37 protein-coding genes are annotated in these 47,296 nt (G+C 37.1%); 3 read left to right on the top strand and 34 right to left on the bottom strand.

What is annotated here, in order from left to right:
* The 6 genes from AC1VS3_RS06005 to AC1VS3_RS05980 all read right to left on the bottom strand — a co-directional run.
* On the bottom strand, window positions 1-2,692 hold a 2,692-nt coding region (locus tag AC1VS3_RS06005), incomplete at its 3' end, for a leucine-rich repeat protein (RefSeq protein ID WP_227160605.1).
* A 177-nt stretch (window positions 2,693-2,869) separates the two neighbouring features.
* Window positions 2,870-3,544, bottom strand: a complete 675-nt coding sequence (locus AC1VS3_RS06000; protein ID WP_008687883.1) for a DUF2238 domain-containing protein — start codon at window positions 3,542-3,544, stop codon at window positions 2,870-2,872.
* Complete coding sequence (locus tag AC1VS3_RS05995; RefSeq protein ID WP_008687882.1) at window positions 3,525-5,015, bottom strand: nicotinate phosphoribosyltransferase; 1,491 nt, start codon at window positions 5,013-5,015, stop codon at window positions 3,525-3,527. Before AC1VS3_RS05995 ends, AC1VS3_RS06000 begins: the two co-directional genes overlap by 20 nt.
* 5 nt (window positions 5,016-5,020) lie before the next feature.
* Window positions 5,021-5,644, bottom strand: coding sequence for a cysteine hydrolase family protein (locus tag AC1VS3_RS05990; protein ID WP_008687881.1), 624 nt, complete (start codon window positions 5,642-5,644; stop codon window positions 5,021-5,023).
* Window positions 5,645-5,860: 216 nt separating this feature from the next.
* Window positions 5,861-7,972, bottom strand: a complete 2,112-nt coding sequence (gene feoB, locus AC1VS3_RS05985) for a ferrous iron transport protein B (protein ID WP_008687879.1) — start codon at window positions 7,970-7,972, stop codon at window positions 5,861-5,863.
* Entirely contained in the window at window positions 7,972-8,196 is a 225-nt protein-coding gene (locus AC1VS3_RS05980) for a FeoA family protein (RefSeq protein WP_008687876.1), read from the bottom strand. Before AC1VS3_RS05980 ends, feoB begins: the two co-directional genes overlap by 1 nt.
* Before the next feature lie 182 nt (window positions 8,197-8,378).
* Between AC1VS3_RS05980 and gdhA the strand changes: the two genes are divergently transcribed.
* Entirely contained in the window at window positions 8,379-9,710 is a 1,332-nt protein-coding gene (gene gdhA / locus AC1VS3_RS05975; protein WP_008687874.1) for an NADP-specific glutamate dehydrogenase, read from the top strand.
* A 114-nt stretch (window positions 9,711-9,824) separates the two neighbouring features.
* On the opposite strand, the gene AC1VS3_RS05970 is transcribed toward gdhA, so the two are convergent.
* The 3 genes from AC1VS3_RS05970 to gmk all read right to left on the bottom strand — a co-directional run bounded on the left by AC1VS3_RS05970 (window position 9,825) and on the right by gmk (window position 14,887).
* Entirely contained in the window at window positions 9,825-10,856 is a 1,032-nt protein-coding gene (locus tag AC1VS3_RS05970) for an acyltransferase family protein (RefSeq protein ID WP_008687872.1), read from the bottom strand.
* A 57-nt stretch (window positions 10,857-10,913) separates the two neighbouring features.
* The gene (locus AC1VS3_RS05965; protein WP_008687870.1) at window positions 10,914-14,237 is read right to left on the bottom strand and encodes a DEAD/DEAH box helicase; all 3,324 of its coding nucleotides are present in this window, start codon (window positions 14,235-14,237) and stop codon (window positions 10,914-10,916) included.
* Window positions 14,238-14,311: 74 nt separating this feature from the next.
* On the bottom strand, window positions 14,312-14,887 hold the full coding sequence (gene gmk, locus AC1VS3_RS05960) for a guanylate kinase (protein ID WP_008687868.1): 576 nt from the start codon (window positions 14,885-14,887) through the stop codon (window positions 14,312-14,314).
* Between the two features lie 112 nt (window positions 14,888-14,999).
* Between gmk and AC1VS3_RS05955 the strand changes: the two genes are divergently transcribed.
* On the top strand, window positions 15,000-16,661 hold the full coding sequence (locus tag AC1VS3_RS05955; protein ID WP_008687867.1) for an Rqc2 family fibronectin-binding protein: 1,662 nt from the start codon (window positions 15,000-15,002) through the stop codon (window positions 16,659-16,661).
* A gap of 378 nt (window positions 16,662-17,039) precedes the next feature.
* Here the strand turns inward: AC1VS3_RS05955 and asnA are convergent, their stop codons facing one another.
* The 6 genes from asnA to ilvA form a co-directional block, all read right to left on the bottom strand.
* Window positions 17,040-18,056, bottom strand: a complete 1,017-nt coding sequence (gene asnA / locus AC1VS3_RS05950; protein WP_119983584.1) for an aspartate--ammonia ligase — start codon at window positions 18,054-18,056, stop codon at window positions 17,040-17,042.
* Window positions 18,057-18,243: 187 nt separating this feature from the next.
* A complete protein-coding gene (ilvD, locus tag AC1VS3_RS05945) occupies window positions 18,244-19,908 on the bottom strand; it encodes a dihydroxy-acid dehydratase (protein WP_119983585.1) in 1,665 nt (554 codons plus the stop codon).
* A gap of 19 nt (window positions 19,909-19,927) precedes the next feature.
* The gene (gene ilvC, locus AC1VS3_RS05940; RefSeq protein ID WP_008687856.1) at window positions 19,928-20,923 is read right to left on the bottom strand and encodes a ketol-acid reductoisomerase; all 996 of its coding nucleotides are present in this window, start codon (window positions 20,921-20,923) and stop codon (window positions 19,928-19,930) included.
* A gap of 59 nt (window positions 20,924-20,982) precedes the next feature.
* Window positions 20,983-21,468 (bottom strand): acetolactate synthase small subunit, encoded by a 486-nt coding sequence (gene ilvN, locus AC1VS3_RS05935; RefSeq protein ID WP_008687854.1) that lies wholly within the window; start codon window positions 21,466-21,468, stop codon window positions 20,983-20,985.
* A gap of 12 nt (window positions 21,469-21,480) precedes the next feature.
* Window positions 21,481-23,151: a biosynthetic-type acetolactate synthase large subunit gene (gene ilvB, locus AC1VS3_RS05930; protein ID WP_119983586.1), complete on the bottom strand. Its 1,671-nt coding sequence runs from the start codon at window positions 23,149-23,151 to the stop codon at window positions 21,481-21,483.
* An 83-nt stretch (window positions 23,152-23,234) separates the two neighbouring features.
* The gene (ilvA, locus tag AC1VS3_RS05925; RefSeq protein WP_119983587.1) at window positions 23,235-24,437 is read right to left on the bottom strand and encodes a threonine ammonia-lyase; all 1,203 of its coding nucleotides are present in this window, start codon (window positions 24,435-24,437) and stop codon (window positions 23,235-23,237) included.
* Between the two features lie 408 nt (window positions 24,438-24,845).
* On the opposite strand from ilvA, the gene AC1VS3_RS05920 reads away from it, so the two are divergent.
* The gene (locus AC1VS3_RS05920) at window positions 24,846-26,165 is read left to right on the top strand and encodes an ATP-binding protein (RefSeq protein WP_119983588.1); all 1,320 of its coding nucleotides are present in this window, start codon (window positions 24,846-24,848) and stop codon (window positions 26,163-26,165) included.
* A gap of 145 nt (window positions 26,166-26,310) precedes the next feature.
* Here the strand turns inward: AC1VS3_RS05920 and AC1VS3_RS05915 are convergent, their stop codons facing one another.
* From AC1VS3_RS05915 to AC1VS3_RS05825, 19 genes are all read right to left on the bottom strand, one after another.
* A complete protein-coding gene (locus AC1VS3_RS05915; RefSeq protein ID WP_008687849.1) occupies window positions 26,311-26,769 on the bottom strand; it encodes a hypothetical protein in 459 nt (152 codons plus the stop codon).
* An 87-nt stretch (window positions 26,770-26,856) separates the two neighbouring features.
* The gene (locus tag AC1VS3_RS05910; RefSeq protein WP_008687848.1) at window positions 26,857-27,531 is read right to left on the bottom strand and encodes a CpsD/CapB family tyrosine-protein kinase; all 675 of its coding nucleotides are present in this window, start codon (window positions 27,529-27,531) and stop codon (window positions 26,857-26,859) included.
* The gene (locus tag AC1VS3_RS05905) at window positions 27,518-28,255 is read right to left on the bottom strand and encodes a YveK family protein (protein WP_119983589.1); all 738 of its coding nucleotides are present in this window, start codon (window positions 28,253-28,255) and stop codon (window positions 27,518-27,520) included. Before AC1VS3_RS05905 ends, AC1VS3_RS05910 begins: the two co-directional genes overlap by 14 nt.
* Before the next feature lie 3 nt (window positions 28,256-28,258).
* Window positions 28,259-29,905, bottom strand: a complete 1,647-nt coding sequence (locus tag AC1VS3_RS05900; RefSeq protein WP_230326933.1) for an O-antigen ligase family protein — start codon at window positions 29,903-29,905, stop codon at window positions 28,259-28,261.
* A 214-nt stretch (window positions 29,906-30,119) separates the two neighbouring features.
* Window positions 30,120-31,097: a glycosyltransferase gene (locus AC1VS3_RS05895; protein WP_119983591.1), complete on the bottom strand. Its 978-nt coding sequence runs from the start codon at window positions 31,095-31,097 to the stop codon at window positions 30,120-30,122.
* Window positions 31,094-32,176, bottom strand: coding sequence for a glycosyltransferase (locus AC1VS3_RS05890; protein WP_119983592.1), 1,083 nt, complete (start codon window positions 32,174-32,176; stop codon window positions 31,094-31,096). The genes AC1VS3_RS05895 and AC1VS3_RS05890 overlap by 4 nt, the downstream gene beginning before the upstream one ends.
* Window positions 32,173-32,982, bottom strand: a complete 810-nt coding sequence (locus tag AC1VS3_RS05885; protein WP_119983593.1) for a 4Fe-4S cluster-binding domain-containing protein — start codon at window positions 32,980-32,982, stop codon at window positions 32,173-32,175. The genes AC1VS3_RS05890 and AC1VS3_RS05885 overlap by 4 nt, the downstream gene beginning before the upstream one ends.
* On the bottom strand, window positions 32,963-34,957 hold the full coding sequence (locus AC1VS3_RS05880) for a pyruvate formate lyase family protein (RefSeq protein WP_270355322.1): 1,995 nt from the start codon (window positions 34,955-34,957) through the stop codon (window positions 32,963-32,965). Before AC1VS3_RS05880 ends, AC1VS3_RS05885 begins: the two co-directional genes overlap by 20 nt.
* Before the next feature lie 5 nt (window positions 34,958-34,962).
* Window positions 34,963-36,411 carry a flippase gene (locus tag AC1VS3_RS05875; protein ID WP_017144671.1) on the bottom strand — a complete coding sequence of 483 codons (1,449 nt, stop codon included), beginning with the start codon at window positions 36,409-36,411 and terminating at the stop codon, window positions 34,963-34,965.
* Complete coding sequence (gene glf, locus AC1VS3_RS05870) at window positions 36,404-37,504, bottom strand: UDP-galactopyranose mutase (RefSeq protein WP_008687840.1); 1,101 nt, start codon at window positions 37,502-37,504, stop codon at window positions 36,404-36,406. Before glf ends, AC1VS3_RS05875 begins: the two co-directional genes overlap by 8 nt.
* Window positions 37,501-38,571 carry a glycosyltransferase family 2 protein gene (locus AC1VS3_RS05865; RefSeq protein WP_008687839.1) on the bottom strand — a complete coding sequence of 357 codons (1,071 nt, stop codon included), beginning with the start codon at window positions 38,569-38,571 and terminating at the stop codon, window positions 37,501-37,503. Before AC1VS3_RS05865 ends, glf begins: the two co-directional genes overlap by 4 nt.
* 20 nt (window positions 38,572-38,591) lie before the next feature.
* The gene (locus AC1VS3_RS05860) at window positions 38,592-39,620 is read right to left on the bottom strand and encodes an acyltransferase family protein (protein WP_008687838.1); all 1,029 of its coding nucleotides are present in this window, start codon (window positions 39,618-39,620) and stop codon (window positions 38,592-38,594) included.
* Window positions 39,604-40,521: a beta-1,6-N-acetylglucosaminyltransferase gene (locus tag AC1VS3_RS05855; RefSeq protein ID WP_119983595.1), complete on the bottom strand. Its 918-nt coding sequence runs from the start codon at window positions 40,519-40,521 to the stop codon at window positions 39,604-39,606. Before AC1VS3_RS05855 ends, AC1VS3_RS05860 begins: the two co-directional genes overlap by 17 nt.
* Window positions 40,518-41,705: a glycosyltransferase gene (locus AC1VS3_RS05850; RefSeq protein WP_119983596.1), complete on the bottom strand. Its 1,188-nt coding sequence runs from the start codon at window positions 41,703-41,705 to the stop codon at window positions 40,518-40,520. Before AC1VS3_RS05850 ends, AC1VS3_RS05855 begins: the two co-directional genes overlap by 4 nt.
* Window positions 41,693-42,829 carry a non-hydrolyzing UDP-N-acetylglucosamine 2-epimerase gene (wecB, locus tag AC1VS3_RS05845; protein WP_020990823.1) on the bottom strand — a complete coding sequence of 379 codons (1,137 nt, stop codon included), beginning with the start codon at window positions 42,827-42,829 and terminating at the stop codon, window positions 41,693-41,695. Before wecB ends, AC1VS3_RS05850 begins: the two co-directional genes overlap by 13 nt.
* A gap of 8 nt (window positions 42,830-42,837) precedes the next feature.
* Window positions 42,838-43,971, bottom strand: coding sequence for a polysaccharide biosynthesis C-terminal domain-containing protein (locus AC1VS3_RS05840; RefSeq protein ID WP_119983597.1), 1,134 nt, complete (start codon window positions 43,969-43,971; stop codon window positions 42,838-42,840).
* On the bottom strand, window positions 43,968-45,017 hold the full coding sequence (locus tag AC1VS3_RS05835) for a polysaccharide biosynthesis protein (protein WP_008687830.1): 1,050 nt from the start codon (window positions 45,015-45,017) through the stop codon (window positions 43,968-43,970). The genes AC1VS3_RS05840 and AC1VS3_RS05835 overlap by 4 nt, the downstream gene beginning before the upstream one ends.
* The gene (locus AC1VS3_RS05830; RefSeq protein WP_120173388.1) at window positions 45,004-46,212 is read right to left on the bottom strand and encodes a glycosyltransferase family 4 protein; all 1,209 of its coding nucleotides are present in this window, start codon (window positions 46,210-46,212) and stop codon (window positions 45,004-45,006) included. The genes AC1VS3_RS05835 and AC1VS3_RS05830 overlap by 14 nt, the downstream gene beginning before the upstream one ends.
* Window positions 46,209-47,153, bottom strand: a complete 945-nt coding sequence (locus AC1VS3_RS05825) for an NAD-dependent epimerase/dehydratase family protein (RefSeq protein ID WP_120173387.1) — start codon at window positions 47,151-47,153, stop codon at window positions 46,209-46,211. The genes AC1VS3_RS05830 and AC1VS3_RS05825 overlap by 4 nt, the downstream gene beginning before the upstream one ends.
* Window positions 47,154-47,296: the final 143 nt, after the last annotated feature.

The following is a 47,296-nucleotide window of genomic DNA, read 5'->3' as shown; positions in this document are numbered from 1 at the left end:
TCTTATTTCCGGTACTGCCTTTCTTAATGGATGTTACCTTGTATTTATATTTACTATCACTGTACCATCCCTTAAACGTATAGCCTTTTCGTGTTGGACTTTTTAAGGTAATCGTATTGCTAGTTGCCGTATAAGAGGAAGGATTCTTACCATTTTTCCCACCATTCAGCTGATAGCTAAGCTTATAGGTGTTTTTGCTCCATTTCGCATACAGTGTCTTATTTCCGGTACTGCCTTTCTTAATGGATGTTACCTTGTATTTATATTTACTGTCACTGTACCATCCTTTAAACGTATAGCCTTTTCGTGTAGGACTTTTTAAGGTAATCGTATTGCTGGTTACCGTATAAGAGGATGGATTCTTACCATTTTTCCCACCATTCAGTTGATAGCTAAGTTTATAGGTGTTTTTGCTCCATTTTGCATACAGTGTTTTATTTCCGGTACTGCCTTTCTTGATAGACGTTACTCTGTATTTATACTTACTATCACTGTACCATCCCTTAAACGTATAGCCTTTTCGTGTGGGATTTTTTAAGGTTATGGTATTGCTAGTATTATTATAAGTAGAAGGATTTCCCTGTTGTGTACCGCCATTTAGATAGTATGTGATTTTATAAGTATTGGGCTGTACGGTGATATTCACAGTAAGTTTCTTCCCATTTGGGCAAAGTGCATATACTTTTGTACTGCCTCCTTTAACACCAGTAACTACGCCATTACGGATGTTTGCAATTGAGCTATCACCACTGGACCATTGAATTACACTTTGTTCTACTTCATATCTTACTAAACTCCATCCATTGTTTTGACCGTATACACTTAAGGTAGTTGAAGCATTTGGTTTTATTGTTTTACTCGTGCTGCTGATAGAATAGTTCTGAGAATTGTATTTTGCCTGTATCTGATAAGTTTTTAAAGCGTCAGATGCGTATGTCGTTTTGTTGGTACCTTTACTTCTTGAGAAAACTTGCACCCAATAATGTACTCCATCATGATAAAAGCATCCAATACCGATGGACTGAAAACTTCCATTTATGATATTAGAATGATGCCCAAGTGAATGATTCCAATCATTCATTACACTGTTTGCATTAGATTGAGCCGCTGCTATATTTTCACCATCGATCAATGATGAAACACTATAACAGCTTAAACCGGAAGGACGCGTATGACTATAATATACGGCAAGCTCAGCTGCTCTTTGCTGGGCTGCTTCAAACAATGTTTCATCCATAATCAAATCAGCTCTGCCATTTGCCCGACGTTCCTTATTAACTAGATCAAGCACTTTTTTCGCTTCCGTGTACATGGAAGTTCCTTTAATTTTTAAATTTTCTATTTGAATATAACTACCATCGCTCATCTTAGATAAAGTAGATGGTACCACTTTCGCTAAATCCACACCGGCTGCTTCAAAGGCTCCTGCTTCAATATATTCCAATGAACTTGGGAATTTTAAAGAAGTTAATTTTTTACAACCATAGAAGGCATACACATTAATTTGTTTAAGACTATTAGGGAATACAATATTGCTTAAACTATCACAACGATAGAAAGCTCTTGCAAAAATGGTCGTTATTTTCCCATCAAACACTACACTGTTTAATTTTTTGCATTCTGAAAATGAAAGATAAGGTAAAGTATCCAAAGAAGCATGAATCGTTGCTGTAGTCAGATTTTGGCAATCTTCCGCAACACCATAACCTAACTCTTTCAAAGAGGATGGTAACGTCAAAGAAGTAATGCCTGAGCGTACAAATACCCAATCCTTCATTGTTTTAACTGATGAAGGGATGTATATAGCTTGTAATTCTTCAACATCACTAAAGGCATAAGATGCTATTGTTGTCACACTGGATGGTATCGTAAAAGAAGCTGATGTTTTATTTGCTGGATAAGCAACTAATTCTGTCTTATCTTTGTTATACAACACTCCATCTTTACTACTATACACTGGATTTCCTGCAGCTACATTAAATGTTGATACACTTCGCATAAATGCTAGTTCTTTACAGGTTTTCAATGATGCAGGCAATGTAACAGTGCTTAATGCTGTATCCTGAAAAGCGAAAGACTCGATTGTTGTCAGTCCTTCTGGAAAGGTAAAAGAAGTAAGATCGCTACATAACACAAAAGCTCCTTCACCAATGCTTTTTAAAGATTCTCCACCGCTTACTTTTTGTAATCGGCGACATCTGTAAAAGGCGGAATCTTTAATGCTCGTAAGCCCTGCTGGCAGACTTACGCTTTCTAATGCATATAGATAGCGAAATGCTTGCTGTCCAATACTGGTAATCCCTTTATTTATAATGACCTTCTTAATATCATAATCATAATCGCCCCATGGTGCCGTACTCTTATCATAATCAGGAATTTCACCAGTTCCACTGATTGTCAGAGTATCCCCCTGTAATACTGCATGAATATTTGCTGTCAGTGTATAAGTCTTACTGTCTGTAGAAGCACTGACACTTTTTAACGCTTTGACCTTGCTGGCTGGTCTTGCTAGTTGATAACCTTTCGATGCCTCTTTGTTTATTGGATTCGTCTGCGAAGTCTTTTGCAATTCTTGTTCAGCAAACGAGATATTTCCATTTTCCTTCGCTTTCATTTGGAAAAACGGTTGTTCTCCCATTGCCATTCCTAACATACATGCTAGCAATACTACAATTATCTTTTTTAATTTCATAACTATTCTCTCATTTCCCTACATTCATAGTAACGCGAAACATATACAGACGCAAGTGTTTCATAGCAATAATCCTATGAATTTCATGAATATAACCAAAAAAACAAGAAAATAACCAAAAATATTTGCAACATCCAAGCCGTAGATGCATATCGCTTAATGAAGAAAAAAAAGGCTTTACGCCTTCATTCTTGGTTTGATATTACGTTCATAGAATTTCTCATACACATTCGTAAAGAAATTACTTTTCCCACTCTTATAATACCTAACAATCAATAAGGTTAATAAGATACCGCCAACGGTAGCGCACATAACATCGGTAATCGTATCATGTACACCTTGTGTATAATGATTGATGCAATCGTTGTCAAAGAAGATCAACATCGCATATTCATAAAACTCCCATATTTCTCCAATCGCGATATTCACAGCATTAATAAACACTAAAAATAAAGTGAAATCTTTTTTTTCAGGAAAGGTATTACTTTTCCGAATGAAGAAAAACAGAATAACGGCTACTGTTGTAAACATCCAACCACTGGAAAAATGCAGAACCTTATCAAATCCTGTCAAAGAATACCAATGGAAACTGCTGCCGATCAATGACGCAAAATAGGTGAAAACAGTCGATATGATATAGATCTCATATACCGGTTGAAAATGCAACACCTTAAATAGGACAGGAACGATCAACGGTGTCAGCATTGCTACAAACCCCATGCCTAGCGCATTATAATCTTTGACCATAAAATTATGATAAAGGGCAAGAAACAACGTGATGATATAAACAGCAGCACAACCATAAAGCAGACGTTTCAAAAAACGTTCGCGTTTATTTATTGGCATTGACATGCTTAACATCCTCCAACATTTTAAGTTTTAGATCTAAGAGCTTTTTCGACAGATCCACATAGTATGTCTGTGGATATTCAAAGCGCAGAATTTCATCCCACATATGTGAGAATTCTGCTTCGCTGTAATCACGTATTGCGGATAATTCCGGCACATCATATACAAGCTCACCATTTATGAAAATTGGCTCTAATAAATCTTTTATGATATAGGTTCCAGCTGGAATCGTTTTATTTTTCCAACTGTTCATCTGATGATAAATAGTCAAATCCTGATTAGGATCAAGCACTTCTCCATGAACCGTCATGATATCACCAATAGCTTTCATCGTCTCTTTATCATATATCCGGTATAAATCCTTAAATGCCGGATTCGTTACTTTTTCGACATTTTCACTGACTTTGATTTTAGGAATCATTTTCTCATCTTCATAAACCGCACTCATTTTATAAACACCGCCGAACACTGGCGTGGATTTACTGCACACAAGATTTTCGCCAACACCCATACTATTGATTTGGGCCCCTTGCGAAATCAAGGATTGTATCAAATACTCATCCAATGAATTGGACACAACGATGTTGCAGTCTTCCATTCCCGCCGCATCCAAAGCTTTACGAATCTTCTTAGACAAATATGCCATATCTCCAGAATCAATGCGCACACCCTGCATACGATAGCCATTAGGTTCCAAATATTCCTTAGCGACGCGAATCGCATTCGGCAGACCGCTTTTTAAAGTATCATAGGTATCTAGCAAAACGGTACAGCTATCCGGATATGTTTTTGCATAAGCTAAGAATGCATCATATTCATTATCAAAAGATTGAACAAAAGAATGTGCCATTGTACCTAAGACAGGCATACCAAATTTTTGACCGGCATATGTTGTTGCCGTACCTGCTACACCACCGATATAAGCAGCTCTTGCTCCATAATTGGCTGCATCAAAATTATGGGCACGGCGTGCACCAAATTCCATGATTGCTCTTCCCTTTGCAGCTTTGACAATTCTTCGTGCTTTTGTCGCAATTAAGGTTTGATGATTCACACATAAAAGCATTGCTGTTTCCAACAGCTGTGCTTCAATAATTTTTGCTCTTACACGAATTAATGGTTCATAGGGGAAGACTGGTGTTCCTTCTTTGATGGCATAAATATCACCCGTAAAGATAAAATGACGCAAATAATCTAAAAAGGCATCTGAAAATTTATGTAAGGAACGCAAATAGGCAATATCTTCATCTTCAAAATGAAGATTTTGAATATAGCCGATGATTTCTTCTAAGCCGGCAAATACAGCATATCCACCGTTATCCGGATTCTTACGATAAAACAAATCAAAGGTTACGATACGCTCACGCGCTTCTGAATTAAAATAGCATTGGCTCATTGTCAATTCATAAAAATCCATGACCAAACTCAAGTTACGTTCATCTCGAAAATCAAACTTATAATCTAGACTTTTCATACAGCTTACCCTCTTTCTATCCTTGAAACCATTAAGATTCCATTACTCTCCATATTGCGGATACTATATTCATTATGCGTAACACACTCATGAACATTTTCGATATGAAAAGTATCAATACAATCAATAGGAATAATAATACGCATATCATCATAATTATGTTCATTTAACCAGGCATTCAAACACAGCGCAAATTGTAGGATACAAATATCGGTACAACAACCGGTGATGACAATATCCTGATAATTCTGAATACGTTTTTCCAAAAATGCTTGAAAGTCTGGACATGTAAAGGTATTTGTGCTGTTTTTATGCATTACTTCATCTACATGAGGTTGTAATTCCTCAATGATTTCACTTTCACTTGTACCAATGACACAATGGCTTGGATAAGCATTAAATTCTCTTGTCTTTGGCGGATGGGCATCTGCGATAAAGATACACCGACACGCTTTATCTTGAAGCAAATGTTGGATATTCGCAGTGATATCATGAATTGCTTCATCATGTAATGCGCCTTCTTTTACAAATCCATTAATCATATCCACAACAAAAATGATTGGTTTTTGAAGCTTGTCCATCTGCATTGCTTGATACGAATTCAAAAAAGTTTCACTAACTCTTGCCATAAGAAAGATTCTCCTTTAAAAAATTTATTCTTTATCATTATAGTCTTTTTTTTCAAAATAGGAAACAAAAATCAAGGAATTGCTATTTGTTTTACGGTTTTATACATCATAAGGAAGGACAATTACTGTGAATAACAATCATCCTTCATCAAATAAGAAAAAATCAGGAAATTCCTGATTTCTTATACTCCTGCACAGCTTTCCTTTGTATTAGTATTAAAATAAAGAAAAGATCTGAAAGATAAGTAAGGAAACTAGATATGGTATTAATAACATACTGCCAATCGATATGCTCATCAGTTTCCATCCATATTCATGAAACATCGCTTGCAAGGTCATAATACAAGGAATGCTTAATAAGACGTAAACCATAAAACAAAAAGCTCTAAGATTCGCATGTTCATCTGACCATAAGGATTGTATCATAGATACCTGGGCATCGTTATCCGGCTTCAGACGAATTTGTGGTCGGATGAAGGCAAAAATACTATCCGTTAATGCCGTTTGGGCATGTTTACCAATTGCCGCCATATCTTCCAGCGGCTGTAAGGATTGTTGTGTTTGTTCCTCTTTCAATGGATGGGAAAGCGTTTCAAAGTAGCCGACAATTGTTTCTTTCGCAATGATACCTCCAGGCAATGCTGCCACACATTCCCAACGATTGCCAAAGCCTAATGGCTCAAAAAGAGGCGCTACCTTCTGCGATATAGTTGCTAAATAACTAGTTGATACCTGTCCATTAGGGAAATAAGATAGACCCCATAAAATAACCATGGCCCATAAAACTATCCCAGTGGCTTTTTTGATATAACCTTTTACTTCCAAGACTACTTTGGCAAAGACCATGCGTAGTTTAGGAAGACGGTAAGGAGGCAGCTCTAAAATAAAGATAGCATCTTCTTTAAACGCCATAAATCGTGAATAGACAAAGGCTAAGATAAGGGCCAAAAAGACACCTAATGCATACATGGTAACAATCATCAATCCGGCTTTGTGGGGAAAGAATGCCGCAGCGAATAAAACATAAATAGGTAAACGCGCTCCACATGACATAAAAGGGATTAATAAAGCACACATTTTTTTCTGTTTTTCATTATCTAAGGTGCGGGTAGAATAGATTGCCGGTACATTACAACCAAAGCCTAACAATAAGGACACAAAGCTTTTCCCACTTAAATGAAAACTTCGCATAGCTCGATCTAATAGAAAAGCAATGCGTGACATATAACCGCTTTCCTCTAGGATCGATAAGACCATGTAGAGAAAAGCCATTAAAGGAAGAAAAACCAGTACTCCGCCAACACCGGCAAGAATACCATCCAGAAGCAGTTTTTGCACTGCTATTGGTAAAAAACTTATTCCAACTGCCAGATATTTGTATAAAATGTCATGAATCAGATAATCAATAAAAGTCGTCCATGGGGCACTGGCTTGAAAAACAAATAACAATACTATTGTAAAAATAGCCAAAAAGATTGGCATACCAAGATATGGATGCAAAATCATACGATCAATGCGCCGTGATATTGCATAGCGTTGATGTTCATCTTGTTTTACATACTTCATAAAGGAATGAATGATCTCATAGCGGTGTTGCTGCATCGTTTTATCATCCAACCTTTGTGCAAACGCTTGTAATTCTATCTCTTGTATCCCCCAGTTTTTTAATTGCCGCCATGTTGCAGCATCCTTATGGATAAAACGCATACAAAGTCGATGCAATTCATCTTCTTCATAAACGCTATCTTTAGGAACTGCCTTTTCGATACGCTCAAACAACTGTATGTATGCCTGTAATTCTTGTTTTTCTAACAATGGATAATAACAGACCTTTTGTTTCGTCATTTGGATGATTGCCTTTTTTACTTCTCCATAATGTTTTTTATCTAAAGCACTGTAAGGCAATATTGGTATTTGAAGGCGTCGCTGTAATGCATTCATATCGATGTGAATATGTTGTTTTTCTACTTCATCCATAAAATTAAACAATAAAAGCATGGGCAGCTGCAATTCACGCAATGACAAAGTGAGTAATAAATTTCTAGACAGGTTGGTTGCATCAAGCACATTTACGATGATATCTACGTGTGCTTCTTTTAGGAACTGTGTGGTTATACGTTCTTCATTCCCTATTGTTTCTAAACTGTAACAGCCGGGAAGATCAATAAAATGATATTGAGCATCTCCCCATGTGACGATGGCTTCTTTCTTTTCAACGGTAACACCTGGCCAATTCCCCACTTGGAAATGCGCATTACTTAACGCATTGATCCAGGCACTTTTCCCAACGTTTGGATTGCCTACAAAGGCCACTTGATACTGTTTCATCAAATCACCTCCACCTGAATGTTTTGAGCATCTTTTTTTCTTAGAATCAATTGATTGCCTTGTGCAAAATATAATATAGGATCCTTCATGGGCGCTTTTTGCAGCATCGTAAGGACGCCTCCTTCATAGATGCCTAAATAGAATAAACGTTTTTTATCTGTCTTTGACATTTCAATATGCTGAATTATAGCACGCTGCCCTTCCCGCATTTCACTTGCTTTCATCTTATCACCGCTATCATCGTAAGCGATGCAGGTTTCAAAATGCGTCGGAATAACACGAAATTATATGGTTCTATTTTTCATAAGAAATGAATATATTTTCAAAAATATGAAAAAATTAAATTTTTTATTTTCATTTTTTCTTTTTGCGTATATAATATAGGCAGGCTAAAAGGAGGAATACTATGGCTAAATTAGATTACATTAAAGAAGCTGTCATCAAACGCAACCCAAATGATGTGGAATTCATTCAGGCTGTTGACGAAGTATTACTTTCTCTGGAAAAGGTTGCAGAGAAACATCCGGAATATATAGAAAAAGGTGTATTTGAGCGCATCGTTGAGCCAGAACGTCAAATCATCTTCCGTGTGCCTTGGGTAGACGATCAGGGAAAACTACAAGTGAATCGCGGTTATCGCATTGAGTTTAACTCCGCTATCGGACCATACAAAGGTGGTCTTCGTTTTCATCCAAGCGTAAATATATCAATCATCAAATTCTTAGGATTTGAACAAATTTTCAAAAATTCTTTGACTGGACTGCCTATCGGCGGAGGCAAAGGCGGAAGTGATTTTGATCCAAAAGGAAAAAGTGATGCTGAAGTTATGCGCTTTTGTCAAAGTTTCATGACTGAATTATGCAAATATATCGGTCCTAACACAGATGTTCCAGCTGGCGATATTGGTGTTGGAGCACGTGAAATTGGATATATGTTTGGACAATATAAACGCATCCGCAATGAGTTTTGCGGAGTCTTGACCGGTAAAGGTTTGAAATGGGGCGGTTCTTTAGTAAGAACAGAGGCTACCGGTTATGGCCTTTGCTATTTTACAGAAGCTATGCTGCAAGATAAAGGTAACTCCTTTAAAGGAAAAAAAGTTGTTATCAGCGGTAGTGGAAATGTAGCTATTTATGCAGCGGAAAAAGCAACGATGCTAGGTGCCAAGGTCATCGCTATGAGTGACTCCAGTGGCTACATCATTGATGAAAACGGCATCAATTTAGATGTTATGAAAGAAATCAAAGAAGTTCGCCGCGGACGCATTTCTGAATATGCAAAAAGCGTGAAAGGTTCTGTTTTCCATAAGGATGGTCGTATTTGGAATACCCCTTGCGACATCGCACTCCCATGTGCTACGCAAAATGAATTAAACAAAGAAGATGCTGAAACATTAATCAAAAATGGTGTTATCGCCGTATGCGAAGGTGCTAATATGCCAACAACGCCAGATGCGATTGATGTACTGATGCAAAATCACATCCTGTTTGCTCCAGGTAAAGCAAGCAATGCCGGTGGTGTTGCCACTTCTGCATTAGAAATGTCACAGAATTCTTTGCGCCTTTCTTGGACAGCAGAAGAAGTGGATGCTAGATTAAAAGATATTATGGAAAACATTTATAAGACAGTGAGTGAAACAGCAAAAGAATATGACGCTCCTGATAATTTTATGGTTGGCGCAAATATTGCTGGTTTCATTAAAGTTGCGGATTCTATGATTGAACAAGGTATCGTTTAATCACCTATTCTAAAAAATCCCCTACACTTGCCCTTCGCTAGTTGGCAGTGCGGGGATTTTTTTTGAGCTTATGTATAAGACTTTTTTCAAATGGATGCTTAAATTTATGATTACCTATTTTGCTTTGGTTAATAGGGCATTTATCCATCGCCCGATTGTTTTATTATATATATAACTAATGAAAGAACATAGCGCAAACGTAGCTAGGATTGCCCCTATCGCATATAAAATTAAACGACTATCGTTCGCATGTTCCGCACTATGAAATACCGTTTTCCATAAGAATGGTCGAATATATTCATTTTCATGAAGTAAATAAACACCGAAGGTTGTTGCGGCAATCGTATTTATCATCTTAGAATGCTTAATATTTAAATTTTTGAATCCTATAAATAAGAAGATTGAACAAAACAACATCGTAATGGAATCTATTCTTGCAAAATAAGTAGCATAATCACTAAAAATAGCAATTTTTGTACCAATGATATCAAATAGTACACAAGATCCTAAACAGAAAACATATCCTATTGCCCCAATCATTAAACTGTGATCAAAAACTTTATTTGTCAATGCATATAAACGTATTCGGGCAGCGATGATATATAACAGAAAAAACCACATAAGGGTAGATGTCATACGTGCTGCCATAAACGTAGGCAGAATCGAACATATGACGATTAACAATAAGATGAGATGATCCAATTCCCTTTTAGATAAAGCATAAATTAGTTTATTGATATATCCGGATAGCAAATACATCATGAAATAAGATGTCGCAAACCACCACATGTTATAAGGTATCGGAAAGATATTCTTTACGACTTCAAAGAAGTTGAAATCGGTACCGGCAATAGCAAATATAAGCATGATGATAATCGCATATATAGAAATATCCATCCACAGCTTCACCGCTTTTTTTACTTTGAATTCATTCTTTACCAAAAAATAACCACTGATCAATACGAATAAGTTAACGCCAAGCTGACCCCCATATGATAAAAATTGAATGAAGACGCTATTCATTGTTATCGTGGATGAAGGATACCGAAAACCACTATACAACGCAAAATGATGACATATGATCAACAACATGCTGATGATTCTTAAAATTTCAAAATTCGATAATCTTTCCATGGTTTTTTTCATAAACAAAATGTCCTTTCTGCTCTACAGGATACGAGCATGTTTCTTATTTGGAATGGCTTATTCCATATCAAAAAGGGAAACAATTTCATCATAAGACATATGATAAATACTGCCTTCATTTTCTTCTACAAAATGATCTGATAAATCTTTCTTCATCTTCTGCAATGTTTGTATTTTTTCTTCAATACTATCTTTCATAATCAGCTTGTAAACCTGTACATTCTGATTCTGACCGATGCGATACGCACGATCAGTTGCTTGATTTTGCGCAGACACATTCCACCATGGATCAAAATGTATAACAGCACTTGCTGCTGTCAAATTCAATCCGGTTCCCCCGGCCTTTAAAGATATTAGGAAAACATCTGTCAAACCATTTTGAAACTGCTGTACCATATCGCGGCGCTGTTGTTTTGTATTGTTGCCTGTCAGCTTCAAATAAGAAAAACGACGCTTGATAAGTTCCTCTTCCAAGATATCTAATACAGATGTAAATGATGAAAACAACAAGACTCTTTGATGATTTTCCCGTAAAGTTTCTAACAAATCCAAACAATATAGTAATTTACTACTTGCAGTAGTGATGTTCTCATATAGGATACGCGGTTCACAACAAATCTGACGAAGTCGCGTTAACATGGCAAGAATCGCAAATTTATCCGGACGTTCCATCTGCAGATGTTTGCTTAATGCTTGATTGACCTGAGATAAATTTGCCAAATATAGTTTCTTTTCAGTATCTTCAAATGGAATCATGAGCGTATGTTCAATTTTATCTGGTAACTCTTTTAAGACCTTGCTTTTGGTACGTCTTAAAATAAACGGTTCCACCATCTTTTTCAGTTTCATTTGTGTTTGCTCATCATGATTTTGTACAATATTCTTTTCGAAATGTGTTTGAAAATAATGATAATTAAACAAATATCCCGGCATTAAAAAATCAAAAATGCTCCATAATTCAGCTAATGTATTTTCAATCGGAGTACCACTCAATGCCAAGCGATGCACAGCTTTAAGCTGTTTCACACATTCCGCATTTTTCGTCTTTTGATTCTTAATGAACTGTGCTTCATCTAATACAAGATAGTAAAAATGAATGGTTTCATACTGTGTAATATCACGTTTTAAATAATCATAAGATGTTATCAATACATCATATTGTGAGAAAGATGCTATTTGCATGCATCTCTCTTTGGCATTTCCCATAATGCATTGTACACGCAAATCCGCCTGAAATTTCTGCAATTCATCTTCCCAATTTAACACCAAAGAGCTTGGAGTAACAATCAAGGAAACCTGTCCTTCTTGCTTCATTGTTTCTAATAAAGCAATGACCTGCAAAGTTTTTCCTAAGCCCATATCATCTGCTAAAATACCACCGAAATGATAATGGTGCAATGTCTGCATCCATTTCACACCTTCTTTTTGATAATCACGCAGCACATGTTCATAACGAGAAGCAATGTCCGCTAGCTTGATATCCTTTTTGTGATATTGTGAAAGATAATCTACATAGCTTTGCTTCGCTGTAATATCGACATCATGATCTTGCTGTAAAACATCTTCCATATGAAAGCTGCGATATGCTGGCATTTGTACACTGCCTTTTTTAATATCTTTTAAATCAATTGCTAAATCATCTAATAAAGCATTGGTTTCTTCTAGCTCTTTTCCTTCTAAAGATAATAAGCGTCCATCCATCAGACGATAATATTTCCGTCTCTTTCGATATGCCCTTAAAATATCATATAACTCATCCGCTGTAACATCAACACTGGCAATATCAATCTGTAAAAGATCATTTGACATGCCAATGCCAACACTTACATGCATGGCCATAGGTTCATTGATGCTCTTTAACGCATCGGATACAAAGATATCACAATAACGGCTTAAGTATGGTAAGCCTTCCTGTAGAAAGACTAATGTTGTATCCTGCTGTTGGCTTAGATAAGCAACATGTCCATCATAATCAATCGTTTGTGCATATGCCTGTACGCATTCACATACCAACTGTACATGCAAGAGTTGCTCCTTCACCGTATCATCAAAGCCATTCACTATGGTACCATCAGGCATGTGTGCTTTGATGCGGATACTAATTAATCCTTGCTCATCCATATCCGCAAATAGCTGTATATAGTCTTCTTCCATATAAACAGGCAGACATTCTTTATTCTTCACCGTAAGATAGCCTTTACACTGTTTTATGATATGGCCTTGAAAACGACGAATATCGTTTTTACCAATCCAAAAATCTTCTTCTAGTAGTTGTTTTAATAAAGAAACGCTGTAATGATTCATCGTTTTACGAATCAGCGTCTTTTCCTTAATTTTATACACATGCTCTTTCCCCAAGATCATATTGCGTTTGGGGCTTAACAGAACAATCTGATAATCCTCATCCTTAGGAAGTATTTCAATGCACATCTTTCCTTTTTCTTCCACAAGATTAAAATCACGATACTCCCTTGGTATATCCAGCATCTTGTCATAAAAAGCATCCAGTTTTTCTTCTTGTATCCGCATTTCACGTCCTGAATAATAATAAAGATGATCGGACATATTCTCCTTTAATAGTTGAATAAGCTCTTGTGATATTACATCAAATTGCTCCATCGTATGAGTAAAAGCTAGCTCTTTTCCATAACTGATATATTCTTCATGAGCGATAGCTTCCAGAAATTCCTGTATTCTCTTAACGATGTACATGCGTTTACGGCCTTTGCCAATTTTTAATGAAATATAGCAATCCCTTAAATGGCTTCCATATTCACTATCTATATTCTCTAACTGCACATATAAATGGATATCCTGATGTCCTTGCAGAATAGGAAACTGTTGATCCTTATGCCACTGCTCATCCAGCCATTCATGCGCTTTCTCCATAAGACGCTTACGCTGTTCAAGTTCTAATTGACGCCGATATTCCTCGTATTCACGCAACCGTCTTGCCTTACGTTCTTCATATCGCTGTAATAGGCTATTTTGCTGTTTTTGCTCTTCTTCATTATTTCTGGTTTGCTGATATTCCTGATAACGAAGTAAGAATTTCTGTCTTTGAAAATGATAAGGGAACATACATGGCTCCATAATAGAGATGATCATCAACACTTCACCAACGTGAGCACAGCCACTTTCTTGCGTACAAAAAGGGCAACTACATTCATATGCCGTCACATGATAATTTTCATCTATGGTAATGGTAATATGATTACTATAAACATCCTGATTTATATGGGCGTCCACATGATATTGTCCGGATGCATCACATAAAACGACCATGCTTTCTATATCAGCAGCCTTCAGATATTTCTTTGCCAAAGTATAATTTTGTACATTACTAACGACACGTTTTATTTCCTCTTTCGTTATCTGCATATATACCCTCCATGCGCTTCTTGTAGGATACTCAAATGTTTAATAAAACGCACATGAACCATGTGCGTATAAAGTTATTTATTATCCGTTTCCATGTGACGTCTAATGATCGAACTGATTAATTCTGCAGCCAATTTAGGGTCATCATTACAAACAATATATTTATAATTATTCACCATCTTCATTTCTTTTCCAGCTTTCGCCAAACGCTGCTGTACAACCTCTTCTGGCTCACTTCGACGACCGCGAATTCGATTTTCCAATTCTTCCATACTCGGTGGAATAATAAATATTGTTAAAGCATCTGGACATTTTTCTTTTACTTGCGTAGCCCCCTGCACTTCGATTTCCAAAAGGACATTTTTTCCTTCATTGCGCAGTTTTTCTACCTGTGACATGGGAGTGCCATAATAATTGCCAACAAATTCAGCCCATTCTAAAAGTTCACCATGTTGGATTGCCTCTTCAAATTTTTCCTTCGTAGTGAATATGTAATCAACGCCATCCTGTTCACCAGCTCTTGGTGATCTTGTCGTCATGGAAATGGAATATGCCAATTTCAATGACGCATCATTCATAAAGTAATTACGCACGGTTCCCTTTCCTACTCCACTAGGACCACTGATAATAATTAACAGACCTTTTTTCATTTGCACACCCTCTATTCTTTATACTTATTTTACTAGTAGTGATTTCGCTTGTCAAACATGTTTTCGCTATTTTCTGCTTTTATGCTATAATGTTACTCACGAGGTGATAAGCATGGCAATTGATGGATTATTATTAAGACAGTTACGAATAGAAATAGCGCAAGCTTTACCAGCTAAATTATTAAAATTGCAACAAATAAGTGATACTGAATTATTATTTACATTACGTACCCAAACAGGCAATCAAAAACTGTTAATCTCTTTGCACAGCGTTTATAATCGTATAAATTTCACAAAAGAATCCTATACGACAATGGAGGTTCCCAGCAACTTTTTAATGTTGTTGCGAAAACAGATTGATGGCGGCATCCTCCATACCATAGAACAACTTGGTCTTGACCGTATCCTCCATATGGAGTTGGAAGCACGCAACGAATTAGGTGATATTCATAAAAAGCACTTATATATTGAATTAATGGGCAAATATGCCAATATCATTTTGGTAGATGAAGATGGACGCATCGTTGATGCCTTAAAACGTATCCCGCCGTTTGAAAACAGTAAACGTACCATTTTACCCGGTGCAGTATTTACCTTGCCAGAGCCACACAGTAACAAACAAGACCCATATCATCACGGACCATTTGATGCCGAAGAATCTTTCAGCAAACAGTTTCATGGCTTTTCCCCACTCTTGTCTAAAGAGGTACAATACCGCATGCACAAAGGTGAGGCATTCGACGATATTTTAAAGAAGATTCACGATTCCAACACTTTATATATTAGCGATGTTAAAGATCAGGTTTATTTTCATTGTATTCCACTTACACATCTAACAGATACGTATCGTCAATATCCTTTAATGCATGGCATGGATATTCTGTTTTATGAAAAAGAAGAAAAAGTGCGCATCAAACAACAAAGTCAAGATTTATATCGCAGTGTCAAACGCGAGTTGCATAAAAACACCTCAAAGCTCCCAAAACTTAAGCAATCTTTAGCTGAATCTATGGATTGTGATAAATATCGAGAATATGGGGATTTATTATTTGCTTATATGCATGAAATTGAGAAACAACCGATAATTACGCTGCCCTCTTTTGAAACAGGAGAAGAGATTGCGATTCCTATCGATATGCGTTTTGATATAAAAGGTAATGCCAATCGTTGGTATCAGAAATATCATAAAAGCAAACGAGCACAGAGTATTTTAAAGGAACAAATCGCTTTGTGTGAGAAAGAGATTGCATATTTTGAGGCTATGGAAACGCAATTATCGCAAGCTGGTGTTCAAGATGCCATTGAGATACGGGAAGAATTGGTAAAACAAGGGTATTTACGTGCACAGAAAAGTCGTATCCGGAAAAAGAAAAAGCAAGAGCTTCCTCATTATGAAACGTTTCTATTTGATGATTATCGCATATATGTAGGTAAAAACAATTTGCAGAATGACTATGTCACATGGAAACTCGCACGAAAAAAAGATACATGGTTGCACGCAAAAGATTTGCATGGTGCTCATGTCATCCTTACTTTAGAACAGCCAAATGAAGCTGCTTTACGGACTGCGGCCATGTTAGCTGCCTGGTATTCTAACGGGCGCTATTCCTCCAGTGTTCCAATCAATTACTGCCAACAACGACAATTAAAAAAGATTCCTGGCAATAAAGGAAGCTTTGTATCCTTAACGACCTATAAGACCATTTATATCGATCCAGATGCAGCCGTCATTCAACGATTGCTAGATGAACACAGAGAAAACAAAAGAAAATAGCTTTTTCACGGCATTGTCAGCTAAAATACATGCTGTTGATTAGAGCATGCTATGCATAAGTGATAATATCTTACTTTATGCAACTCATGAACTCTTTTACCATTTAGGCATAAAAAATCATACAGTGTAAAACAACAAAATGAATATGCTAGTAAGAATGCTATCCTACTTAAGAACACATCAAAAAAGTGAACAGGATACGATCATGTGTCCTCTTCACTTTTTTTCACTAGCTTTATCTTTACCAAAACACATAGTGCTATTGTTCCAACCTTTATTTACGTAAGCACTTTTTAAACCATCATACTATGAATTAAAATAGCAATGATAGTTACTATCATATGCAATAATATGCCTCTCAAATATTGATACTTATCACTATAATAAATATATATGATGTCGTTCACATTCGGCAATCATATCATCGCTCCACTGTGATACCTGCACCTCACCGATATGTGCTTTATTTAAAAGAATCAAACATATTCTTGATTGCCCAATCCCTCCACCTATTGTAAGCGGCAATTCATCATGTAACAACATTTGATGATAAGGCAAAGTTAAACGTTCTTCACAATCAGCTTTTTTCAGCTGTTCTTGTAGTGCCTTAGCATCTACACGAATGCCCATACTGCTAATTTCGACAGCACAATCCAAAATAGGATAGTAAATAAGAATATCTCCATTTAATGACCAGTCATCATAATCCGGTGCACGTCCGTCATGTTTCTGCCCACTGGATAAAATATCGCCAATTTGCATGATACATACTGTTTTATGTTCCTTTGTAATCGTATATTCTCTTTCTTTAGGTGTCATATCCGGATAGCGATCTTCGAGTTCTTGTGCGGTAATAAAATACACATCCTCGCGTATAAACGGTTCTAAATTTTCAAAGATGATATCCAATTCTTTCTCTGTTTCTTTAAGCGCCTTCATAATATTATGCACTGTCATTTTTAGGAAATCAAGATTACGATCATGACGATCAATAATTTTTTCCCAATCCCACTGATCAACATACGTGGAGTGCAGATTATCCAAATCTTCATCACGACGGATGGCATTCATATCCGTATAAATACCTTTTCCATAGCCGATATGATAACGTTTTAATGCCATTCGCTTCCATTTAGCAAGTGAATGGACAATCTCCATTTCATCTTCATCAATCTCTTTAATATCAAAGCCTACTGGACGCTCAACACCATTTAAATTATCGTTTAATCCACTACTTTTTCTTACATACAGCGGCGCCGAAATGCGCATAAGATTCAAATGATGAGCCAATCTACGTTCAAATAAATCTTTTACATATTTAATGGCAACCTCTGTTGAGATGACATCTAATTTATTTTCATAATGTGATGGAAGGATCAAATCCTTAACTGCCATACTATCAACTCACTTTCATGTCTTTTATTATACCGCATTTATGTTACAAAATATATCTTTTTTTGAAATTTTTTACAATCAATTTTTACATATGTTTCATCCACTTTCTTACTATATGCAACAACCTCTTTCATCATGCCAGAGAAAAAGCAAACAGTCTCAATTATACTGTCTGCTTCTTATTTTCTTATTTTAAAACAGCACCTTCATCCGCCGAAGTTACAAGACGTGCATAGCGATACAGCCAGCCTTCTTTGATTTTCGCTTCTGGTTTCACCCAAGCATCCATCCGTTTTTGCATTTCTGCTTCATCAATCATCAGATTGATCTTACCGGCATTGATATCGATGCTGATGGTATCTCCCTCTTGAATGATGGCAATCGGGCCATGCGCTGCGGCTTCCGGTGATACATGTCCGATAGCTGCCCCACGAGTTGCCCCAGAGAATCTTCCATCCGTAATCAAAGCGACTTCTTTATCCAGTTTCATACCAGCCAATGCACTTGTTGGATTCAGCATCTCTCGCATGCCCGGTCCACCTTTTGGTCCTTCATAGCGGATAACGACAACATCGCCTTTGACAATTTTTCCCTGATAAATAGCATCAATAGCATCTTCTTCACTATCAAAGACACGGGCACGGCCTGTATGCACCAACATACTAGGATCCACAGCGCTGCGCTTTACCACACAGCCTTTTGGTGCTATGTTACCAAATAATACGGCAATGCCACCGGTAGGTGAATTAGGTGTATCAATATCCTTGATGATCTTATGATCTAAATTGACAGCCTTAGCTAAATTTTCTTTGATTGTCTTGCCGGTTACGGTCATTAAAGAATCATCAATCAATTGTTTCTTCTGCAATTCTTTCATAACTGCCTGTACGCCACCGGCACGATACAAATCTACGATATGATCCGGTCCGGCAGGTGCTAATTTACACAGATTTGGAGTTTTTTGTGATACCTCATTGATTACATCCAGATCAATATCCACATGTGCTTCTTTTGCAATTGCCAAAAGATGCAGCACCGTATTTGAGGAGCAACCTAATGCCATATCACAAGCCAATCCATTGCGTAAGGCCTGCTCATTTATGATATCTCTAGGCTTGATATCTTTTTCTACCATATCCATGATAGCCATACCGGCTTTTTTAGCTAACTGCATGCGAGCCGAATAAACAGCTGGTATGGTGCCATTGCCAGGCAAGGCAATTCCCAACACTTCACATAGACAGTTCATCGAATTCGCTGTAAACATACCGGAACAAGATCCACATCCTGGACAAGCATTTTGTTCAATATACGTCAATTCTTCTTGATCAATCAGTCCTGCTTTTTTCGCTCCTACCGCTTCAAACATGGTCGATAAACTCATATCTTTGCCTTTATCATTACCAGGCAGCATCGCTCCTCCACTCATGACTACAGCTGGCAGATTCACACGCAAAGCGCCCATCAACATACCAGGAACGATCTTATCGCAATTCGGTATAAGTACCAAACCATCAAACCCATGCGCATTGGCCATGGTTTCTACACTATCCGCAATCAATTCACGAGATGCTAAGGAATACTTCATTCCAATATGCCCCATGGCAATACCATCACATACACCAATACTAGGCACCATGATCGGCGTACCACCTGCCATGCGAATACCGGCTTTCACGGCCTCGCTAATCTTATCCAAATGCAAATGCCCCGGAACAATTTCACTATACGCACTGACAACACCGATCAAGGGACGATTTAATTCTTCTTCGGTTAATCCCAAAGCATAGAAGAGGGAGCGCTGCGGCGCGCAGGCATCTCCCTTTAAAACTCGATCACTTGCTCTACTCATCCTTCTTCACCTGCTCTTCTTATTTTTTTAACCAGCTCATCATCTTACGCAGCTGTGCACCAACCTTTTCTGATGGATGCTGTGCATGGACACGGCGCATTGCCAAGAAATGGGCACGGCCTGCGGATTTATTTTCGGTAATCCAATTACCAGCAAAGGTTCCATCCTGAATCTCAGCTAATACTTTCTTCATTTCTTTTCTTGTATCTTCGGTAATCAAACGTTTACCAGTTACATAATCACCATATTCCGCAGTATCAGAAATTGAATAACGCATCATTGCAAAACCACCGCTATTAATCAAATCAACAATCAGTTTCATTTCATGGATACATTCAAAATATGCCATTTCCGGTTCATAACCGGCTTCAACCAACGTATCAAAACCAGCCTGCATCAATTCACAGACACCACCACATAAGACAGCTTGTTCACCGAATAAATCAGTTTCTGTTTCTTCTTTAAAGGTAGTTTCTATGATGCCGGCACGACCAGCACCGATTCCACTTGCATAAGCCAATGCATATTCACGTGCTTTACCGGTTGCATCCTGATGGATGGCAATCAAAGAAGGTACCCCTCTTCCTTCTAAATACTGACTGCGAACGGTATGTCCCGGACCTTTTGGGGCACACATGGTAACATCGACTCCTTCCGGTGCGACGATCTGATTAAAATGAATTGCAAAACCATGGGCAAACATCAACATATTGCCTTCTTCCAAGTTTGGTTTAATATCCTTTTCATAAATATCCGGCTGATTCTGATCCGGAGCCAAGATCATTACAACATCGCCTGCTTTTGCGGCATCTGCGGTATCCATAACTGTTAAGCCAGCTTCTTCTGCTTTGGCACGACTCTTAGAGCCTGGTCGCAAACCTACAACGACCTTGACACCACTATCCTTCAAGTTTTGCGCATGCGCATGTCCCTGACTGCCATATCCAATAATAGCAACCGTTTTTCCTTTCAATAAATCCAAATTACAATCTGCATCATAATACACCTTTACCATATCTTTTTCCTCCTGTTCTGGTAATTCTATCTTATAGCATCAAAAGATGCTTGAAAAGACTAATCGTTTCTGGATAATTCCATCGCCACACCACCGGTGCGGCTGATTTCCACAATCTTATAATCTTGTAATTCTTCAATGAAATAATCAATGCTTGCCGGTGTATCTGTCAATTCCACGACACAACATCCCTTTTCGATCAACTGACAGCGTCCTCCAAAATCTTTTACTGCTTTTAAGAAGTTATCCTTTTGATCTTTATTTACCTCAACCTTGATCAATACAACTTCACGGATAAACAGTAGATCCTCTGGTATCTCTTCAACTTTTTTAACATCCTCTAATTTGGCCAGTTGCAATTTGATTTGATTGATGATTCCCTCATCTCCGCGTGTTGTAATCGTAATACGCGAAAACTTAGGATTTTCCGTTTCACCAACCGATAAAGTATCAATATTAAAGCCTCGTTGTCCAAATAGATTGGTCACTCTGGTCAGCACACCGAAGTGATTTTCCACAAGTAATGAGATTACTCTTCTCTCCATTCTGTCCACCTCCTAGTTTCCATATAAGATGATATCCTTACCACTTTTTCCCGGTGGAATGATCGGATATACACAATCATCTTTATCGATCCAACAATCGACGATGCATGGCACTTTACTGCTCAATGCTTCTTTCATAACCGGTTCAATATCCTGATGTGTTTTAATACGTAACCCTTTCCCGCCAAATGCTTCTGCAAGCTTGACATAATCTGTCTTACGTTCAATGCTTGTATTTGAATAGCGATGGTCATAAAATAAGGTTTGCCATTGTCGTACCATACCAAGTACGGTGTTATTAAAAATCAGAATAACAATTGGCAACTGTTCACTGACAGCTGTTGCCATCTCATTCATATTCATATGGAAACTGCCATCTCCACTTACCAATATAACCGGACGATGTGGATTTGCGACCTTTGCGCCAATAGCTGCGCCCATACCATAGCCCATGGTTCCTAAACCACAAGAGCTAATAAAACTACGCGGACGTGAAAATTGATAATATTGCGCCATGATCATTTGATGTTGACCAACATCTGTCGCTATGATGGCATCTTCTCCGACAATATTGTGTAAGGTCAAAGCTAAATCGCGTGGATCTACTTTATCATCACCTCTAGGTTTTGGTAAGTCTTTCTTATCTTTAAAAGCTTTTAAAGTATCTGTCCACTCTTTATGCTTTGTTTCCGGCATACGGGCAATCATTTTTTTCAATATATAGCGAGCATCGCCAACGATCGAAATATCGGTTGCGACATTCTTAGAAATTTCCGAAGCATCGATATCAAAATGAATAATTTTGGCATCCTTACCGAATTCTTTACGATTGCCTGCTACACGATCAGAAAAACGCGCACCGATGGCAATGATCAAATCGGTATTCAAAGTTGCATAATTAGAAACAGGGGTTCCATGCATACCAATCATGCCTAAGTATAAATCATAATCATAAGGTACGGAGGATAATCCCATCATGGAACAGCATACTGGTATATCCATGTGTTTAGAAAATTTCAATAGCTCTCTTGTTGCATTTGAGCTGATCACACCACCGCCGGCATAGATCATTGGCCGCTTAGCCTGCCGAATCGCTTCCAATGCTTCTTCAAATTTTGCATCATCAACCTTTGGCAGCTTACGAATCCGAAATCTTGGCAGTTTTACATATTCAGTAAGCGCCGCTGTGACATCTTTTGGAATATCAATCAAGACCGGTCCTTTTCTTCCTGAATTGGCAATTACAAATGCTTTTCTTACGACATATGCCAGATCTTCAACATTTTGTACGATAAAATTATGCTTTGTGATTGGCATCGTGATTCCAGCAATATTCACTTCTTGAAAGGAATCTCTCCCTAATAAATCATTCGGCACATTACCTGTAATGGCAACAACAGGAATACTATCCATATAAGCTGTCGCAATTCCCGTAACTAAATTCGTAGCACCCGGGCCACTGGTTGCCAAGCACACACCGGTTTTCCCGGTACTTCTGGCATAACCATCGGCGGCATGCGCAGCACCTTGTTCATGTGATGTAACAATATGATGTATATCATCACTTCGCTCATATAAGGCATCATAAATATTTAAAACGGAACCTCCTGGATATCCAAATATGGTATCCACTCCTTGATCAATTAAGGCTTGTATCAGTATTTGCGAACCATTCATCTTCATGTGTGTAAACCTCCTCACAACTTTCCCTTACCATCTTTATCCTTAATAACACCTTAAAAACGGGTTATCATCAATTATTATTATTATTCCATTGTAATTTCATAACCTTTCTGTTTTAATGCTTTGATTAACGCATCCCCATGTTCTTTACTGGAAACCTCAACGGCCACATGGATAATTGTTTCATTCAAATTCAAATCCGCTTGAATGCGATCATATTGAACCTCAATGATATTGGCATTTGCCTCTTTGACGATGTGAGCAAAATGTTCCAGACTTCCCGGTACATCTAACATTAATGTTTTAAACTTTATATTACGACCTCGTGTTACAAGGCCTTTTTCTACGACCTTATGAATAAAGGAAACATCAATATTACCTCCGGACAACACACAAACGACACGTTTTGCGGTAACATCCATCTTATGATTCAGCACCGCTGCTAAAGAACTCGCTCCGGCCGGTTCTACTACCAACTTTTCGCGTTCTAACAAAAGCAGTATCGTTGCGGCAATCTCATCATCACTGACACTCACCATTTCATCGACATTTTCCTGTATGAGCTTTACTGTTTTTTCACCGGGGTTCATAACAGCAATTCCATCCGCAATCGTATTGACACGTTTTGTTGAGCAATGCTTCTTTTGCTGAAACGATTGAACGATTGCATCAGCGCCTTCCGCCTGTACCCCGACAATTTTGATGCGCGGATTGATTTGTTTTGCATAATAGCTAATACCGGCAAGTAATCCGCCTCCTCCCGCAGGAACAACGATCATATCGACATTAGGTAAATCATGACAGATTTCATAAGCAATTGTCCCTTGTCCAGCGATCACATCCTCATCATCGAAAGGATGAATAAAGGTTGCCTTTTTTTCTTTTTGTAAACGCAAGGCCTCTTCATAACATTCATCATAATTATCACCAGCGAGCACGACATCAGCACCATACCCTTTGGTTGCCAACACCTTCGCAATCGGTGTGCTTTTGGGCATAACGATCGTTGCATGCATACCTAGCTTACTGGACGCATAACTGACCCCCTGTGCATGGTTTCCAGCTGAGCTCGCTATGACCTCGTTGGTTTTTCCCACTTCTTTCAATTTCGCCAATTTATTAAATGCTCCGCGAACCTTAAAGGAGCCTGTCTTCTGACGATTTTCACATTTTAGAAATAAATCACAGCCGCTCATCGCCGAAAAAGTTTTCGAGCTTGTGACCTTAACGTTATGGATATTCCCCTGCAACCTCGCGGCTGCCATCTCGACTTCCTTGCTATTCATAAGACTTCCTCCTATTTAATCAAAAAAGCAGCACATTTTCTCATGGCTGCTTTTCTTTCGTTCTCTTACGCCCTTGTACATACGACAAAAGTGATCTGTTGGTGAGTGACTCATCATATGAGTCTTGAAAGAAAAACAGACTTACTTAGGACTATGAGAATAATAATAATGACGCTAATCGTTATAGTCACCATGAGTCCACTTCCTTTCTATTGCCTCACTCAAGTTACTGATTGCATATAGTTTAAATCTTTTTTGAAACGTTGTCAATGATTTTTGATAATATTTTCAATAAAACTGTAAATTATTTACAGTAATTCATGAAAATTATATTTTATTTATTCATTTTCTTTTCAAAACACTTTCTCTTCGGTATAATAAAGACAATTCAGGAAGTGAGGCGTGCCTATGTATAAAGAAAGTGCTAAGCTAGTTTTATATCGCAATTTTGGAAATGACAGTATCTTTCAACAGTTATGTGAAATTTGTCGTGATTTTGATGAAGGACAGAATAAGGAAAGTGTCTTAATTGAACGTATCTATGTACAAATCAAAGCTCTTTTGGATCTTTCAACGAGTTATGGCTTTGATGATAATTTATGGCATAATTATCTGACATACCTATTACTGATGAATGAAAATTCTTTTTCTTTAGTCAGTGAAAAACGAGGTGCTCAACAAGGGAGTGTGAATCATTTCGCGAAAAATGATTTTAAAATCTTTAAAAACTTGTTTGATTATGATTTTTCAAAAATGGAAGAAACCCTGCAAATCGATTGTTTCACCATCATCACCCAGTATCATGCCATTGAAAAAAAAGAACGCATGTATAATAAAAATGTCTCTGAAATGGTCCGCAAGATCAGTAAACAAATTGAACAAGCCAAAGATGAAGAAGATATCTTTCACATCATTACCGACTTTTACGCCCAATACGGCGTCGGTATGTTTGGTCTGAATAAAGCCTTTCGTATACAACCCAATATTGATGGCAGTGTAAAGTTCTTACCAATCAATAATATGGAAAATGTATATCTAGATGATCTCATCGGCTATGAGCTTCAGAAACAGTTGCTTGTGGATAATACAAAAGCTTTTGTGGAAGGACGTAATGCGAATAATGTATTATTATATGGTGACAGCGGTACCGGTAAATCCACATCCATTAAGGCAATCGTCAATGAATTTTACAAAGATGGATTACGCATGATTGAGATTTATAAGCATCAGTTCCAAAATCTATCGGCCATTATCTCACAGATTAAGAATCGTAATTACCGTTTTATCATTTATATGGATGATTTGTCTTTTGAAGAGTTCGAAATTGAATATAAGTTTTTAAAAGCCGTGATTGAAGGCGGTGTCGAAACTAAGCCAGATAATGTACTCATTTATGCCACTAGCAACCGACGTCATCTCATTCGGGAAACATGGGGCGATCGCAGTGATATGAGTCAAGATGAGCTGCATCACAGTGATACCATGCAGGAAAAACTATCCTTGGTTGCTCGCTTTGGTTTAAGTATCTGTTATGAGCGCCCAAATCAGAAAAATTATTTCCACATTGTAAAAGAATTGGCAAAACATTATCCTGAAATTACTTTGACAGAAGAAGAATTGCTTGCCGAAGCACGTAAATGGGAATTGAGTCATGGCGGTATGAGTGGTCGAGCGGCACAACAATTGATGAATGATCTGTGTGCAAGAAGCACGGTTGAAAAAACCTAAGCATTCTTTAAAATAAAATTGACTTTTGTTCAGCATATCGTTTCCAGTATAGCAAAATGTAAAAGGAAGTTACAAACGCATCCATGCACGTTTAAAACTTCCTTTTTTAACATCGTAGTTTCTATGTTGGCGATGAGCTTACAACTTAAAATCGTTGAATCAGCATAAAAAGGGATCCATCCATGGCAATGGCTTGACCTATTGCTGTTTTCATACGCTTTAATGTTTCTTTAATATCACTTTCATACCCTGTTGTATAGCGATATCCGGGTTTTTTAACCAATTTCTGATAAAATGCACTTTTCCTCAACTTAGACAGACGTTCATACACGGATAAAAGCAACTCCTTATCCTCCACCACCATCCAATATCGTTCATTCTCATCCTGACGCAGGATAAAACGCACACTTTTCTCAATACTCTTTGTAGTTAACATTTCCCATATACGAAAGAAATCTTCAAAACGACATATGAGTATTTGTTTACTGATTGCTTTTCGATCAATTTCAAAGTGCCATATATCATAATACGAATCGTTTTGTTCAGCCTCAATACGCTCTAGGGCATGTACGACATCTTGTTCTACCACATATAGTTCTTTCATAAGGTTCTCCATTTTCTTAGCTTGTATAGACAGGATGATATCTTGCAATAAGCACTCTTTAGATTCATTTGCCATACAGCTATTTGATTATTCATAGGTGTAATAGTAATCATAGGATGATAAATTTTGTGTTTTTGTTAAAACAATTCCTAATATCTTTGATCGGCTGCGTTCTAATTGCCGTATCGAAGATAGTGCTATGTCTTTTTTTGTATCTTTCATGGATATGACAAAAATAGTTCCATCACTGACATTACTTACATAAAAAGTATCACTGATCATACTGATAGGAGGACAGTCCAAAATGATGAAATCATATTGTTTGGATAAAGCCTGCAGCAGCTTCTTGAATTTGGATGATCCTAACAATTCTTGAGGATTTGGCACTTTACTTCCAGATGTCAAAACGGAAATAGCATTCTCACAATCCGTTACTGTAACTTCTTGAATATAAGTGCTTAAATCCGGCTGTTTATCGATAAACACCAGCAAATCAGATAAGCCTACTTGATTACTGATTTGAAAATAACGATGCATTTTCGGTCTGCGTAAATCGCAATCGATGACCAATACCTTCTTATACTTTGCCGCATACACTTGCGCAAGATGAAAAGCCACTGTTGATTTTCCTTCATTCGCACAGGAAGACGTAATATTAACAACTTTGATCGGTTTTTCTACTGCGGAAAACTCGATGTTCGTTTTCAATTTACGAAATGCTTCCATGTTATCAAATTTATAGGTATTTTTATTTTTTGACATATGCTTTGACCCTCCTTTTGATGCTTTTTCTTGGATGATTCTCTTGGTTTAATTCATCGACAAAAGGAATACTTCCCAACACCGGATAACCAAAATATTCTTCCGCCTGATCACTGGATTTAATGCGATTATCAAGCAAAAATACCAAGATGAAATAAATATAGGATAAAGCAAAGCCAAAAATACCGCCTGCAATACTATTCAATTTAATGTTTGGCGAAATATAATGCGTTTGTAAGGTAGCTTTATCAATTACTGTGATGTTATCTATTTCACTGATTTTCATCATTTCTTGTGTAAAAACAGCAATGGTCTCTTTCACAATGTTTTGGGATAAATACGGGTCCTCACTATTTGCCCTTATGGTGATGATATTGGAATTATCTTCGACATTTGTTTGGATAGCTTTGCTACATGTACCATCCGCCAAATGCAGCTTTTTATCTACCTGTGACAAGACGGTTGTCCCCTGCAAGATTTTTTCATAATCTTTTACCAAATTACGATTCGTAATGACGGTTTGATTATCAATAATTCCTTCCGAGGTTGTCTTTGGTTTTAAATATATATTGGAATCACTCGCATACTTCTTTGGCAATATACACAAAGAAACGACCATTAAAAACACCATACACAGCAAAGTACAAAAGAGAATGACTTTGTAATGCTTTTTAAATATCCCGATTAAATCATTTAAGCGAAGCTTTATTTCTTTTTCATCCATTTATTACACCTCTATATCTTTCTGATACGCGATTTGCGTTAAAACAACAAAACCAGTCAAATCTTCAACTTCATCCTTTGATTGAAATGTATTGTGCTGGCGCTTTCGTATGTAGAAAACAAGCAAGATGAGGAAAGAGGAACTTAGGGCACATAAGAGATAACGAACTATGCTCTCTTGGGTGGTCTCTTGATGCTTTGCTACTTCTTCATTAATTTTATACAATGTTTTATTATGCTTTTTAAAATCCTGCAAGATGCGTTTTTCAATACGCTTGTCTATTTTTAAGACATCCTGTTGCTTTTCAGCTTGAATCGATATATGTAAAACACTTCCGCTACTTTTTGCATGATATTTGACCGTTTTCACATGCATCTTTTCCGCTATCTCCATATGAGCGTCATCACTATTGATCATATAGCTATAATCTGTTAATAACCCCTGATTGACAAGAATCGTATTTGCATTCACTGAAGCATTAGGACTGATTTCATTTTGCAAATAATATGCCACATCACCATAATAATCATCACTTATTTTATATTGACTTGCAAAGATCATCACCGCTATAAGCATAATGGTTTGCAAATAGTATTGACGTTGCTGCAGGATATCTTTTATATCCGCTAAAAATTTTTTAGGCAGCTTAATACGATGGTGCCCTGTTTCTATTTCTAAAGGCAATAATACGAAGATAATCAACCCATTTGCCACGCTTAATATTGGGTTCATTAATGAGAAAAAGCCAATGGCAAGCATGCATATGATACAGGCTCCCTTCTGCATGCTACGATATCGTATCTGCTTTAAAAAGCAACGGATGCTCAATATATAAAAGGTCACACCGATACCGCCATAGTATGCAAAATCGTCTAATATTTGACTATGTAAGCTAATGAGCCCTTGAACATTGCTGTGATGTCTTCCTATGCCAAAGAAGGGATGGGTAATGAAAGTATGCAAGCTGTCTTGATACAGTGTAAGACGACCAGACATCGTGATTTCTGATTGAAATTGATTATCCAACATATGTAGGATTTCTAAACCACGTTTCTTGATCATCTCATCCGGTATTGAAGAAACTAAAGCATTGCAGCCATTCATGATCGCATCGGAATTTATCACAAAATAGAGAAGCAGTATGCCAAAGATAGCCAATATACATAGAAAAAGTTGTTCATTTCGCTGTCTCAAATAATATAACAGCATGCCTATCAAACTACATGTACATATGATGATTGATATCATAGAGGAAGACAGAATAATGGTAAAATAGGTACATAGAGCAAGAAGCAAATGTAAATAACGAATGCGTGTTTTGATCGTTAAGTAACGATGTAAGAATAACAGACATAAGACGATTTCCCCTAATAGCTCCGTGGTGGTAAAAATATTTAATTGTGTGACGTTACCTGCAAATTGACCACCTGTTACATATTTTGATAGATATGGATCTTGGATGAGTTGAATGAAATTACTGAACATATTGATAATCAGAATTCCATAGAGCACTCTTTTGCATGTATTTTTTTCTGCCATTTGCATATGATTGCGATAATAATCATAAAAAATTATACATAGCCAAAAGGTCAGACAAGTATACAAATTTCCGATATTATTATCTGAGATGTGTAAGATTTGTAATAACATTAAATAAAAGATCCAAAAAAGCAGAAGCAGATGCATGAGACGAAAAGTCAAAAAATAAGTTGCATCGTGCAAGAAGGCTGTCACAAACCATAACAGCAGCAGACCAATCATGAACATATACGATGTGTTATGCAATAGAATAGGCGTAAAACTGATGCATGCAATACTAAGAAAGAACAGTTTGTTTATAAAATGCATCAATTTCTGGAAACTGTTATTCATACACGTGCAAAGCCTTTGTTATTGCTTGCTTTGTATACATTCCCATAAGCAGCTTATCACGTAAACGTAAAAGATTATCTACATATAGCTGATAGGTTGATGAATGCATCGTTAGGATTCGACCTTCTATTTCCGTTAAACTATCTACGACAAAACCAATGTTGTGCTGTATTACAAATGGTGCGATTGCCGCTTTTGACCATGTTATAATTGGCAATAATGAAACGATATATAAGGATAATTTATGTGGATTATTATAACGCATATATTCTCCATTTAACCCACGACAGCCATTTAAATCATCACCATCCCAAATGAGTCCAAAGCTTCCCTTTAAAGCAGCCGGTAATGTATTCGCCGGATATGCTCCTTCATATAAAATATGTCTGCTCTGATTTGCCTTTATATATCTTCCATATAAACGAAAAATAAGATTGTCCAAATGATGCAATTGCGATATAAAATGACTTTTTTCTAAATTGCCCGCATAGACAATTTCCTTTGTCAGCTTTCTTTGTTGCCAAGGTATGGGATTGCTTAGATAATCAAATACCATAAGTTCTATGATGTTCCCTTGAAATCCAGTTTGTCTGATCAGTTTTGCCATCACGCTATTATGAACAATCAGTGTATCCATTGACGTAAAGTTTTGCAGATCTTCTTGCAGCAAACGCCCACAACGTATGGATTGCAAATCATGGATCAAATAGATAATTCCTTGTCCTTTGCTGCGTCTTAAGATTTTCTGATTCCATCTACTGATGGGATATTGGACAATCAAACGCTTGTCCTTTTTCTTAATAAAAGTCAGTTTAATGCTTTCTAATAATCGTTTCATCCGACTTTTTTCATAATGATGCAAAAGGGCTTCGATGCCTTGTTCATGCAGAATCTGACATACATCAATACGCGCTTTACTGCCCGCATCAACACCTTGCACATCATAATCCTCTAACTGATATATGTTCATTTTATCATCTCCTTCAGCCTACGTTCATAAGATACAGCCGCTGTCTCAATTGACAATTCACGAAACACCATTTTATCGTTGTTATGTCTGCACATACGAGGCAAGTTCATAATTTTTTCAGCCCATTCTTCCTTGCTTTGAATGGATGCTCGCAGGCAAGTATGTGTGATATCGGTTTCCTGAGGAATCGTATCTGATAAAATAACTTGCAATCCATTGATTTGTGCTTCAATTGCCGATATACAAAAACCCTCATAGAAGGAAGGCACCAATAGGATGTCAGACATATCGAGTAAGGCACAAACATCATTTCGTTGCCCAAGGAATGTAATTTGCTCTTGTAAACCTAATGACATAGTCAAAGATGTCAACGCTGCTTTTTGTTCCCCCTCACCGACAATGACCAAATGATATTGGTCATCTAACAACTTCATTAGACGAATAGTGAAGGCGATGTTTTTCTCTTTGGATAAACGTGAAATTACAAGCAATACCCTTTTGTGCTGTAACTGATAATGACGGCGATATTGGATACGTGTGGCTTCATCAAATTGAAAATCAGAAAGAGACATGGCATTGTACATAAGAAACCCATGTTCTTTCCAACGTTTTTTGCCATACAACAACTCTCCACACGTTGGCCCTGTCGCATAATAATCATTTGCCATATGCACATTCAGAAATTTCATCAGGCGAATCATGAGATTTGGTCGTTGTGTTGTCAAAGCGTAGGTGGAGTGCGCATGGGTAATACGCAAAGGAACGTTATGGAAACGTGCAATCAGTAAAGGGAAACATGACAGATAGCCTTGATGAACATGAATGACATCATACGCACCGTGGGCGATAATGTTATTCATGGCAACCAGATTTTTTCTTAACGAAGTATGTTTGGAGGGAATGCGATATATACGAATACCTAATTGTAAAAATCGTTGATAAAGCATACCTTGCTCATTCTCATCATGCGTCATAATTTCAAAAGTGATATCCCTGTCCTTCATATAGTGAAGATAGCGATAAAGCATGGTTTCAATGCCACCGCTTTGCAATACAGATACGACATGTAATACCCTCATATACGCATCACCTCAATCACTTGATCCTTTTGCGCAATTGCTTGTGCAAATGTTTGTAACTCTTCCTCAGATACACCTTCATATGCAGGTTGCGTCATTCCCAATACTTGATATTTCTTTGTCGCTAACTTATGTATTGAAAATAGTTCAATCTTTTCAAATTGGTAATTGGGTAAAAACCGTTTGATAGCTTCCAAATTGGCATTTGTGAACGTGTAAGGTTTTACTAACGGAATCCGTAGGATGATATGTTTTTGCTGAGCAGTTAAGTAATTTAGATTTGTTATATACTCATTTAAATTCCCTTTTAGCTTACTGATGCAGGCAGGTTCTAAACTCTTTAAATCCACATACCATGTATCCACATAGGGAAGCAGCAATTGCAACTGTTTTAGCGAAGCATATAATGAGGTTTCCACACAAATCGTTATTTGTTCTTTTTTTAAGGCTTGCATGACACCTATCAAAACATCTGCTTGTAACAATGGCTCACCACCACTAAAGGTGACACCTCCATCAGCTTGATAATACTTTCGATCTTGCAAGCAGGCCGCAAGACATTCTTGCACATCGATCCTTTTTCCAATTGAACGCATAGCTAGACAAACAGCATTTGACTTACGACTGGGGCAAATTGGATAGAAACAGTTATCCATATCGATGGCCATTTGTTCTTGCAGCGATTGTGTTTCCGGATTACAGCACCAAGGACATCGCAATTGACATCCCTTTAAAAATATCGTCGTACGTATACCAGGACCATCATGAAGGCAAAAGCGTTGTATGTCAGTGATACACAGTTTCATATTCTTCACACCTCCTTATGACAATATCCTGATAGCTTTTTGGTAAATCAATGAAATACGCACTGAATCCCCATACGCGAACAATCAAATCTGCATGCTTATTAGGATGTTGCTGTGCATCCAGTAAAACATCTTTTTGTAATACATTCATTTGCAATTGAAAGATTCCCTGATCCAAGGCACAAAACAACAGTGTCCGACATTTATCTTCGAAATTATTCAATAATTGAGGATTCATCATGATATCTACCACATTACCATTGCACCTGCCATGATCATAATGTAGTTTTGCCGCAAAATTTAATAATGACGTATAAGCTCTGCCTGCGATTCCGGAAATATGTGTCATGAAAGGCTCTCCATATGCGCGCCCATCCGCCGTTGCAGGAAAGGTAGCAGCACTACTTACATAGCCTGGAGAACTAAGACCAAAAACAAAATGACCGCCCCATTGATTTTTTTCTTCGGCAAATACTTGTGCTGCATAGGCCGTTATTTGATTGATGCGTGAAATCATCGTTTTCTGTTCATCATCACCAAAAACACCTTTTTGTTGCAGAAAATAGCGAAATTGTTCTCCATATTCTGCATCTTCTAAATACATTTGCAATTGAGCAAGCGTGAAAAGTTTTTTCTTATACACGAATTCTTCAATATTGAAAAGAGCATTTATCGCATTGCCCATAGCCACCGTGGTAATACCGGTGTTATGGTAACAGGCACCACCTTCTGCAACATCCTTTACAGACTGCCAACAACCATCAATACATAAAGATAAAAATGCATCTTTTTCATATACCAATGCTTTTGAAGCCTGACAAATTCTTAAAATTTCTTCCTTTAAGTAACTAAAATATCGTTGATAGACTTCTTCTATCGTCAAAAGATCATCGTTCATAAGTTTTACGATAGGAACAAGGAAATTCAGAATCGATGTATTATTTTGCGAACTATCTTTTCCGATAAGCAAAGGTTCCCAACAAGCGGATGTTCCATAATGCAAAGCATCAACTTGTGCAATACCTGCTTGTTGCAAACAAGTTAGAATAACATCGTCATTACTTAGCAAAGGCGATCCATTCCCCTTTTTTAGAACCCTAAAAATTTGTTCCTTTATGACATTAGGGCAGGTTTGGGTATATCGATACAACAGCTTTGGCTCTGGTTTATCATATTTTTCAAAAACTTGTAAGATAAGCTTCGTAAAGGCCGTATTCGCTTGGAGATCTTTTCCACCAAGAATCAAAATTTGCCCCGTATCCCCTAATAACTCACTGCTTTTAAACCAATAATCTTGATGTAAAATATGACAAAACTCCAAAAGCATAGACTTTGCTTTTTCTTCTGTGATATACCCAGTCTGTAAATCCTGCTCATATAATTGAAACAACAATGCATCAAAGCGTCCCAATCCAACCAATTCATGACCGCTTTGCCAAAGCATCTGATTCAAAAACAATATTCTTTGCATCCCATCTTGTAAATGTCTAGCTTTACCCTGCGCCATTTCGGCAAACAGCTGCTGCAAATCAAAACGTTGCATAGCATGAAGCTTTGTGCTGATTGTTTCAATTTGTGTCATGATAGCTAATAACACGCAGTTTTGCTGTTTTTTAAATGATGTATTGGGTAAGTTCTCGCCTTCTGCTAACAAGGCTTGAAAACTATTTTGAATGAATTTTTCATATGCAATCGTGATATTACTAAACACATGATGTCGCTGGCTTAAGGATAGATAGGGATTTATATAATAATAAAAATATTGATAACACCCTTGTTTGTGAAAGGATGCTTTTTGGCATAAATTTTGGAAGTCTTTTGCTGCATCATCACTTCTCATCACGATTCTTGTTTTTAAGAAAGCCTTGCATAAAAACAGCAAATCGTTTTCTCTTTCAAATAAACGCTGATGTTTCTGATACAACTTTTTGATATGCTTTAAATATTGGATAAACCGAAAATTACGCCAATTCATATCCATCAGACCTCCTTTTTACACCTACCCAGCTTTTGCGACAAGAAGTGTAACATATTGCCAAATAAGGTGTCCTTGCTTATATATAAAGCTATTCCATAAGAAACACTCGCCATAACCCCCACCAATACCATATAAAGGATGATGGGAATATCCAAAACGTTGATCCAAATGATGCAAAGAAACATAATGCCGGCACATAAACCATAATGAACGCATTCTCTGAAAACTTTGCGAAATGCTATCTTCTTGCGAACGATATAAAATTGCACTGCGGTAATCAAAAACTCTGCACAGACACTTGAAAGAATTGCCCCTTTGGCAGCAAATTGCGGTATCAGTAAGGCATTCATGATAAAATTTAAAACAGCTCCTAACACTACCGTGCATGTAAATGCATTTTGTCTTCTTGTAGATATTAAGTATTGCATGCCGGTAACATTATTTAAGCCAATCAGCAACAGCAAAGGTGTACTCCATTTTAATAAGCTGATTGCCGCATCATAAGATGGTCCTAAAAACCATGGGATAAAACGATTGGCAATGCACAGCAATAGAAAAATCGCAGGCATTGCTAATAACAATGCAAATTTATAGGATATATAAAGATAATGAAGAATCTTGTCGTCCTTATCTTCTGCCTGAATACTTGCAATGCGTGGCATCATGACCGTGCCAAGGGATGTGATAAAGATGAGAATCAGACGAATGATTTTCTGTGTCTGATCATAATATCCGGTTTGCGCATAGGTAGATAAATACCCTAACATGGTCCTATCGAATAAGGTGTAGATCTGCATGGCAATCTGAGGTAAAAATACCATGAAAATAGGAAAAAGATGACGTTTTAAATGAAGCTTTGTAATATTTGATAACTGCATCGTTTTATGTAAGGCTAACCATAAAGATAGATTAGCGATGAGTCCAACCATCCCCAAACATACGATATACAGCCACATATCAGCTTTCCTTCTGATAAATGTAAAGATACAAATTGCTCCGATGAGCTTTACGGCTATATTACGAAATGTGATATAGCGAAAATCTTCCATTCCTTGATAATACCAAGAAATATCAAACACATTCGCGATAATTTCAATCATCTGCAGTAAAAACAAAAACTGTAATTCCTGTACCTGTCGCAAATACAATACGTATACTATGATGCTTACCATCAGCATTAGACAGCGAATAATCAGTATTTCTAAAAAGACTTGCGAACGCGCTTCTTGTTTATTTTGATAATAAGCGATTTCTCTTTGTCCATACAACCCGGTTCCTAATGTTCCAAATAAAATAAAATATGAGCTAATCGATTGTACATAGCTTAAACTTCCTATTCCTTCAGCACCAAAAACTCTTGCCAGATAAGGGGTCGTCAACAAAGGAAGGAAAATAATCAGAATTTGATAAAGGGTGTTATAAATATAATTGCTAATTAATCTTTTATGCATCGCTTTTCTCACACAGCTGAGCAAAACATTTGCATGCCTCAGCTACGATCTGATCTATGTTATAGTATTTAAAATTTGCTAATCGTCCTAAAAAAATAACATCCTTTTCCTGTTCTGCCAATCTCTGGTATTGTGCTAATATCGCATTTATTTTAGGTTGTAAGATCGGATAACATTGGATTCCCTCTTGCACGGGAAACTCTTTCAGTATGACCGTGTGCTTATGTTCTTGGCCCGTCAGCTTTTTAAATTCGGTGATACGTGTGTAATCATAATCATTGGGATAATTGATTACCGCTGCTTGTTGATACGATGGGGTATCATGTGTTTCAAAAGCAAAACGTAAACAACGATAAGGAAGGTGCCCATAACAATAATCATAATAGGCATCCAATGGTCCTGTATAGATTAGTTTTTCATAGGATATTTCATCTTTAATCTGTTGATAATCTGTATTCAGAAGAATATGCATTTTCGCATTTAACATTCGCTTCATCATGGCTGTAAAGCCGGCTTTGGGAATTCCCTGGTAACGATCAGAAAAATAACGTTGATCATTATTCAGACGAATCGGTATTCTTGAAAAGATGGAAGCATCCAATTCTTTGCATGGCATACCCCATTGCTTTTCCGTATAGTGTTTATAAAACATCTCATATAAATCAGCTCCCACACTGGCTATTGCTATATCCTCAAAAGTTTTGCAAGATTGAGGATCCTGTTGTACCTTTTGAAAATATTGTTGTGCTTTTTCTTTCGTAAACGGCTCATGAAATATTTGGCTAAGTGTACATAGATTTACAGGAAATGGAACATATTCGCCATTTACATAAGAAAGCACTTTATGTTGATATTCATGCCAAGTGGTAAATGTACTTAAGTAAGAAAATACAGATGCATCATTTGTATGAAAGATATGCGGTCCATAGGCTTGTATGAGAAGCCCATTCTCATCATAGCAATCATATAGATTGCCACCTATATGTGATCTTTTTTCAATAATCAAAACCTCTTTATGCAAAACATTTGTAATACGTTCTGCCATACACAAACCGGCAATCCCTGCACCTACGATTACATAATCAAACTTCATCTCTTTTTCCTTTCTGTGGCATATAAAATCCATTTTATTCTATTTCTTATGCATTGTTCAGCGAACATGAGTGTGACATGTCCCTGATAAAATCCTTTGCGATATTTTCGGGGAATACTGAATAGTTCCTCAAGATGAAATAAAGAAAGTTCCTCTTGTATATGATAGTCTTTAAAAACCTGCTTTAGATAGGCTCTACGTTTCCAAAAGGAGGCCTTTGCATCGACTTTACTTTGATTCACGATTTCCTCATAGTAATTCATGAGCCTGCGATAAGCAAAACTCTTTTTTAATTGCTTTGCCAAAGCAGGCTGATGCAACGTGATCTTCTCTAGCAATAGCTCATGACTATGCACCATATCTGTAAAATAATGAGGCATATAGCTTTGCGTCGTCGTCCGTCTGGTTTTTTGATAATGATAAAACGGCTGATTCATAAAAACGACAGTTCGGCATTGTAAAATGTAATCCACCAAAAATTGTAAATCTTCTGTAAACCGCACAGCGGTATCAAACGTGAGCTGTTTTTTCTGAATGAGCTCCTTACGAAATAAACACCGACACACACTTCCTATGATAATCTTCTGTCGTGTATTCGTTATTGAATATTCCGATACCATAGCAGGAACAATTTCCTGCATAACCTTTTCATGTGTGTATTCCTGCTGTTCTTGTGGAAACGGAAACAACATCGGTTGTTTAATATTACGAAAAGATAACTCATAGGAACACATGACTAAATCTACGTCCTTGTGAAATTGTTTCGACATTTCTTCATACATGTGTTTATCAATCGTATCATCTGAATCAATGAAAGAAATAAGCTTACCTTTTGCATGTTGCAGGCCGATGTTACGAGCAGCTGAAGGGCCTTGGTGTGGACAAGACAAATACTGTATGCATGGGTATAATGTCGCTAAGTGTTGACATAGTTGTGCCGTATTATCCGTAGAACCATCATCACAAAGTAAAATTTCCGCAACACCTTGTTGTTGTAAGATTGATTCTACACAAGCTTTTATCGTGCTTTCAGAATTGTACATTGGTACAATGACTGATATCTCCATTTTTTCATCCTCCTTCCCTATTAACGCAAAGTTTCACGCAAGTATTTATTTTTATATAAAACCTTACATACCACTACAAGCACAACAAATACGAAATTACTGAAAAGAAAATACCATATCGTGCTGAAAGGCCATTGCAATATGAACTGAAATAATGGAGATGTCATCGTTAATAATGGCAATTGCAGGATATAGATTCCTATAAAATAAGTTGCGATATGCAATGACCTATGCAATTGTAAAGCAGCTTGCTGCCGATACGTAAAGCAAAGGCAAAGACTGCATATGACCAGTATCGAACCATAAAACATTTCAGGCATACAAGTGTCTATTCGCTCACTTGCTATCAATAGCAGAAAAAGCGTAATAAACACACTTAGCAAGACCTTACTTTTCGTTACGATCATGCACCTTTCCATCCTTTGACAAACATCCGATAAGCAGCCACCAAGCATAAAATAAAATAGCCATATCCACATTCGCAATATTTGTGGTATTCGCATTATGCAAGCATATCCTTGTATTTCACATCCCAAATTAATACTATCAACTAAGATACACAGTACCCCCAACCACATAACTACTTGAAGATAACGTTTTTTGTGCGTGGTATATAAGCGATATAGTAATGGGGTGATACTGTATAAAAACATCAAGAGATATAAAAACCAAAATTGATAATAATAACTCCCCTGCCATACATCTTTTATCATCTGTAGCAATGTCATTTGTAAGATAGTAAGAATCCCTTGTTGCCAATAGACAACTATGGCATATAAGAAATTCCAAAACGCAATCAAAGCGATAAAATGCATGATTTTCTTAGATATTTCGCGATAGCTATACGCTCTTCGCAACATCAGCTTTCCCGATATGATAATAAAAATCGGTATTGCATAGACAATCGCATTGAAAAGGGTATGTAAGAAAACAGAGTTCATCACAAAATCCAGATGTAGGATACAGACATGTGCAAAAAAGACCAGATAACAACCGATTCCTCTTATGAAATCAAAGTACTGATTTCGTTGCTCATATGCTTGCTGCATAAAACTCCTCTTCTAATCGATCTATCAAGGTATCACTGATTCCACTAACTGCTTTGCGAAAGAATAATGCCTCACTTGCTTTAAGATATGCGTAATCGTCATTACTATATGGCGAGACTTCACCATATGCATTGATTTTCATCACATGCAAAGCTGTCCACCGATGGATATCATCAACATAAGCCGCTTCAACACCTTTTTTAAACGTATGATCACGAAAAGGTGAATTAAAGAGGATCGTTTGAAACAACATTTCATCCGGTGCATATGAAGTTTGAAAATATGTTAATAACTTTGGCTGGGTATCAATCAAATCCATCATATAGCTTGCAAACGCATGCGTTAACGCGTGCCATTGTCCTCCACCATACACCGTATAAGTTTGTCCTTGTAGAATTAAGTCCGTTTTTTTATAAAACAGACGATTCTTTGTAATACCATAACGTAACAGGTGATGAAGAAATCTATCCGTTTTTTTGTTATGGAAAAAAGGCTTCATAAAATGTCGTTGCTGAATCTTAAAATAATCTTGGTTCTTATCCGTGATTGCAAATCCTCTGATAAACTCTACATCGGCATGCTTTGCAAAATAAGTCTGCAAATCTTTTTGTGCATACAATGGATAATCTTGTCCGGATAATAAAACATAGCGATCATATTTTTTCTGTAATGCGGCACGATACAGTAATAAGGTAGCTTCTACTAAGCTGATATCTCCCCAATAGCACCTTGTGCGTTGTGTAAGGATATATAAGGATGAATAGTCATTTATTTCATCGATGGAGAAATCAGCCTTTTGATCCACATGCAAATACACATCCTGCATTTCACATAACTGTTTTAACAATCGATTCAATTGTTTGACATCTGTATGTGCCAATATTAAATATGCAATTCTCATATGGTATCCTTCCCATCTTCATGTAACCGTCCTTCGTATAAGGTAATATACGCAAGAAACGCTCTATTCTTATCCAAATGAGCCTTTTCTTCTGGAAGCAATTGTATACGCTGCAATGGCTTTTCCTTTAAAAGCTTCAAGAATTCGTTTACGTTATGTACAACATAGCTTCCTTTACACAAGGTTTCTTTACATCCGCCCACATCATAACTAACAATTGGGCAGCCACATGCCTGCGCTTCAAGATTAACACTTGGGTAAGTATCCTCATATGTTGGATTGAAAAAGACATAGCTTTGCTGATACCAGGAAACAAGCTCTTTCACATCGTGTGTTTCTTTATATCCTTTGATATTGGATGGCAATTGATGCAGCTGTTGTTTCGTTAACCCAATCATAACGATTTGATATGCATCTAGAATGTGCTTTGCCAAAGCGATAAAATCATCAAACCCTTTTGCAGCAGTCCATTTCCCAGCAACCCCAAGAATCGTTTTCGTTTTTTTATCCATCGCGGTCTTCCTTGGAGAAAATACTTGTAAGTCAATTCCATTATGAATGGTATAGATTGGATATGCTTGTAGAAAGGAAGCTTGCACTTGCTGCAAAAGCCAATCGGAAGGAGTAATCAAGATGAGATTTTCTATGCCGGTAAAACATGCTTTCTTTTTCTGAAAGCTGCGTGTCATATCGCTCCTTATTGTCTTAGGATAGCCATCATGATGCTGACATTGACGACATTGTGATTGCCATTGCATACAGCCATGACCATTGTAGTGTGCACAATTCCCTGTAAAGCTCCAACAATCATGTAATGTCCAAATTTTTTTTATTTCCGGATGACGTTTTAAATATGCACAAAATAGTGGTAAATTCAGATAATAGCCATGCAGATTATGCAAATGAAGAATATCCGGCTGTAGCCGTTCGAGCTTTTTAATAAAGCGTTTGGTCGCAAAATAGCTGCCAAAACCATTTTTTCCTAAAAAGCGTGCCTTTCCCACATGCCATAAAACATCAAAGATCGTTCCTATTTTTATTGTTTTATAAGTTGCCTCTGCCTTGCCTCTGCCATAAGCCATGTAACAGCTATACCCTTTTTGCTGTGCCATTGTATACAATGTCTTGCATATCCTTCCTGTACTGCCATAGCATACGGTATTCACGAAAACTATTTTTTCCATACGGTTTTATTTATGATGGAAGTATAGGATTGAAGGATTCTTACGACTTTTCCACTGATTGGCTCAATATAATCATAAACAGGCAAGCTTTTTTCATGATGCTTTTCTAATTGTATTGCTAAGGCAACCGCCTGTAATACCTCTTCCTTTTGGATACCGGCAAGAATGAAATTTCCTTTTTCCATCGCCTCAGGGCGCTCGGTACTAGTACGTATGCAAACAGCCGGAAATCCTAAATCGATGGATGAGAAAAAGGCAGCTTCTTCAGGAAGTGTTCCAGAATCACTTACAACAGCCAATGCCTGTATCTGTAATTGATTGTAATCATGAAAACCTAATGGCTTATGAATACGGACACGTTCATCAAAAGAAAAATTCCTTTCCCTAATAAACTTTTCTGCCCTTGGATGACAAGAATATATAATAGGCACATTGTACATATCTGCTAAGGCATTGATTGCCGTAAATACATCATAAAAAGCTTCTTCATGATCGATATTCTCTTCCCGATGCGCGGATAACAAAATATATTGTTGCTTTACTAAACCAAGTTCTTTAAGAATCTTTGATTCACGGATTTGCGTTAGATTCTTCGTAAGAACTTCAGCCATTGGAGATCCTGTTACAAACACTCTGTCTTTTGCTACTCCTTCCGCCAAGAGATATCTTCTGGCATGTTCGCTATAACACAAATTTACATCTGCAATATGATCTACGATACGACGATTCGTCTCCTCTGGCAATCGTTCATCAAAACAGCGGTTTCCAGCTTCTAGATGAAAAATCGGGATATGCAAGCGTTTCGCCGCGATCACACTTAAGCAACTATTGGTATCTCCCAGCACCAGCACTGCATCGGGACGAACATTTGCCATTAGATGATAGCTTTTTGCAATAATGCTGCCGATTGTCTCACCAACTTCATCTTTTGCGGCATTTAAGTAAAAATCCGGTGCCCGCAGCTGCAAATCCTTGAAAAAAATCTGATTCAGTTGATAGTCATAATTCTGCCCGGTGTGTACAAGGATTTGTTCAAAGTATAAATCACATGTTTTGATGATTTCTGATAATCGTATGATTTCCGGTCTGGTACCAACGATTGTCATCAATTTTAATTTTTTCATAAGGGTGTTCACACCTCCTTATAATAGGTATCCGGATAAGTTTCATCAAATACTTCATTTGCCCAAATAATTACTACCATATCCTGTGTTCCCGTATTTTCAATACAATGTAAATACCCCGGTGGTATATCCACTACTTCCATTTTGTTCGCCGAAAGATGATAGGTAAGAAGCTTATGATCATCGTTATAAAGATTGCGCAATTTAACATTTCCTTCGCCGGCGACAACAACATATTTTTCATTTTTGCTCATATGCCAATGATTTCCTTTTACAATACCCGGATGCAAAACATTTACACTCACTTGTCCATAAGTATCCATATGAAACATCTCGGTAAAGCTGCCTCGCGCATCCTGATGCATTGTTAAAGAATACGATAAGTTTTCTTGCGGCAGATAAGACAAATAGGTGGCATATAGCTTTTTAACAAATGCCGTTTGATTAGGCAATGTAAGATTCTGCTGCTCATTTTTAAAGGAATATAAGATATTTCTTAATTCCGATAAACGACACCTCGTTGTTGGTTCTACCTTATAGAAATCAGATTCATCTGCAACCGTTGCCTTTCCTTGCAGACAATTCAGTATTTCCGTGATGACATCATCAATATAACAAAGCGTGATTTCCTTTTGTTCATCGTGAATCTGAATATCCTGATTTCTAGCAAGGTGGTAACACCAAGTTGCTACGACACTGTTGTAATCAGGGCGGCACCATTTCCCATATACATTCGGCAGACGATATAGATAAATTTTATTACCGTTTTTTTGCCATAGCGATCTTAAGCAATTTTCAGCTGCACGTTTGCTTCTTCCATAATCATTATCTAGCACTGCCTGAATCGATGAGGTCATTAAAATGGGACATGTATTCCTATGCTGGATTAATTCATCACAAATAAACTGTGTGAATCCTTTATTCCCTTCTTCATATTCTTGTGCTTTCTGTGGTCGATTGACACCGGCTAAATGAATGATGAAATCACAATCCGTCAAGTATTCTTTTAAGTCTTCTATCGCATCACGGCGATCATAGGTATACAACTTCAGTGGTTGTAAAAACGACAGTTCTTTACTTTGTAATACATGTATTAAATTTCGGGCAATAAAACCATGCGATCCGGTTATTAAAATGTTCATGCGTATTGATGCTCCCAAGTACGCAACTCTTGTTGTACATAAGCCACTTCCAATAGCTTGGCTTTTACTTCCTCAGTATCCATAAGAACTGTCGTATCGGAATTAAAATGGGATATGCGAACATGTTCATTACTGCCCGTATAAAACTTGTCATAATTCAAATCCCGCTTATCTACTGGAACACGATAGAAATTACCCAAATCAATCGCACTTGTACATTCCTCATCCGTTAATAGTGTTTCATACATCTTTTCCCCATGGCGGATGCCAATGATTTTGATAGCATTATCGGCATGGAATAATTCTTTTAATGCCTCTGTTAATACTTTTATGGTACACGCAGGTGCCTTTTGCACAAAAATATCGCCACTTTCACCATGATTGAAAGCAAAAAGCACCAAATCAACCGCTTCTTCTAAAGTCATTAAAAACCTTGTCATATTGGGATTGGTTAACGTCAATGGCCGACCTTCTTTGATCTGCTTGATAAATAATGGTACTACCGATCCTCGAGAAGCTAATACATTCCCATATCGTGTACACATGATACTTGTTTTACGTGGATCCACGATGCGACTTTTCGCCGTAATCACTTTTTCCATCATCGCTTTACTTGTGCCCATGGCATTCACGGGATAGGCTGCTTTATCTGTGCTTAAGCAGACCACTCGTTTCACTTGATACTCAATTGCTGCACTTAACACATTATCTGTACCTATGATATTTGTTTTCACAGCCTCTAACGGAAAGAATTCACAGGAAGGCACTTGCTTAAGCGCTGCCGCATGAAAGACGAAATCAACACCATGCATGGCATTGCGAATAGAATCAATGTCACGAACATCACCGATATAAAACCGCAATTTATGAAAAAGCACAGGATACTTTGCTTGATATTCATGACGCATATCATCTTGTTTTAATTCATCTCTGCTAAATACACGTATTTCTTTGATATCCGTTTCAATAAATCTTTTTAAGACCGCATTGCCAAAGGAGCCTGTACCTCCCGTTATTAACAACACCTTATCTTTAAATATGCTCATCTTTTAACACCCTCATTTCTTTTATTAATTGCTCAATCAAGACTTGTTTATCAAAATGCGCCTTTCCATATGCTAGTGCATTCTTGCATAAACGATCATAACGTTCCTTGGGACATGTTAAGAATTGTTTGCATACACTTGCTAAACCAGCAGCACTGATTTCATCTGTCACGATTCCTGCTTCTGCTTCTAAAAGAATACGTTTACTTTCTCCTTTAACACAACCCACGATGGGGACTCCACATGCCATATACGTCTGCAATTTCGCCGGTAACGCCATCTTAAATACATCATCATCCTTTAAAATTAATAAAGCAGCATCTGCACTCGCTAAATATTGAGGTACTTGTGTTTCTGGTATCCAACCATGGAAAATTACACACTTTTCTAATTTCCGCTGCTTCACCATCGCTACTAATTTCGTCATATATCTTCCGGTACCGATGAAATGCCATTGCACATGGAAATCTTTGAGCATATCAGCTGTTTCTATAGCGATATCCAATCCTTGCGCTTCACCGATATTTCCGGTAAAAACAATATGAAACGCCATCTCATCAAACAATACCTTGCTTTTTGCAACCTTTTCCACCGTAGCGTATTGCGGCCAAAACATGATCTTATCACTGCTTGTCCCCAAATATCTTTGAATACTTTGCTCATAGCTTTTTGAGGAAATTAAGATCTTATCACAAGAACGATAAATATAACGCATTAGTTTATCTAATATGCAGACACAAAGCGAATTTTTTAAACCGGTAATAGCTGTTACATATTCCGGCCATAAATCTTGTACATTTAAGATAATCGGGATCTTCCATTTTTTCTTCAAATAAATAGCGGGCAATGCTGAGGTAAGTGGTGATACGCCAAATACATACAACAGATCAAAGTTTTGTTCTTCAAGTATTTTACTTTTCTTTATCGCTTGGTAAGCATAGCTTAGATAATTGCGCACAAGTTGTAGGCTGCCTTGTCCTCTTGGTCGCATATTGCAACGATATATGGAAATATTCTGCCACTTTTCATCATTGTTCTTTGTTTTACTATACCCTTGATAATAATGTCCTTTGGGATAATTAGGCAGTCCGGTTAAAACACTGACCTCATTGCCTAACTGTTGTAAAGTTATTGCCAGATCGTTAATGCGAAAATGCTCCGGCCAGAAATACTGACTTACAATTAAGATTTTCATGATTTCCTACCTTTGACAATATCCTCAATACTACCAGGTAAAGGGCATAAGGTATCTGCTTTCTGATTGCTGTAAATTGTCGAAGAAAATAACTTTTCAAAATTTCTAATGGATAGAAAGACATCCTTTTTTTTCATTACTTTATAAAAAACACCAAGAAACAAGATCATTGCTTCACATAACAAATAAGGCATTCGAATATGATATTTACACCAGCCTTGCGCTTTATAAAAGGTAATTAATTCTTTCGCACTCACTGCCTTTTTATCACTAAGATTATAAATTGTATTTCCATAGGTATCTTTTTCAATTAAAAACGTCACAAACGTTATAATGTTATTTACTGAACAAAAATGAAATTGATATTCCCCATTTTTAAAATAATAAGCCAATGGTATTGGTTTTAATAATATTCGTTTATCAATGTTCAAGGTAAACGCTTCGCCATAAACAGGAGCAAATCGTAAAATGGCATAAGTTAACTGATCGCTATGCGTACGTAAATATTCCTCTGCTTTATATTTTGCGATAGCATAATAACTCTTAGGAGAACACACTGTACTTTCCTTCACCAATGTCTGCTGATGATTTCCATAGACTTCAATCGTTGAGGAAAAAATTAATTTACAGTTTCTCTGTATGCATTCATCAAAAATATTACATGCACATTCATAATTGATAAAATCATAGTTCGCTTTTGAGGTATCCGCATGATTTTTATGAACAAGTGCAGCTAAATGAATAACGATATCCGGTTGGATTCTATTAAATATCGTATGTATAGAAGTAAAATCACTAAGCTCACAAATAAAACCATGCTGTTCATCCAACTGCGCACTTTGCGTTCTATTAATACCGAAAATTTCATATTCCTTAGCAAGTGCTGCGCATAGCTGCCGACCGATAAAACCATTACTTCCGGTGATTAAAATTTTTTTCATAAGGATTTCACATCTCCTGAGTATGTATCTTTTTGCTCAATTGTTACATGATCCTGCTGGATACAACCTTCGACAACACCTGTTATAAGAAAAACTTACTAAATTTCTGATTATCTTTTCATAAGTTGGTAAATGCCGATATA

It is taken from the genome of Longicatena sp., from assembly GCF_982403165.1.
The sequence above is the reverse complement of the archived record's forward strand: the minus strand, read 5'-3'. Positions and strand labels throughout refer to the sequence as shown.

Bases quoted from the DNA above. Each gene is read 5' to 3' on its own strand.
- AC1VS3_RS05860 (WP_008687838.1), bottom strand. From the start codon at position 39,620: ATGCAGCAAGCATATGAGCAACGAAATCAGTACTTTGATTTCATAAGA.
- ilvC (WP_008687856.1), bottom strand. From the start codon at position 20,923: ATGGTAAAGGTGTATTATGATGCAGATTGTAATTTGGATTTATTGAAA.
- AC1VS3_RS05865 (WP_008687839.1), bottom strand. From the start codon at position 38,571: ATGGAGATATCAGTCATTGTACCAATGTACAATTCTGAAAGCACGATA.
- AC1VS3_RS06000 (WP_008687883.1), bottom strand. From the start codon at position 3,544: ATGTCAATGCCAATAAATAAACGCGAACGTTTTTTGAAACGTCTGCTT.
- AC1VS3_RS05875 (WP_017144671.1), bottom strand. From the start codon at position 36,411: ATGCATAAAAGATTAATTAGCAATTATATTTATAACACCCTTTATCAA.
- AC1VS3_RS05895 (WP_119983591.1), bottom strand. From the start codon at position 31,097: ATGAACATATATCAGTTAGAGGATTATGATGTGCAAGGTGTTGATGCG.
- AC1VS3_RS05920 (WP_119983588.1), top strand. From the start codon at position 24,846: ATGTATAAAGAAAGTGCTAAGCTAGTTTTATATCGCAATTTTGGAAAT.
- AC1VS3_RS05980 (WP_008687876.1), bottom strand. From the start codon at position 8,196: ATGAAAGCAAGTGAAATGCGGGAAGGGCAGCGTGCTATAATTCAGCAT.
- AC1VS3_RS05840 (WP_119983597.1), bottom strand. From the start codon at position 43,971: ATGAACATTTTAATAACCGGATCGCATGGTTTTATTGCCCGAAATTTA.
- AC1VS3_RS05905 (WP_119983589.1), bottom strand. From the start codon at position 28,255: ATGGATGAAAAAGAAATAAAGCTTCGCTTAAATGATTTAATCGGGATA.
- AC1VS3_RS05830 (WP_120173388.1), bottom strand. From the start codon at position 46,212: ATGAAAATCTTAATTGTAAGTCAGTATTTCTGGCCGGAGCATTTTCGC.
- AC1VS3_RS05955 (WP_008687867.1), top strand. From the start codon at position 15,000: ATGGCAATTGATGGATTATTATTAAGACAGTTACGAATAGAAATAGCG.
- ilvA (WP_119983587.1), bottom strand. From the start codon at position 24,437: ATGAATAGCAAGGAAGTCGAGATGGCAGCCGCGAGGTTGCAGGGGAAT.
- AC1VS3_RS05915 (WP_008687849.1), bottom strand. From the start codon at position 26,769: ATGAAAGAACTATATGTGGTAGAACAAGATGTCGTACATGCCCTAGAG.
- AC1VS3_RS05900 (WP_230326933.1), bottom strand. From the start codon at position 29,905: ATGTTATTACAAATCTTACACATCTCAGATAATAATATCGGAAATTTG.
- AC1VS3_RS05880 (WP_270355322.1), bottom strand. From the start codon at position 34,957: ATGAATTGGCGTAATTTTCGGTTTATCCAATATTTAAAGCATATCAAA.
- AC1VS3_RS05850 (WP_119983596.1), bottom strand. From the start codon at position 41,705: ATGGAAAAAATAGTTTTCGTGAATACCGTATGCTATGGCAGTACAGGA.
- AC1VS3_RS05835 (WP_008687830.1), bottom strand. From the start codon at position 45,017: ATGAGCATATTTAAAGATAAGGTGTTGTTAATAACGGGAGGTACAGGC.
- AC1VS3_RS05825 (WP_120173387.1), bottom strand. From the start codon at position 47,153: ATGAAAAAAATTTTAATCACCGGAAGTAATGGTTTTATCGGTCGGCAG.
- AC1VS3_RS05965 (WP_008687870.1), bottom strand. From the start codon at position 14,237: ATGCAGATAACGAAAGAGGAAATAAAACGTGTCGTTAGTAATGTACAA.
- ilvB (WP_119983586.1), bottom strand. From the start codon at position 23,151: ATGAAGATGAATGGTTCGCAAATACTGATACAAGCCTTAATTGATCAA.
- ilvN (WP_008687854.1), bottom strand. From the start codon at position 21,468: ATGGAGAGAAGAGTAATCTCATTACTTGTGGAAAATCACTTCGGTGTG.
- AC1VS3_RS05970 (WP_008687872.1), bottom strand. From the start codon at position 10,856: ATGAAAAAAACCATGGAAAGATTATCGAATTTTGAAATTTTAAGAATC.
- asnA (WP_119983584.1), bottom strand. From the start codon at position 18,056: ATGGCAGTTAAGGATTTGATCCTTCCATCACATTATGAAAATAAATTA.
- ilvD (WP_119983585.1), bottom strand. From the start codon at position 19,908: ATGAGTAGAGCAAGTGATCGAGTTTTAAAGGGAGATGCCTGCGCGCCG.
- wecB (WP_020990823.1), bottom strand. From the start codon at position 42,829: ATGAAAAAATTAAAATTGATGACAATCGTTGGTACCAGACCGGAAATC.
- gmk (WP_008687868.1), bottom strand. From the start codon at position 14,887: ATGAAAAAAGGTCTGTTAATTATTATCAGTGGTCCTAGTGGAGTAGGA.
- gdhA (WP_008687874.1), top strand. From the start codon at position 8,379: ATGGCTAAATTAGATTACATTAAAGAAGCTGTCATCAAACGCAACCCA.
- AC1VS3_RS05890 (WP_119983592.1), bottom strand. From the start codon at position 32,176: ATGAGGGTATTACATGTCGTATCTGTATTGCAAAGCGGTGGCATTGAA.
- AC1VS3_RS05995 (WP_008687882.1), bottom strand. From the start codon at position 5,015: ATGAAAAGTCTAGATTATAAGTTTGATTTTCGAGATGAACGTAACTTG.
- feoB (WP_008687879.1), bottom strand. From the start codon at position 7,972: ATGAAACAGTATCAAGTGGCCTTTGTAGGCAATCCAAACGTTGGGAAA.
- AC1VS3_RS05990 (WP_008687881.1), bottom strand. From the start codon at position 5,644: ATGGCAAGAGTTAGTGAAACTTTTTTGAATTCGTATCAAGCAATGCAG.
- AC1VS3_RS05885 (WP_119983593.1), bottom strand. From the start codon at position 32,982: ATGAAACTGTGTATCACTGACATACAACGCTTTTGCCTTCATGATGGT.
- AC1VS3_RS05910 (WP_008687848.1), bottom strand. From the start codon at position 27,531: ATGTCAAAAAATAAAAATACCTATAAATTTGATAACATGGAAGCATTT.
- glf (WP_008687840.1), bottom strand. From the start codon at position 37,504: ATGAAGTTTGATTATGTAATCGTAGGTGCAGGGATTGCCGGTTTGTGT.
- AC1VS3_RS05855 (WP_119983595.1), bottom strand. From the start codon at position 40,521: ATGAGAATTGCATATTTAATATTGGCACATACAGATGTCAAACAATTG.